The 57,671-nt window shown below is 72.3% G+C and carries 47 protein-coding genes and 1 tRNA gene (2 of these 48 running past the window's edge); 15 read left to right on the top strand and 33 right to left on the bottom strand.

Annotation, left to right across the window (positions count from 1 at the left end; all coding sequences use genetic code 11):
- From gap to QNO07_RS12280, 7 genes are all read right to left on the bottom strand, one after another.
- Positions 1-729 carry the 5' portion of a type I glyceraldehyde-3-phosphate dehydrogenase gene (gap, locus tag QNO07_RS12310; RefSeq protein ID WP_283991853.1) on the bottom strand. The gene continues 276 nt to the left of window position 1, outside the view, so only the first 729 of its 1,005 coding nucleotides appear in the window; it begins with the start codon at positions 727-729; its stop codon lies beyond the left edge, outside the window.
- 166 nt (positions 730-895) lie between these two features.
- Positions 896-1,873 carry a DNA-binding protein WhiA gene (gene whiA, locus QNO07_RS12305; protein WP_283991852.1) on the bottom strand — a complete coding sequence of 326 codons (978 nt, stop codon included), beginning with the start codon at positions 1,871-1,873 and terminating at the stop codon, positions 896-898.
- Positions 1,864-2,841: a gluconeogenesis factor YvcK family protein gene (locus QNO07_RS12300; protein WP_283991980.1), complete on the bottom strand. Its 978-nt coding sequence runs from the start codon at positions 2,839-2,841 to the stop codon at positions 1,864-1,866. Before QNO07_RS12300 ends, whiA begins: the two co-directional genes overlap by 10 nt.
- A gap of 44 nt (positions 2,842-2,885) precedes the next feature.
- Positions 2,886-3,821, bottom strand: a complete 936-nt coding sequence (rapZ, locus tag QNO07_RS12295; RefSeq protein ID WP_283991850.1) for an RNase adapter RapZ — start codon at positions 3,819-3,821, stop codon at positions 2,886-2,888.
- Between the two features lie 39 nt (positions 3,822-3,860).
- Complete coding sequence (uvrC, locus tag QNO07_RS12290) at positions 3,861-5,900, bottom strand: excinuclease ABC subunit UvrC (protein WP_283991849.1); 2,040 nt, start codon at positions 5,898-5,900, stop codon at positions 3,861-3,863.
- Between the two features lie 114 nt (positions 5,901-6,014).
- Positions 6,015-6,671, bottom strand: coding sequence for an MBL fold metallo-hydrolase (locus tag QNO07_RS12285; RefSeq protein WP_283991848.1), 657 nt, complete (start codon positions 6,669-6,671; stop codon positions 6,015-6,017).
- Positions 6,672-6,745: 74 nt separating this feature from the next.
- Positions 6,746-7,477: a maleylpyruvate isomerase family mycothiol-dependent enzyme gene (locus tag QNO07_RS12280; RefSeq protein WP_283991847.1), complete on the bottom strand. Its 732-nt coding sequence runs from the start codon at positions 7,475-7,477 to the stop codon at positions 6,746-6,748.
- A gap of 189 nt (positions 7,478-7,666) precedes the next feature.
- Between QNO07_RS12280 and uvrA the strand changes: the two genes are divergently transcribed.
- Complete coding sequence (gene uvrA / locus QNO07_RS12275) at positions 7,667-10,738, top strand: excinuclease ABC subunit UvrA (protein WP_283991846.1); 3,072 nt, start codon at positions 7,667-7,669, stop codon at positions 10,736-10,738.
- A gap of 28 nt (positions 10,739-10,766) precedes the next feature.
- Positions 10,767-11,192, top strand: a complete 426-nt coding sequence (locus tag QNO07_RS12270) for a Rieske (2Fe-2S) protein (protein ID WP_283991978.1) — start codon at positions 10,767-10,769, stop codon at positions 11,190-11,192.
- Positions 11,193-11,307: 115 nt separating this feature from the next.
- On the opposite strand, the gene QNO07_RS12265 is transcribed toward QNO07_RS12270, so the two are convergent.
- The 4 genes from QNO07_RS12265 to uvrB all read right to left on the bottom strand — a co-directional run bounded on the left by QNO07_RS12265 (position 11,308) and on the right by uvrB (position 17,494).
- On the bottom strand, positions 11,308-12,318 hold the full coding sequence (locus QNO07_RS12265) for a TerC family protein (RefSeq protein ID WP_283991845.1): 1,011 nt from the start codon (positions 12,316-12,318) through the stop codon (positions 11,308-11,310).
- 216 nt (positions 12,319-12,534) lie between these two features.
- The gene (locus QNO07_RS12260; RefSeq protein ID WP_283991844.1) at positions 12,535-14,403 is read right to left on the bottom strand and encodes a TerD family protein; all 1,869 of its coding nucleotides are present in this window, start codon (positions 14,401-14,403) and stop codon (positions 12,535-12,537) included.
- Between the two features lie 254 nt (positions 14,404-14,657).
- On the bottom strand, positions 14,658-15,236 hold the full coding sequence (locus QNO07_RS12255) for a TerD family protein (protein WP_283991843.1): 579 nt from the start codon (positions 15,234-15,236) through the stop codon (positions 14,658-14,660).
- A 131-nt stretch (positions 15,237-15,367) separates the two neighbouring features.
- Complete coding sequence (gene uvrB / locus QNO07_RS12250; protein WP_283991842.1) at positions 15,368-17,494, bottom strand: excinuclease ABC subunit UvrB; 2,127 nt, start codon at positions 17,492-17,494, stop codon at positions 15,368-15,370.
- A gap of 264 nt (positions 17,495-17,758) precedes the next feature.
- On the opposite strand from uvrB, the gene QNO07_RS12245 reads away from it, so the two are divergent.
- On the top strand, positions 17,759-18,625 hold the full coding sequence (locus tag QNO07_RS12245; RefSeq protein WP_283991841.1) for a glycerophosphodiester phosphodiesterase: 867 nt from the start codon (positions 17,759-17,761) through the stop codon (positions 18,623-18,625).
- Between the two features lie 182 nt (positions 18,626-18,807).
- Entirely contained in the window at positions 18,808-19,356 is a 549-nt protein-coding gene (locus tag QNO07_RS12240) for a methylated-DNA--[protein]-cysteine S-methyltransferase (protein WP_283991840.1), read from the top strand.
- Here the strand turns inward: QNO07_RS12240 and QNO07_RS12235 are convergent.
- A complete protein-coding gene (locus QNO07_RS12235) occupies positions 19,336-20,277 on the bottom strand; it encodes a DUF3626 domain-containing protein (RefSeq protein WP_283991837.1) in 942 nt (313 codons plus the stop codon). The genes QNO07_RS12240 and QNO07_RS12235 overlap by 21 nt on opposite strands.
- 180 nt (positions 20,278-20,457) lie before the next feature.
- On the opposite strand from QNO07_RS12235, the gene QNO07_RS12230 reads away from it, so the two are divergent.
- Positions 20,458-21,732, top strand: coding sequence for an MFS transporter (locus QNO07_RS12230; protein WP_283991976.1), 1,275 nt, complete (start codon positions 20,458-20,460; stop codon positions 21,730-21,732).
- Between the two features lie 41 nt (positions 21,733-21,773).
- Here QNO07_RS12230 and QNO07_RS12225 read toward each other — a convergent pair whose 3' ends face one another.
- Positions 21,774-22,514, bottom strand: coding sequence for a PIG-L deacetylase family protein (locus QNO07_RS12225; RefSeq protein ID WP_502961823.1), 741 nt, complete (start codon positions 22,512-22,514; stop codon positions 21,774-21,776).
- Positions 22,515-22,640: 126 nt separating this feature from the next.
- Here QNO07_RS12225 and QNO07_RS12220 point away from each other — a divergent pair, with 126 nt between their 5' ends.
- From QNO07_RS12220 to QNO07_RS12210, 3 genes are all read left to right on the top strand, one after another.
- Complete coding sequence (locus QNO07_RS12220) at positions 22,641-23,417, top strand: class I SAM-dependent methyltransferase (protein WP_283991836.1); 777 nt, start codon at positions 22,641-22,643, stop codon at positions 23,415-23,417.
- 264 nt (positions 23,418-23,681) lie between these two features.
- Positions 23,682-24,881 (top strand): CapA family protein, encoded by a 1,200-nt coding sequence (locus QNO07_RS12215; RefSeq protein ID WP_283991835.1) that lies wholly within the window; start codon positions 23,682-23,684, stop codon positions 24,879-24,881.
- Between the two features lie 128 nt (positions 24,882-25,009).
- On the top strand, positions 25,010-26,455 hold the full coding sequence (locus QNO07_RS12210; RefSeq protein WP_283991833.1) for a hypothetical protein: 1,446 nt from the start codon (positions 25,010-25,012) through the stop codon (positions 26,453-26,455).
- 71 nt (positions 26,456-26,526) lie between these two features.
- On the opposite strand, the gene QNO07_RS12205 is transcribed toward QNO07_RS12210, so the two are convergent.
- The 3 genes from QNO07_RS12205 to QNO07_RS12195 form a co-directional block, all read right to left on the bottom strand.
- On the bottom strand, positions 26,527-26,988 hold the full coding sequence (locus tag QNO07_RS12205) for a type II toxin-antitoxin system PemK/MazF family toxin (protein WP_283991832.1): 462 nt from the start codon (positions 26,986-26,988) through the stop codon (positions 26,527-26,529).
- A gap of 64 nt (positions 26,989-27,052) precedes the next feature.
- Complete coding sequence (locus QNO07_RS12200) at positions 27,053-27,883, bottom strand: hypothetical protein (RefSeq protein ID WP_283991831.1); 831 nt, start codon at positions 27,881-27,883, stop codon at positions 27,053-27,055.
- Positions 27,883-29,142 carry a VWA domain-containing protein gene (locus QNO07_RS12195; RefSeq protein ID WP_283991830.1) on the bottom strand — a complete coding sequence of 420 codons (1,260 nt, stop codon included), beginning with the start codon at positions 29,140-29,142 and terminating at the stop codon, positions 27,883-27,885. Before QNO07_RS12195 ends, QNO07_RS12200 begins: the two co-directional genes overlap by 1 nt.
- A gap of 238 nt (positions 29,143-29,380) precedes the next feature.
- Here QNO07_RS12195 and QNO07_RS12190 point away from each other — a divergent pair, with 238 nt between their 5' ends.
- Positions 29,381-31,306 carry a pyridoxal phosphate-dependent aminotransferase gene (locus QNO07_RS12190; protein ID WP_283991829.1) on the top strand — a complete coding sequence of 642 codons (1,926 nt, stop codon included), beginning with the start codon at positions 29,381-29,383 and terminating at the stop codon, positions 31,304-31,306.
- An 83-nt stretch (positions 31,307-31,389) separates the two neighbouring features.
- On the opposite strand, the gene QNO07_RS12185 is transcribed toward QNO07_RS12190, so the two are convergent.
- The 3 genes from QNO07_RS12185 to QNO07_RS12175 are packed head-to-tail and all read right to left on the bottom strand — an operon-like array spanning position 31,390 to position 32,593.
- Entirely contained in the window at positions 31,390-31,884 is a 495-nt protein-coding gene (locus QNO07_RS12185) for a hypothetical protein (RefSeq protein WP_283991827.1), read from the bottom strand.
- 58 nt (positions 31,885-31,942) lie between these two features.
- Positions 31,943-32,083, bottom strand: coding sequence for a hypothetical protein (locus tag QNO07_RS12180; protein ID WP_283991825.1), 141 nt, complete (start codon positions 32,081-32,083; stop codon positions 31,943-31,945).
- A gap of 15 nt (positions 32,084-32,098) precedes the next feature.
- Positions 32,099-32,593 (bottom strand): cupin domain-containing protein, encoded by a 495-nt coding sequence (locus QNO07_RS12175; protein ID WP_283991824.1) that lies wholly within the window; start codon positions 32,591-32,593, stop codon positions 32,099-32,101.
- 154 nt (positions 32,594-32,747) lie between these two features.
- Here QNO07_RS12175 and QNO07_RS12170 point away from each other — a divergent pair, with 154 nt between their 5' ends.
- A complete protein-coding gene (locus QNO07_RS12170) occupies positions 32,748-33,530 on the top strand; it encodes a hypothetical protein (RefSeq protein ID WP_283991823.1) in 783 nt (260 codons plus the stop codon).
- Between the two features lie 125 nt (positions 33,531-33,655).
- On the opposite strand, the gene QNO07_RS12165 is transcribed toward QNO07_RS12170, so the two are convergent.
- The 4 genes from QNO07_RS12165 to rpsA form a co-directional block, all read right to left on the bottom strand.
- Positions 33,656-34,039 (bottom strand): tetratricopeptide repeat protein, encoded by a 384-nt coding sequence (locus tag QNO07_RS12165; protein WP_283991822.1) that lies wholly within the window; start codon positions 34,037-34,039, stop codon positions 33,656-33,658.
- 120 nt (positions 34,040-34,159) lie between these two features.
- Complete coding sequence (coaE, locus tag QNO07_RS12160; RefSeq protein WP_283991821.1) at positions 34,160-34,753, bottom strand: dephospho-CoA kinase; 594 nt, start codon at positions 34,751-34,753, stop codon at positions 34,160-34,162.
- A 25-nt stretch (positions 34,754-34,778) separates the two neighbouring features.
- On the bottom strand, positions 34,779-35,729 hold the full coding sequence (locus QNO07_RS12155) for a PAC2 family protein (RefSeq protein ID WP_283991820.1): 951 nt from the start codon (positions 35,727-35,729) through the stop codon (positions 34,779-34,781).
- Between the two features lie 252 nt (positions 35,730-35,981).
- Complete coding sequence (rpsA, locus tag QNO07_RS12150) at positions 35,982-37,514, bottom strand: 30S ribosomal protein S1 (protein ID WP_283991818.1); 1,533 nt, start codon at positions 37,512-37,514, stop codon at positions 35,982-35,984.
- 473 nt (positions 37,515-37,987) lie between these two features.
- Here rpsA and QNO07_RS12145 point away from each other — a divergent pair, with 473 nt between their 5' ends.
- Together QNO07_RS12145 and hrpB are read left to right on the top strand one after the other, a co-directional pair.
- A complete protein-coding gene (locus QNO07_RS12145) occupies positions 37,988-38,875 on the top strand; it encodes a class I SAM-dependent methyltransferase (RefSeq protein ID WP_283991817.1) in 888 nt (295 codons plus the stop codon).
- Positions 38,876-38,963: 88 nt separating this feature from the next.
- Complete coding sequence (gene hrpB, locus QNO07_RS12140; RefSeq protein WP_283991816.1) at positions 38,964-41,522, top strand: ATP-dependent helicase HrpB; 2,559 nt, start codon at positions 38,964-38,966, stop codon at positions 41,520-41,522.
- Positions 41,523-41,600: 78 nt separating this feature from the next.
- Here hrpB and QNO07_RS12135 read toward each other — a convergent pair whose 3' ends face one another.
- Together QNO07_RS12135 and polA are read right to left on the bottom strand one after the other, a co-directional pair.
- A complete protein-coding gene (locus tag QNO07_RS12135; protein WP_283991815.1) occupies positions 41,601-42,998 on the bottom strand; it encodes a lytic transglycosylase domain-containing protein in 1,398 nt (465 codons plus the stop codon).
- A gap of 224 nt (positions 42,999-43,222) precedes the next feature.
- Positions 43,223-45,934: a DNA polymerase I gene (gene polA / locus QNO07_RS12130; protein ID WP_283991814.1), complete on the bottom strand. Its 2,712-nt coding sequence runs from the start codon at positions 45,932-45,934 to the stop codon at positions 43,223-43,225.
- A 101-nt stretch (positions 45,935-46,035) separates the two neighbouring features.
- On the opposite strand from polA, the gene QNO07_RS12125 reads away from it, so the two are divergent.
- Together QNO07_RS12125 and QNO07_RS12120 are read left to right on the top strand one after the other, a co-directional pair.
- Complete coding sequence (locus QNO07_RS12125; RefSeq protein ID WP_283991813.1) at positions 46,036-48,321, top strand: FdhF/YdeP family oxidoreductase; 2,286 nt, start codon at positions 46,036-46,038, stop codon at positions 48,319-48,321.
- 79 nt (positions 48,322-48,400) lie between these two features.
- Complete coding sequence (locus tag QNO07_RS12120; RefSeq protein ID WP_283991812.1) at positions 48,401-48,874, top strand: PaaI family thioesterase; 474 nt, start codon at positions 48,401-48,403, stop codon at positions 48,872-48,874.
- A gap of 112 nt (positions 48,875-48,986) precedes the next feature.
- Here QNO07_RS12120 and QNO07_RS12115 read toward each other — a convergent pair whose 3' ends face one another.
- The 6 genes from QNO07_RS12115 to QNO07_RS12090 form a co-directional block, all read right to left on the bottom strand.
- Positions 48,987-49,754 (bottom strand): ABC transporter ATP-binding protein, encoded by a 768-nt coding sequence (locus tag QNO07_RS12115; RefSeq protein WP_283991811.1) that lies wholly within the window; start codon positions 49,752-49,754, stop codon positions 48,987-48,989.
- A complete protein-coding gene (locus QNO07_RS12110) occupies positions 49,751-50,734 on the bottom strand; it encodes an ABC transporter ATP-binding protein (RefSeq protein ID WP_283991810.1) in 984 nt (327 codons plus the stop codon). The genes QNO07_RS12115 and QNO07_RS12110 overlap by 4 nt, the downstream gene beginning before the upstream one ends.
- Positions 50,731-52,092, bottom strand: a complete 1,362-nt coding sequence (locus QNO07_RS12105) for a branched-chain amino acid ABC transporter permease (RefSeq protein ID WP_283991809.1) — start codon at positions 52,090-52,092, stop codon at positions 50,731-50,733. Before QNO07_RS12105 ends, QNO07_RS12110 begins: the two co-directional genes overlap by 4 nt.
- The gene (locus tag QNO07_RS12100; RefSeq protein ID WP_283991808.1) at positions 52,089-53,012 is read right to left on the bottom strand and encodes a branched-chain amino acid ABC transporter permease; all 924 of its coding nucleotides are present in this window, start codon (positions 53,010-53,012) and stop codon (positions 52,089-52,091) included. Before QNO07_RS12100 ends, QNO07_RS12105 begins: the two co-directional genes overlap by 4 nt.
- Before the next feature lie 164 nt (positions 53,013-53,176).
- Positions 53,177-54,331, bottom strand: a complete 1,155-nt coding sequence (locus QNO07_RS12095) for a branched-chain amino acid ABC transporter substrate-binding protein (RefSeq protein WP_283991807.1) — start codon at positions 54,329-54,331, stop codon at positions 53,177-53,179.
- Positions 54,332-54,690: 359 nt separating this feature from the next.
- On the bottom strand, positions 54,691-55,377 hold the full coding sequence (locus QNO07_RS12090; RefSeq protein WP_502961822.1) for an ANTAR domain-containing response regulator: 687 nt from the start codon (positions 55,375-55,377) through the stop codon (positions 54,691-54,693).
- Between the two features lie 90 nt (positions 55,378-55,467).
- Here QNO07_RS12090 and QNO07_RS12085 point away from each other — a divergent pair.
- Positions 55,468-55,550, top strand: a tRNA-Leu gene (locus QNO07_RS12085).
- A gap of 173 nt (positions 55,551-55,723) precedes the next feature.
- On the opposite strand, the gene pyk is transcribed toward QNO07_RS12085, so the two are convergent.
- A complete protein-coding gene (pyk, locus tag QNO07_RS12080; RefSeq protein WP_283991806.1) occupies positions 55,724-57,181 on the bottom strand; it encodes a pyruvate kinase in 1,458 nt (485 codons plus the stop codon).
- A 171-nt stretch (positions 57,182-57,352) separates the two neighbouring features.
- Positions 57,353-57,671, bottom strand: the 3' end of a protein-coding gene (locus QNO07_RS12075) for an SIMPL domain-containing protein (RefSeq protein ID WP_283991805.1). The gene runs 401 nt beyond the window's last position; only the last 319 of its 720 coding nucleotides appear in the window; the start codon falls outside the window, past its right edge — the gene reads right to left on this strand; it ends in the stop codon at positions 57,353-57,355.

Below are 57,671 nucleotides of genomic sequence, written 5' to 3'. Positions count from 1 at the left end.
GGTGACCGAGCCGGTGGGGACCGGCACGCGCATCGCGATGCCGTCCAGCTTGCCCTTCAGCTGCGGGAGCACCAGCGCGGTCGCCTTGGCGGCCCCGGTGGAGGTGGGGATGATGTTCTCGGCCGCGGCCCGCGCACGGCGCAGGTCCTTGTGCGGGAAGTCGAGAATGCGCTGGTCGTTGGTGTAGGCGTGGACCGTCGTCATCATGCCCTTGACGATGCCGAAGTTCTCGTCGAGAACCTTGGCCATCGGCGCCACGCAGTTGGTGGTGCAGGAGGCGTTGGAGATGACGTGGTGCTTGTCCGCGTCGTACTTGTCGTGGTTGACGCCCATCACGACCGTGAGGTCCTCGCCCGTGGCGGGCGCGGAGATCAGGACCTTCTTGGCGCCGGCGGCGAGGTGCTTGGCGGCGTCGTCACGCTTGGTGAAGATGCCGGTGGACTCGATCACGATGTCGGCGCCCAGCTCGCCCCACGGGAGGGCCGCCGGGTCGCGCTCGGCCATCGTGCGGAACGTCTGGTTGCCGACGGTGATGGTGTCGTCGGTGTGGCTGACCTCCTGCTTCAGCCGACCCAGGATGGTGTCGTACTTCAGCAGGTGAACCAGCGTCGCGTTGTCGGTCAGGTCGTTGACACCGACGATCTCGACATCCGCTCCCTGCTCCAGAAGCGCGCGGAAGTAGTTGCGACCGATGCGGCCAAAGCCATTGATGCCTACGCGGATCGTCACGAACCGATCTCCTCGTTGGTACGCCGGTGCGGACACCGACGAAGGTTGTTTGGGATGTCCCCGACCGCCTTCGACCCTACCGCGCCGGGGCGTGGCGGGTGACATCGGCCGGAGTGTGGGACGCCCGCGTCGTCGCGGGCATCGCCATGGGCCGGCGCTGCGCTTCTCAGCCCACCATCTCCTCGGTCAGGGTGGCCTCGGTACCCGCGATACCGATGTCCGATGCACGCTTGTCGGCCATCGCGAGCAGCCGGCGGATACGGCCGGCGACCGCGTCCTTCGTCAGCGGCGGGTCGGCCAGCGCGCCCAGCTCCTCCAGTGACGCCTGCTTGTGCTCCATGCGCAGCCGTCCGGCCGCCGCGAGGTGCTCGGGCACCTCGTCACCCAGGATCTCCAGCGCGCGCTGGACCCGGGCGCCGGCGGCCACCGCGGCGCGGGCCGAGCGGCGCAGGTTGGCGTCGTCGAAGTTGGCCAGCCGGTTGGCGGTGGCGCGCACCTCGCGGCGCATCCGCCGCTCCTCCCAGGCCAGCACCGACTCGTGCGCGCCCAGCCGGGTGAGCAGCGCACCGATCGCGTCGCCGTCCCGCACGACCACCCGGTCGACTCCGCGCACCTCGCGGGCCTTGGCCCCGATCTGGAGCCGCCGCGCGGCGCCCACCAGGGCCAGGGCTGCCTCCGGCCCGGGGCACGTGACCTCCAGGGAGGACGAGCGACCCGGTTCGGTGAGGGAGCCGTGGGCCAGGAACGCGCCGCGCCAGGCAGCCTCGGCGTCGCAGGTGGCACCGGAGACGACCTGCGGCGGGAGACCGCGGATCGGCCGGCCGCGGCCGTCCACCAGCCCCGTCTGCCGGGCCAGCTGGTCACCGCCGGCGACGACCCGGACGACGTAGCGGCTGCCCCGGCGCAGTCCGCCCGGGGCCATCACCACCAGGTCCGAGGCGTGCCCGAAGATCTCCAGAATGTCCTTGCGGAGTCGGCGGGCCGCGATGCCCGTGTCCAGTTCCGCCTCGATCACGATCCGGCCGCTCACCAGGTGCAGGCCGCCGGCGAAGCGCAGGATCGACGAGACCTCCGACTTCCGGCAGCAGGTCCGGGTGACGGGGAGCCGGGAGATTTCATCCTTCACCGCTGCCGTCATCGCCATGGGCCGATCCTTCCATGCATCCGAAAAATACGGTCGTACGCGGCTGCCAGCAGTTCCGGGTCGTGCTTGGCGGAACCGTCCGGCGCGGCCACGGGGGCGAACTCGACCGAGCCCTGGAGCCGCTCGGCGGCGGCACGCAGGCTGTCCTGGTCGGGCACCGCATCCTCGTCGGCCAGCACCACGTCGAAGGCGAGTTTAGGGGCGTGTCGTGCCAAAACCTCCAAATGACGCTGCGGGGAGAAACCATCTGTTTCTCCCGGCTGCGGTGCGAGGTTAAGCGAGAGCACCCTGCGGGCCCTCGTCTCGGTGAGCGCGCGGAGCAGTTCCGGCACGAGCAGGTGCGGGATCACCGACGAGAACCACGACCCCGGTCCGACCACGACCCAGTCCGCGTCGAGCACCGCCGCCACGACCTCCGGCACTGCCGGCGGGTCGTGCGGCACGAGGTGGACCTGCTGGACCTCGCCCGGGGTGAGCGCGACCGTCGCCTGGCCGCGGACGGTCGACAGCGCGTCCGGCCGCTGCGGGTCGTGCCCGCGCACCAGCGCCTGCAGCTCCAGCGGCACGGCCGACATGGGCAGCACCCGGCCGTGCGCGCCGAGCAGCTTTCCCACCAGGTCGAGCGCGGCGACGTGGTCGCCCATCTGCTCCCACAGGGCGGCGATCAGCAGGTTGCCGACGGCGTGGCCGTGCAGATGGCCCTTGCTGGCGAAGCGGTGCTGCACCAGCTTGGCCCAGGTGCGGCCCCACTCGTCGTCGCCGCACAGCGCGGCCAGCGCCTTGCGCAGGTCCCCCGGCGGCAGCACGTCGAGTTCCTCGCGCAGCCGGCCGCTGGAACCGCCGTCGTCGGCGACCGTGACGACGGCGGTCAGATCGCCGGTGATGCGGCGCAGCGCGGTCAGCGAGGCGGACAGGCCCATGCCCCCGCCCAGGGCGACCACCTTGGGCTGCCCCCGGCGGCCGGGCATCCGCGTGCGTCGGTGCAGCCGCAGTGCGCGGCCGGTCACTCGGCTCACTCGCGTCCCATGTCCCGGTGGACGACGACCGTCTCCACGCCCTCCGCCGCCAGGCGGCGGCCGAGCCGTTCGGACATGGCGACGCTGCGGTGCTTGCCGCCGGTGCAGCCCACCGCGATCGTGACGTAGCGCTTGCCCTCGCGACGGTAGCCGGTGGCGATGAGCTGGAGCAGCTCCGAGTAGCGGTCCAGGAACTCCTTGGCCCCGGGCTGGTTGAAGACGTAGTCGGAGACCTCCGCGCTGGTGCCGGTGAACGGCCGCAGCTCCGGCACCCAGTGCGGGTTCGGCAGGAAGCGGCAGTCGACCACCAGGTCGGCGTCGACCGGCAGGCCGTACTTGTAGCCGAACGACATCACGGTGGCCCGCAGTTCGGGCTCCTCGTCGCCGGCGAACTGGGCGTCCATCTTGGCGCGCAGCTCGTGCACGTTGAGGCTGGAGGTGTCGATGACCAGGTCGGCGTCACCGCGCAGCTCGCGCAGCAGGTCCCGCTCGGCCTCGATGCCGTCGACGATACGGCCGTCGCCCTGGAGCGGGTGCGGGCGGCGGACCGACTCGAAGCGGCGGACCAGCGCGTTGTCGGACGCCTCCAGGAAGACGATGCGCCGGGTGACCTGCTTGGCGGCGAGGTCGGCCAGCGACTCCCTGAGGTTGTCGAAGAAGCGGCGGCCCCGGACGTCGACGACGACCGCGATGCGGGCGACGTTGCCCTGCGAGCGGGCGCCGAGGTCCACCATGGTGGGGATAAGTGCGGGCGGCAGGTTGTCCACCACGAACCAGCCCAGGTCCTCCAGACACTTGGCCGCGGTGCTGCGGCCGGCGCCCGACATGCCGGAGATGATCACCAGTTCGGGGATCTTCCCGTTGTCTGCGGCGATACCCTCCGTCGGCGTGCCCGTGCTCACCTGTGCTCCTGTCCCTGTGTCTGCGTCCATAGTGCTCTCCCCCGGTTCCCGGCTCGTCGTGCTGTGCTGTCACTTCCCATCATCGTCGATGATCTCCCCGGTAGCGGTGTTGACCGCGGGCGCGGGCGGAGCGCCCCCGGCGAGCGCGGCGGCGACGGTCTCGGCGGTGCGGCGGCCGACGCCCGGCACCTCGCAGAGCTGCTCCACCGTGGCCGCCCGCAGCCGCTTGACGGAGCCGAAGTGCTTGATCAGTGCCTGCTTGCGACCCTCCCCCAGGCCCCGCACCTCGTCCAGCGGCCCGGCCTTGAGGGTCTTGGCGCGCTTGCTGCGCTGGTAGCGGATGGCGAACCGGTGGGCCTCGTCGCGGACCCGCTGGAGCAGGTACAGGCCCTCGCTGGTGCGCGGCAGGACCACCGGATTCTCGTCGTCGGGCAGCCACACCTCCTCCAGCCGCTTCGCGAGACCGCAGACGGCCACATCGTCGATGCCCAGCTCGTCCAGCGCTGCCTTGGCGGCGGCGACCTGGGGACGGCCCCCGTCGACCACCACCAGTTGCGGAGGGTAGGCGAAACGGCGGGGCCGGCCGTCCTCCTCCCTGCCGGTGGGCTCGCCGGCCGGGGCGGTGGGCGCCTCGCCGACGGCCTCCTCCCCGCTGGTCTCCACCTCCTCGCTCCACTCGCCGGTGCGCTGCTTCTCCTGGAGGTAGCGGCGGAAGCGGCGGCTGACGACCTCGTGCATGGACCGGACGTCGTCCTGGCCCTCGAAGCCCTTGATCTGGAAACGGCGGTACTCGCCCTTGCGGGCGAGGCCGTCCTCGAAGACCACCATCGAGGCGACCACGTCGTCTCCCTGGAGGTGGGAGATGTCGAAGCACTCGATGCGCAGCGGCGCGGTGTCCAGGTCGAGCGCCTCGGCGATCTCCTCCAGGGCCCGTGAGCGGGTGGTGAGGTCGGAGGCGCGCTTGGTCTTGTGCAGGGTGAGGGTCTGCTGGGCGTTGCGCTCGACCGTCTCCATCAGGGCGCGTTTGTCGCCGCGCTGCGGAATGCGCAGGCTGACCCGGGCGCCGCGGCGTTCAGCCAGCCACTCGACGACCGGTTCCAGCGGTTCGGGCAGGGCGGGTACCAGCACCTCGCGCGGCACTCCGCCGGTGCCGGTGCTGCCGGTGTCGCCGCGCTCCTCGCCGTAGAGCTGCTGGAGCGCGTGCTCGACCAGGTCGGCGGTGGTGACCGCCTCGACCTTGTCCGTCACCCAGCCGCGCTGGCCTCGGATCCGGCCGCCGCGGACGTGGAAGATCTGGACGGCGGCCTCCAGTTCGTCCTCGGCGAGGGCGATGAGGTCGGCGTCGGTGGCGTCGTTCAGCACCACCGCGTTCTTCTCCATGGCGCGGCGCAGCGCCCCTATGTCGTCGCGCAGCCGGGCAGCCTTCTCGTACTCGGTCTCCTCGGCGGCCTCGTGCATCTGCTGCTCCAGCCGGCGCAGGTAGGCCTGGGTACGTCCGGCGGTGAAGTCGCAGAATTCCTCGGCGAGTTCGCGGTGCTCCTCGGGGGTGACCCGGCCGACGCAGGGCGCCGCGCACTTGCCGATGTAACCGAGCAGGCAAGGCCGGCCGATCTGAGCGGACCGCTTGAAGACGCCAGCCGAGCAGGTGCGCACGGGGAAGACGCGCAGCAGCAGGTCGACCGTCTCGCGGATGGCCCAGGCGTGCGAGTACGGCCCGAAGTAACGCACCCCCTTTTTCTTGGCGCCGCGCATGACCTGGACCCGGGGGAACTCCTCGTTCATGGTGACGGCGAGGTAGGGATAGCTCTTGTCGTCGCGGTACTTGACGTTGAACCGCGGGTCGAACTCCTTGATCCAGGTGTACTCGAGCTGGAGGGCCTCCACCTCGGTGCCGACCACCGTCCAGTCCACCGAGGCGGCGGTGGTGACCATCGTGGCGGTGCGCGGGTGCAGGCCCGCCAGGTCCTGGAAGTAGGAGGACAGCCGCTGCCGCAGGCTCTTGGCCTTCCCGACGTAGATCACCCGGTGGTGCTCGTCGCGGAAGCGGTAGACCCCCGGCGAGTCGGGGATCTGCCCCGGCTTGGGCCGGTAGCTGGAGGGATCTGCCATGACGAACACCCTACGGCCCGGCTGCGACAGCGCGGAGCGGCCTGTGGACAACTCCCCGCCGCAGGCCCGCGGCCCGTCCGGCGGGGCGTGCGCCCGCCGGAGGTGTCCGTTCACTCACCAGCCGCGTTCGCGCCACTGCGGCAGGGAGGGGCGCTCGGCACCGAGCGTGGTGTCGTCGCCGTGGCCGGGGTACACCCAGGTCTCGTCGGGGAGTTCACCGAACAGCTTGGTCTCCACGTCGTGAAGCAGCGTCGCGAAGTTGCCGGCGTCGCCGAAGGTGTTGCCCACGCCGCCGGGGAAGAGGCAGTCACCGGTGAAGACGTGGGGGTGGCCGTGCGGGTCGTCGTAGACCAGCGCGACGGACCCCGGGGTGTGGCCGACGATGTGGCGGGCGACCAGCCGGCAGCGGCCGACCTCGACCTCGTCGCCGTCGGCGAGCGGCAGGTCGGTGGCCACGGGGATGCCTTCCACGTCCTCCCGGCCTGCGGCGGTGCGCGCGCCGGTTGCGTTCACGACCTCCTCCAGCGCCTGCCAGTGGTCGCCGTGCCGGTGCGTGGTGACGACGGTGCGTACGCCGTCGTCACCGATGAGCGCCAGCAGTGCCGGGGCGTCGTTGGCCGCGTCGATGAGCAGCTGCTCCCCGGTGTCCCGGCAGCGCAGCAGGTAGGCGTTGTTGTTCATGGGGCCGACGGCGGCCTTGGAGATCATCAGGTCGGCCAGCTCGTGCACGTCGGCCGGGCCGCCGACGGTCACCTTTCCGGTATAGGGCATGGGGTGCACTCCTTGTCTCTAGGGGTCGGCGGCCGACGGGGCGCCGGTGCCGGACGGGTCAGGTGCCGGGCGGGTCAGAGCGGGGGCAGGACGGGGAGTGCGGCGCCGTCGGTGGTCAGGCCGCTGCCGGTGGTGCGTCCGCTCAGCCAACCGGCGAGTGCGGTGGGTGTACCGGCCACGACCACGGCTGCGGCGCCGTCCGCCACCGGGCGGCCGGTGCGCCAGCTGCGGCCGTCCTCGGAGCGCAGCTCCACCGCCGGCAGCTCGGCGTTTCCGGCGAAGCGGCGGGTGAGGTAGTCGAGCAGCCGGTCGGTGAAGTCGCCGGGCAGGTCGTCCACGGAGTACCCGGCGCCGAGGTCCACGTGGTGCAGCTCCACCTCCACCCGGCGACGGAACGGCAGCGAGGCGGCCAGGTCGGTGACGCCGTTGCGCAGCTCGACCCGGCGCCGCCATGGGTCCCCGTCCGCCCGGCCGTGGGCGGCGAACGCGTCGCCGAGCCGCCGGGCCGAGGTGCGCAGATCGGCGAGCTGCTCGGGGAGGGGCCGACCTGCCCCGGCGGCGATGTCGGCGTCCCGGGTCTGCGCGTCGGCGTACATGGGCCGCCCCTCCAGCACGTTCAGCAGGGCGTCGGCGTTCCGGGCGAGGTGCGCGAGCACGTGGCCGCGGGTCCAGTCCGGCAGCAGGGAGGGCTCGGCGAGGAAGGAGTGGCAGGAGTCAGCCCCGGCAGGCTCCCACCCGGCGACCGCGTCGAGGAGCCGGTCGGTCGATTCCTGCAGGGCGTCGGCGTCGCGCTCGGGAGAAGTCATGATCCAACGCTATCGCTGCCACACGTACGGGTGAAGGTGGGCAACTCCACCCCGTATTCGAATGTGCGTGCTATAGGCTCGTGAAAGCAGCCTTCCCGACAACACTTGCCGCGCGTGCCCCATACCCTGGTTCGGGGGCGGCTCCTCCGATGTCCGACCCCATCCCTCACACGAAAGGTGCCGACCGGCGTGACCGACCGTCTCACCGTCCGTGGCGCTCGCGAGCACAACCTCAAGAACGTCTCGCTCGACCTCCCCCGCGACTCGCTCATCGTCTTCACCGGTCTCTCCGGCTCGGGCAAGTCCTCGCTCGCGTTCGACACGATCTTCGCCGAGGGGCAGCGCCGCTACGTGGAGTCGCTCTCCTCGTACGCCCGCCAGTTCCTCGGGCAGATGGACAAGCCGGACGTCGACTTCATCGAGGGCCTGTCCCCCGCGGTCTCGATCGATCAGAAGTCGACCTCCCGCAACCCCCGCTCCACGGTCGGCACCATCACCGAGGTCTACGACTACCTGCGGCTGCTGTTCGCCCGCATCGGCGAGCCGCACTGCCCCGAGTGCGGCCTGGCGATCACCCGCCAGTCGCCGCAGGCCATCGTAGACAAGGTGCTCGCCCTGGAGGAGGGAAGCCGTTTCCAGGTGCTCTCCCCGCTGGTGCGCGAGCGCAAGGGCGAGTTCGTCGACCTCTTCGCCGACCTCCAGTCCAAGGGTTACAGCCGGGCCCGGGTCGACGGCGCCACGGTCCAGCTGTCCGACCCGCCGAAGCTCAAGAAGCAGGAGAAGCACACCGTCGAGGTGGTCATCGACCGCCTCACCGTGAAGGAGGGCGCCAAGCGGCGCCTCACCGACTCGGTGGAGACGGCCCTGGGGCTGTCCGGCGGCACGGTCGTGCTGGACTTCGTCGACCTCCCCCAGGACGACCCGCAGCGCGAGCGGATGTACTCCGAGCACCTGTACTGCCCGGTCGACGACCTCTCCTTCGAGGAGCTTGAGCCCCGCTCCTTCTCCTTCAACTCCCCCTTCGGCGCCTGCCCCGAGTGCACCGGCATCGGCACCCGCATGGAGGTGGACGCCGAGCTGATCGTGCCCGACGAGGAGAAGTCGCTCGACGAGGGCGCGATCCACCCCTGGTCGCACGGTCACAACCGGGAGTACTTCGGCCGGCTGATCACCGCCCTCGCCGACGCCCTCGGCTTCCGCACCGACATCCCGTGGGCCGGCCTGCCGCAGCGGGCCAGGAAGGCGCTGCTGCACGGCCACCGCACCCAGATCGCGGTCCGCTACCGCAACCGCTACGGGCGGGAGCGCTCCTACACCACCGCCTTCGAGGGCGCGGTGCCGTTCGTGCGTCGCCGGCACTCCGAGGCGGAGACGGACTCCAGCCGGGAGCGCTTCGAGGGCTACATGCGTGAGGTGCACTGCCCGGCCTGCGAGGGCACCCGGCTCAAGCCCCTGGTGCTCGCGGTGACGGTCCAGGGCAGGTCCATCGCGGACATCTCCGCCATGTCGATCAGCGAATGCGCCGACTTCCTCCGCGACATGAAGCTCAACGCCCGGCAGAAGACGATCGCCGAGCGGGTACTCAAGGAGGTCAACGAGCGACTGAAGTTCCTGGTCGACGTCGGCCTGGACTACCTCTCGCTCAACCGCGCCGCAGGCACGCTCTCCGGCGGCGAGGCCCAGCGCATCCGGCTCGCCACCCAGATCGGCTCCGGGCTGGTGGGCGTGCTCTACGTGCTCGACGAGCCGTCCATCGGCCTGCACCAGCGGGACAACCACCGGCTCATCGAGACCCTGGTGCGGCTGCGCGACCTCGGCAACACCCTCATCGTCGTGGAGCACGACGAGGACACCATCAACGCCTCGGACTGGGTCGTCGACATCGGCCCCGGCGCCGGTGAGCACGGCGGCGAGGTCGTGCACAGCGGCTCGCTCAAGGAGCTGCTGGCCAACGACGCGTCAGTCACCGGCCAGTACCTCTCGGGCAAGCGGCAGATCCCCACCCCGGACACCCGGCGCCCGGTGGACCCGGGGCGCAAGCTCACTGTGCACGGCGCCCGGGAGCACAACCTCCAGAACATCGACGTCGAGTTCCCGCTCGGTGTGCTCACCGCCGTCACGGGTGTGTCCGGGTCGGGCAAGTCGACCCTGGTCAACGACATCCTCTACACCCACCTGGCCCGTGAGCTCAACGGCGCCAAGTCCGTCCCCGGCCGGCACTCCCGTGTCACCGGTGACGACCTGGTCGACAAGGTCGTGCACGTGGACCAGTCACCCATCGGCCGCACCCCGCGCTCCAACCCGGCCACCTACACCGGCGTCTTCGACCACGTCCGCAGGCTGTTCGCGGAGACGATGGAGGCCAAGGTCCGCGGGTACCTGCCCGGACGCTTCTCCTTCAACGTCAAGGGCGGCCGCTGCGAGAACTGCTCCGGCGACGGCACGATCAAGATCGAGATGAACTTCCTGCCGGACGTCTACGTGCCCTGCGAGGTCTGCCACGGCGCGCGGTACAACCGGGAGACCCTGGAGGTCCACTACAAGGGCAAGAGCATCTCCGAGGTGCTCGACATGCCCATCGAGCAGGCCATGGACTTCTTCGAGGCGGTACCGGCCATCTCCCGGCACCTGCGCACGCTCAACGACGTCGGCCTCGGGTACGTCCGGCTGGGGCAGTCCGCGCCCACGCTCTCCGGAGGTGAGGCGCAGCGTGTGAAGTTGGCCTCGGAGCTCCAGAAGCGGTCCACCGGCCGAACGGTCTACGTGCTCGACGAGCCCACCACCGGTCTGCACTTCGAGGACATCCGCAAGCTGATCAAGGTGCTCGACGGCCTGGTGGACAAGGGCAACACGGTCATCGTCATCGAGCACAACCTCGACGTGATCAAGACCGCCGACTGGCTGGTCGACATGGGGCCGGAAGGCGGCTCCGGCGGCGGTCTGGTACTCGCCGAAGGCACCCCGGAGCAGGTGGCCTCGGTGCCCTCCAGCCACACGGGAAAGTTCCTGCGCGAGGTGCTCGGAGACCGTGTCAGCGACGCCGCACTCCCGCACCGGGCGGCCACCGGCGGGACGCCCGCGAAGAAGGCAGCCGCGGCGAAGAAGCCCGCCAAGAAAGCTGCTGTCGGTTCCTCCGCGACGGCCAGGAAGGCCGCCGGAGCAGTCAAGAGCACGGCGGCCAGGGGCACGGCGGCCAAGGACTCCGCCGTGAAGACCGCGGGCAAGGCCACTGCCAGGAAGGCGGCTGCGGCCAAGAAGTGAGCAGGTCGTACGCTTGCCGATCGTGACAGTGAACGATCAGCACCCCAGCCGCCGCACCGCCCTGGGCGGTGCGGCGGCTGCCGGTGCCGCCGCGCTTGGCCTGGGTGCCTGCTCCCCTTCCGACGGCAGGGCCGCCGGTCCGGCCACACCGACGGCGGCCCTGCCGCTGGGCGACAGCTCCGAGGTCCCCGTGGGTGGTGCGCGCCTCTACCGCGAGGACAAGGTCGTGGTGGCCCAGCCCACCGAGGGTGACTTCAAGGCGTTCAGCGCGGTCTGCACCCACGGCGGCTGCGTGCTCACCGGCCTGGAGGAACTGACCGCTGACTGCGCCTGCCACGGCAGCCGATTCGACGCCGCCACCGGCGAGGTGCTGCAGGGGCCGGCGACCGTACCGCTCATCGAGGTGGAAGTGCGGGCGGACGGCGGCCGCCTGGTGGTCGGCCCGCAGAACTGACCGGGCCCCCGGCCGATCGTGCCGTCCCGGTGCTCAACTGCCGGCCCGGCCCGCCGTGACGGTCGGCGGGGCGGGCGGCAAGCTCGGCTCGGCCTGCAGGAGGACGTGGCCGGAGTCAGCTGAGATCGGCGCTGCGACGCTTGTCGTCGTCGTCGGCCTCGGCACCCGGGAGCGGCTCCACCGGCTGGCGGCGGCTGGCAACCAGGCTGGTGACGGTGGTGACCACCAGCACCACGGAGATGAAGCCGAGTGACACCGGGATGCCGATCTCGGGTACGTGCACCCCGGTCTCGTGCAGGGCGTGCAGCACCAGCTTCACACCGATGAAGCCGAGGATGACGGACAGCCCGTACGACAGGTGGACCAGCTTGCGCAGCAGTCCGCCGATGAGGAAGTACAGCTGCCGCAGACCCATCAGCGCGAAGGCGTTGGCGGTGAAGACGATGTACGGGTCCTGGGTGAGGCCGAAGATCGCCGGGATGGAGTCCAGCGCGAACAGCACGTCCGTGGTGCCGATGGCGAGCATCACGATCAGCATCGGCGTCATCAGCCGCTTGCCGTTGCGGCGGATGAACAGCCGGGTGCCGTGGTACTGGTCGGTGGACGGGAACCGCCGCTCGACGAGCTTGAGAAGGCGGTTCTCCTCGTACGCCTCCTCGGTGTGGTCGGTGCGCGCCTCCTGGATGAGCTTCCAGGCGGTGTAGATGAGGAAGCCACCGAAGATGAAGAAGACCCAGGAGAAGTTGGCGATCAGCGCGGCGCCCGCAGCGATGAAGATCGCCCGCAGTACCAGGGCGAGGATCACGCCGATCATCAGGACCCGCTGCTGGTAGGCGGCGGGCACCGAGAACTTGGCCATGATCAGGACGAAGACGAAGAGGTTGTCGACACTCAGCGACTTCTCGGTGATGTAGCCGGCGAAGAACTCACCCGCGGTCTGCGGGCCGGCGAACTTGAGGAGTACGAGGCCGAACAGCACGGCCAGCACCACCCACACGGCCGTCCAGGTACCGGCCTCCTTGAGGGAGACCTCGTGGGGCTTGCGACCCCCGATGAAGAAGTCGACGGCGATGGCGGCGCACAGGGCGGCCACAGTCAGCGCCCACACGTTCAGGGTGACATCCATGAAGACATTCCTCCGGCAGGTGTGCCGGAGGTCTCTTCCACCCGTGCGAGGCACGGGCCGGTGTCCCGGAGCCGGTCAGGTCGGCTCGTATTGACGAGATCACCGCAGCCGGGAGTACTCCCCTCCGCTCCAAGCAGCGTACACGGTGGTCAAGGAGCGGTACAGGGCGCTTCTCGGCTCGGGCCGGCCCCGGGCCCCTGGAGCACCCGCGCCGGGTCAGCTTCCGTAACGGCGGCGGGCGTTCCGGTAGCGGTCGAGCACCTGCGGCAGGATGCCGCTGCCCGGTGGCACCATCGCGGGCTCGTACGTCCACTGGTGCCCGACCCAGGGGTCGGCGAGGTGGTGGTCCGGCACCGGGGTGACCCGCAGCAGCGAGCGCCACAGCGGGTCAAGCACCGGGCCGTAGCCCTGGGCCTCTGCCCGGTCGGCCACCATCATCAGGTGGACACCGACGGCGGGCCCCTCGTCGGCGAGGTAGCGGAGCTGCGTGACGGCCCGGTCGTCGAAGCCGTGCGGGAAGTCGTGGACGACGAGCAGCTGCTCGGCCGGGTCGAGGTCGGGCGGCAGCGCGTCGGAGGCCCGGTTCCGGACGGCCATCTGCACCAGGTCCGTGCGCCGGGTCAGCGCGGTCAGCACCTGCGTCACCCCCGCCGCGTCCTGGGCGGGCGGGCTACTGAGGGCCGCGGCGGCGACGAGCGGCGCCAACGAGGCCGCAGCGGCTCCGGCGGGGTCGATGACGTGCAGCCGGAAGTCACCGACCGGGTAGACGGCGAGCAGCCGGGTGGCGAGCGCGGTGGCGAGCTGGCCGGCGAGCGCACGCAGCTCCTCCGGTGCGGTCATGCCGGTCGGATCGGCGGAGCGGCCGGCGTCGATCCACAGGCCGCGTTCCAGCGGCAGCCGGGTGAGCAGAGGTATGCGCAGGTCGGGGCGCTCGGGCAGGCTGAGGTCGCCCAGGCGCACGGCCATCGGGGTCTCCATCGGCGGCTGGTAGGCGTGCCAGACCGGGTTGTCCCATCGGGCGAAGGAAGGCGGTAGGGCCGGTTCGACGACCTGCGACTCGGCGGCCAGCTGGTCGAGGTCCCGGTCGAGCGCGGCGGTGGCGCGCTCGGTGAGTTCGGCGTGGCGCTGCGAGGCCGCCGCACGGGCGGCGTCGGCGGCGGGACCGGAACGGGTCCGGGGGTCGGCCAGAGCCCGGTCGAGTTCCTGCTCGCGGCGCGAGTCCGCGAAGTCCACGGCGCTGCGGTGGGCGGCAACCGTGCGCGAGTAGTCCTCGAACATGCCCCAGATCTGGTTGTACAGCCGTTCGTCCATCGACCAGCCGGCGGCGTCTCCGGCGACCGGCTGCCCGGACGGGGCGGCCGGTGGGGGCGGCGGGGGTGCGCTGCTCTGCCGCCGGGGGTGCCGGTAGTCGACCGGGCCGCCCTGCGCGGCGGATTCCGGGGCGGACGGCGGCACCGGCGGGGGCGGCGGGCCGTCGGCCGGGACGCCGACCGGGGCTGCGCGCCGGGGCGGGGGCGCGGACACCGAGCGGGCGAGCCCGCCGGCGACCGCCTGGTGGACCGCGGCGGCGACCTCCTCGGCCGTGTCGATGCCGAGGTCGAGCAGCAGGGCGGACAGGCCGCCGGCGTAGCCCTGGCCGACGGCACGCACCTTCCAGGTGTCGTTGCGGCGGTACAGCTCGACGGCGACCACCGCGGACTCGGTGTTGAGGCCGAGCACGGTGTAGCTGGCGACCTGCGTGCCGTCGAGCGTGGTGACGGCGACGAAGGGCGCAGCCAGCGCGCCGAAGGAGGTCGGGCCGCCGGAGCCGGGCGGCAGCGCGAGCAGTACGTGCACCTGGTGCGCCTCGGCGGGCAGGGCGTCGAGGTCCACTGCGAGGCGGTGGTCGGCGGCGGCCTGCCGGGACGCCTCAAGACCGGGCAGGTCGGGCGAGCCGGGGTGGGCGAGCCATGCGGTGCTGCGGCTGCGGCCGTCCTGGTCGGCGAGTACCGCGCCGGCCACCACGGGGTGCCCGGCGGAGACCCGGATCTCCAGTCGGGCCCCGGGCAGGGGGTGGTTCTGCCCGCGGATCAACTCGGCCGTCATCACTGCGCCCTCTCGGTCAGTTTCGGTCGGCTCTGCGCCAGCCGGGCCGACGGTGCGTCGGCCGACGGTGGTCGGTGGCCGGGCCACCGGCGGGCCAGGTGGCCGGTGCCAGGTGGCCTGTCGTCGGCCGACGGACCTTCGGTGCCTGCCGGCAGCACGCCCGCCAGGCCGGGGTCACCGACTGACGGCGGATGGCCCGGCGGAGTAGACGCCGGGCCATCCAGAGGCGGTCGCTGCGGTGGTGCCGCAGGGTGTTACAGGTGCGGCAGGATCGTCGGCATGAGGTCCTGGAAGGTACGGCCGTTGGCGGGGGCGCCGATGGCCGTCATGGACCAGGCGTTGCCCTGGCGGTGGACCTTGGCCATGATCTGCGCGGTGTACTGGCCGCCGCCCGCGAGGGTGTAGCGGGCCAGTTCGACGCCGTTGGTCTCGTCGACCAGACGGCAGAAGGCGTTCTCGACCTCGGCGAAGGTCTGCCCGGTGAAGGAGTTCACCGTGAAGACGATCTGGTCGATGTGCACCGGCACACGCTGCAGGTCCACCAGCACCGACTCGTCGTCGCCGCCTTGGCCTGCGCCGCCCACCAGGTTGTCGCCGGTGTGCTTCACCGAGCCGTCGTCGCTGGTGAGGTGCTGGAAGAACACCACGTCGACGGGCTGCTTGTCGGCGAAGAGCACAGCCGAGGCGTCGAGGTCGATCTCCTTCGTGCGCTTGCCGAACAGCCCGCGGCGGGGGGCGGCCTGCCAGCCGAGCCCCATGCGCACCGCGGTCAGGGTGCCTCCGTCGCTCTTCTGAAGGCTGATGGCCTGGCCCTTGGACAAGTTGACCGACACGTGCGTTCCCCTCTCGACTTCCACCACCGCCCTCGCCGACGGCTCCCCCGCACCCTATGCACTGCGGGCGGGGGCCGTTCGGCGCACCCCGGATTTGTGGCGTTCTTGCAACACATCCGGGCTCTGTCCTGCTACTTCAGCCCCGCCTCCCTCATCTGGCGCAACTCCTTCTTGAGCTCGCCGACCTCGTCGCGCAGCCGGGCGGCCACCTCGAACTGCAGCTCGGCCGCGGCGCTGCGCATTCGGGTCGTCATGTCCTCGATGAGTTCGGCGAGTTCCGCGGCGGGCCGGTCGGTCGGCACGCCCTCGGCTGCCTTCTTCCGTTCGGCGGCCCGGCCGCCCAGCGCGGGCACCGGGGCCTTGCCCTTGCGCTCGCCGTCGGGGGTGCGGCGGTAGCCGCTGCCGAGCAGTTGCTCGGTGTCGATCTCCTCCCGCGCGATGGTGGCGACGATGTCGCCGATGCGCTTGCGCAGGGGCTGCGGGTCGAGGCCGCGCTCCTCGTTGTAGGCCACCTGCTTGGCGCGTCGGCGGTTGGTCTCGTCGATGGCGCGTTCCATGGAGGGCGTGATGCGGTCGGCGTACATGTGGACCTGGCCGGAGACGTTGCGCGCGGCACGCCCGATGGTCTGGATGAGGGAGGTGCCGGACCGGAGGAAACCCTCCTTGTCGGCGTCGAGGATGGCCACCAGGGAGACCTCGGGCAGGTCGAGGCCCTCCCGCAGCAGGTTGATGCCCACGAGCACGTCGTATTCGCCGGCGCGAAGCTCGCGCAGCAGCTCCACCCGGCGCAGGGTGTCCACGTCGCTGTGCAGGTAGCGCACCTGGATGCCGAGTTCGAGGAAGTAGTCGGTGAGGTCCTCGGCCATCTTCTTGGTGAGGGTGGTGACGAGGACGCGTTCGTCCTTCTCGGTGCGCAGCCGGATCTCGTGCACGAGGTCGTCGATCTGGCCGTCCGTCGGCTTGACGACCACCTCCGGGTCGACGAGGCCGGTGGGACGGATGATCTGCTCGACCACGCCGTCGGAGCGGGACAGCTCGTAGGCACCGGGGGTCGCCGACAGGTAGACCGTCTGGCCGGTGCGCTCCAGGAACTCCTCCCACTTCAGCGGGCGGTTGTCCATCGCCGACGGCAGCCGGAAGCCGTGGTCGACGAGAGTCCGCTTGCGGGAGGCGTCACCCTCGTACATGGCCCCGATCTGCGGCACGGTGACGTGGGACTCGTCGATGACGAGCAGGAAGTCCTCGGGGAAGTAGTCGATCAGGGTGTGCGGCGGGGAGCCGGGCTCGCGGCCGTCGATGTGCAGCGAGTAGTTCTCGATCCCGGAGCAGGTGCCGATCTGCTGCATCATCTCCAGGTCGTAGGTGGTCCGCATACGCAGCCGCTGGGCCTCCAGGAGCTTGCCCTGCTTCTCCATCCGCTCCAGGGTCTGCTGCAGCTCAGTCTCGATGGCGGCCACCGCGCGGTGCATGCGCTCCTCGCCTGCCACGTAGTGGGTGGCGGGGAAGATGAAGACGGACCGGTCGTCGGAGATGACCTCGCCGGTCAGCGGGTGCAGGGTCGAAAGGGCCTCGATCTCGTCGCCGAACATCTCGATCCGGACGGCCAGCTCCTCGTAGACCGGGAAGAGCTCGATGGTGTCGCCCCTGACCCGGAAGGTGCCGCGGGTGAAGGCGGTGTCGTTGCGGGTGTACTGGATCTCGACGAAGCGGCGCAGCAGCGCGTCGCGGTCGACCTCCTGGCCGACCTCCAGCGAGACCATGCGGTCGACGTACTCCTGCGGGGTACCCAGGCCGTAGATGCAGGAGACGGAGGCGACCACCACGACGTCGCGCCGGGTCAGCAGGGAGTTGGTGGCACTGTGCCGGAGCCGTTCGACTTCCTCGTTCACCGAGGAGTCCTTCTCGATGTACGTGTCGGACTGAGGGACATACGCCTCAGGCTGGTAGTAATCGTAATACGAAACGAAGTACTCGACGGCGTTGTTGGGAAGCAGTTCCCGGAACTCGTTCGCGAGTTGAGCAGCGAGGGTCTTGTTGGGTGCCATGACGAGAGTCGGACGCTGGAGCTTCTCGATCATCCATGCGGTGGTCGCCGACTTGCCGGTGCCGGTCGCGCCGAGCAGTACGACGTCCTGCTCGCCGGCCTCGATACGCCGGGCGAGGTCGGCGATGGCCGCGGGCTGGTCGCCGCTGGGCTGGTAGGGGCTGACGACCTCGAAGGGCGCCGCCTTGCGTTCGATCTCGGAAACAGGCCGCATGCTCCCACCGTACGGCGACCCACTGACATCGGTCTGCCGCGGCGGTCCCCCTGCGAACCGCCCGGTCGGCCGCCGCCCTCACCGCGATCGCACAGCCGTGCGGGGCGATGTCCTCCCGCCTGCGGGGTACCCGCGACCGTCCGCTCTCGTTGCACCCGCCGACGCCCTCCTCCCGCCCCGTACACGCACCTGCCCGCCCTGGCCCAGGGCCCGGCTCCCGAAGCACCCGCAGTTCCGAAGATTCCGCAGACGTGAGGAGTCCCCGTGTCCCTACGCTCCGCCGCCTCCCTGGTGTGCGCGCTCCTGAGCTGTGCCGCTCTTGTCCTCGGCGTACCGTCCGCGCAGGCCGCCGACGCGGCACCGGTGACCGTCGCGCACCGCGGCGCGTCCGCCTACGCGCCGGAGAACACCCTGGCCGCCGTCGACCGGGCGCACGACCTGGGCATCACCTGGGTGGAGGCGGACGTGCAGCGGACCGCCGACGGCCGGCTGGTCGTCGTCCACGACGAGACGCTGGGCCGCACCACCGACGTCGCCCGGGTGTTCCCCACCCGGTACCCCTGGCGGGTGGGCGACTTCACCGCCTCGGAGATCGCCCGGCTGGACGCGGGCAGCTGGTTCGACCAGGAGTTCGCCGGTGAACGGGTGCCCACTCTGGCGGCGCTGCTGTCCCGCGTCGACCGCAACCGGCAGCGGCTGCTGCTGGAGATCAAGAAGCCCGAGCTCTATCCGGGCATCGAGCAGGACGTGCTGAAGCAGCTGACCGAGTCCGGCTGGCTCGAGGCACGGTACGTGCGCGGCCGGCTGATCGTGCAGAGCTTCGACGCCGACTCCGTCAGGGCGGTGCACCAGCTGGCACCGACCGTGAAGACCGGTTTCCTCGGCACCCCCGACGTCTCCGAGCTGCCGGACTACGCGCGGTTCGCCGACCAGATCAACCCGCGTCACACCACCGTCACCCCTGAGTACGTGGCCGCGGTGAAGTCCCTGCGCGGGCCGCGCGGCAAGGCGCTGCAGGTACTGGCCTGGACGGTGGACGACCCGGAGACGGCCGTGCGGCTGGCGGACATGGGGGTGACCGGCATCATCTCCAACCGCCCGGACGTGATCTACGACGCCGTGCGGAGGTGACGCGCTCCCGCGACCCCGGGCGCGCTCGAGGCGCCGCGGATCCAAACGGCCCTCGGGCCTGCGGAGGTCTTCAGGCCTGCGGAGGTCTTCGGGCCTGCGGAGGTCTTCAGGAATCGGTCCTCGGGACGGCGAAGGCGCCGTCTCCGGGGCCGGTGTCAGTGCCGCGTCGTAGGCTCCGCGACATGACCGACATCCCTGCCGGGCCGCCCGCCTGGACCGTGTGCGAGAGCCCCGTGGGGCCGCTGCTGCTCGCGGCGACGGACCGCGGTCTCGTGCGGGTCCTGTTCCACACCGGCGAGGCGCAGGCGGCGGCTCCGCTCGCCGACCTGGCCTCGCGGCTGGGCGCCGAACCGGTGTCCGACCCCGGGCACCCGGTGCTCGCCACCGCCGCGGCCCAGCTGGAGGCGTACTTCGGCGGCACGCGGACCACCTTCGGCATACCCCTGGACTGGTCGCTGTGCTCCGGCTTCCATGCCCGGGTGCTGCGCACGCTGCACCGCTCCGTGCCGTTCGGGTCGGTGATCGGCTACCGGGCCCTGGCCGACCGGGTGGGGGAGCCCGGGGCGGCCCGTGCCGTCGGCGCGGCGATGGGCGCCAATCCGCTGCCGGTCGTGGTGCCCTGCCACCGGGTGGTCGCGGCCGACGGCGGCATCGGCGGGTTCGGCGGCGGCGTGGAGACGAAGCGGGTGCTGCTCGCTGTGGAAGGCGTGCTACCCGCCGCGCTGTTCTGACACCGGGCGCCCGGTGGGCCGGCGGGGCACGGCCAGCCCACCGGTTCCCGGCACGGCGACCGGCGGAGGCGCGTCGCCGGAGGGCGGGGGCGCCCCGAAGCGCGCCAGGCAGTGCCAGACCTTCTTGAGTTCCTGCGGATCGTGCCGGCCGGTGCGGGCGGCGTCACCGATCACACCGGGGTCGAGACGGCCGCACCGGGCGATCTCCGCGCCGAGGTCGACATACCGCTGACCGCGGTAGTCGGCGTGGCGCCGCAGCTCGGCGACGCCGAGGCGGAAGCCGCCGTGCCACTCCACCGGGCACGGCATGCGGCGGGCCGCCTGCTCGACCGCGGTGCCCCGGTAGCAGGGGTCCAGGACGAGTGCCTCCACGTCGCGGTCAAGCCGGACCGGCCCGTGCACCTGCGCCTCGACGTAGTCGTCCAGGGCGTCCCGGCGGTCCGCCCGGGCGAGTGCGACCAGCCGCATCCGGGTCGCGACGCCGAACGCCGAGGGCTCCGCGGCGCTGTCGGGGTAGCAGAAGGTGGCACGTGCCAGCGTGCCCTCGGCGAGCCGCAGGTGTGCGGAACCGAAGCGCGGCGCCGCACCCGCCGCCCTGCGGCGGTGGTCGAGCGCGCCGTAGACGGGCCGGTCCTCCGCGGGAGCGTCGTCGTAGGCCCCGCCGAAGATCCGGCTCTCCCAGCACCACCGGTCGCCCCCGGGGCGGGCGGTCAGGCCCCCGTTGCCGGTACCCGTGACGAACTGCGAGCGGTACACGCCGTCGTCCGCGAGGGCGTCCAGCATCAGCCTGCCGTGCACGGCCCGGTCGGGGTGGAAGTGAGCGGTGATGCGCCAGAGCGGCGGGATCGGCGGCCCGGACGACAGGGCCGCGACATGGCGCAGCGCACGTTCCCGGGCGGTCCGCGAGGCGTCGGCAGTCATCGGGGCAGTGTGCCCCGGCCCCGCGCCGGCGTGCACCGGGGCGGGACGCACAGGCCGGCCCGCACGGTGTGGCGATCACCGTGCGGAACAGGCTGATATCCCTTAGCCCGTTCGGCCGAACGCTGGCAGACTGCGGACGTGACCCGCCCCTCCGATCCCGCCCCGGCCGGCGGCCCGCCCGTGGAACCGCCCACGGCCGGCACCCCGCGCGACGCCGTCCCGGTCGATCTGCGCACGGTCCGGCGCCGGACCACGATCGTCCTGGTCGCCAGCCAGATCCTCGGCGGCCTCGGCGTGGCCACGGCCATCGCGCTGGCCGCGGTGCTGGCCGAGGACATCAGCGGCTCCGCCGCCCTGGCCGGGCTCGCCATGACCTCTTCGGTCATCGGCACCGCGCTGCTCTCGCTGCCGCTGGCCGCTCTGATGGCCTCACGCGGGCGCCGGCCCGGCCTGACCCTCGCCTACCTGGTGGGGGCGGTGGGCGGGGCGGTGGTGGTGGCCGCCGCCGTGCTGGAGAACTTCCCGCTGCTGCTGCTCGGCATGCTGGCGTTCGGCGCCGGCTCCTCAGCGAACCTGCAGGCCCGCTTCGCCGCCGCCGACCTGGCGGAACCGGCCCGGCGCGGGCGGGCCATCTCGACCGTCGTGTGGGCGACCACGGTGGGGGCGGTGGCAGGGCCGAACATCGCCGCCCCGGCGGGCCGCAGCGTCTCGGGGCTGGGAGTCCCGCAGGCGGCCGGGCCGTTCGTGTGGGGCACGCTGATCTTCCTGCTCGCGGCCGTCCTGGTCTGGGCCGCGCTGCGGCCGGACCCGCTGCTGACCGCGCGGGCGCTCGCCGCGAGCACCACCGTGCCGCCGACCAGGGCCGAGCGCTCGCTGCGGGCCGGAGTGGCGGCGGTGGCCGCATCCCCCCGGGCCCGTCTGGCGCTCGTCGCCATCACCGGCTCGCACACCGTGATGGTGTCGGTGATGGTGATGACACCCGTCGACCTGCGGCACCACGGGGCGGACATCGAACTGATCGGCCTGGTGATCAGCGGGCACATCGCCGGCATGTACGCCTTCTCGCCGGTGATGGGCTGGCTCGCGGACCGGATCGGCCGCCTCCCCGTGATCGGCCTGGCCGTGCTGCTGCTCGCCCTCGCCGCGCTGCTCGCCGGCACGGCGGGAGCCGGCCACACGCAGAGCGCGGTGGGTCTCTTCCTGCTGGGTCTCGGCTGGTCGGCGGCGCTGGTGTCGGGCTCGGCGCTGCTCACCGACTCGGTGCCGCAGGCGGCCCGGGCCGCGGTGCAGGGCCTGTCGGACCTGTCGATGAACGCGGCGGCCGGAGCGGGCGGCGCGCTGGCCGGACTGGTCGTCGCCCAGGCCGGCTACGGCTGGCTGAACGCGCTGGCCGCGGCGCTGCTGGTGCCGGTGGCCGCCCTGGCGCTGCTCACCCGGCTCCGCGCCGGCCCCTGAACCACCCGCGGCCCGCGCCACCGCCGCGCTGGCCGGGCCGCCTACCGCGGGTAGAGGCGGAAGGTGAGGGCCCGGCGCCCGCCGGTCTGCTCGGCCGCGCCGGCGAGCACCCGGCCGAGGAAGGTGCGCGCGTACTCGACGGGATCCTGGTCGCTGAGCGCGGTGAGGTAGGCGCGGTGCTCGGCGAGCGAGTCGACGGCACGCCGCACGTCGGCCTCGCCTAGGAGCTGGGCGTGGGTGGGCCGCGAAGCCCCGGCGGAGGCCACCCACCGCACTCCGCCCCACGGCTCCAGCCCGTCCTGGGTGAGCTGGTCGGTGAAGATCCACCGGTTGCCCGCGTCTCCGGCGGCGTCGAGCGCGGCCCGGCCGACGGCGCGGTGGTCGGGGGTGTTCCAGAAGCCCTCCTCGCCCCAGGTGTCCTCGTGGTTGAGCGTGACCAGCAGTTCCGGCCGATGGCGGCGGATCGCCGCGGTCAGGTCGCGCCGCAGCGGTAAGCCCTCCTCGATGACCCCGTCCCGGTGGTCGAGGAACTCCACGGTCCGCACACCGACCGCCGCGGCACTGGCCCGCTGCTCCCGCACCCTCACCCGCGCCGCCGCAGCGGGGTCGAGCGAGTCGATGCCGGCCTCCCCCCGGGTGACCAGCAGGTACGCCACGTCCTTGCCCTCGCTGGTCCACCGGGAGACGGCTGCCGCAGCGCCGTACTCCAGATCGTCCGGATGCGCCACGATCGCCAGCGCCCGCTGCCAGTCGAGCGGCATGGCCGCCAGTCCTTGCGCCACAAGGGCCTCCTGTTGACGGTCTTGGTGGTGGCGGGTGCCGCCGGCGGACGCGGGCGAGCACCCTGGAGTGGGCCCCGGCGTGCTCGGGGCCGCGACGTACCAGCATGTCCGAAGGAGAGGCCCGCCATGCGGAAACCACAGCACCACGACCGCACTTCACTCCCGCACCAGCTGCGGTACGCACTCCGGCACCCCCGCCGGATCGTGCCGCACCTGCGCCGCCGGCTGCGCGACCGGCGTCTGGAGCGGCAGACCGGAGGCGACCACGTGGCCTACTACCGGGCCGTGATGCGGCACGACACCGCCCACAACCCGGAGGCGGCAGTGGGCAGCGCCACCCACGACCGCTGGCTGGCACTGGGCCGTATGCAGTACGACTACCTGCTGCGGCACGGGCTGTCGACGGGCGACCGGTTCCTGGAGATCGGCTGCGGCAACCTGCGGGCGGGGCGGCTGGTCATCGCGCACCTGGAGCCGGGCGCCTACCACGGGGTGGACATCTCGCCGGAGATCCTGCTGGCCGCACAGGACACGCTGGCCCGCGAGGGCCTCCAGGACAAGCGGCCGTACCTGACGCTGGTGCGGGACCTGCGGCTGACCCACCTGCCCGACGCCTCGTTCGACGTGGTGCACGCGCACAGCGTGTTCTCGCACACCCCGGTGGAGATCATCGACGAGTGCCTGGCGCACGTCGGGCGGGTGCTGGCGCCGGACGGCTTCTTCGACTTCACCTACAACCGCACCGAGGGGCCGGAGCACCAGGTGCTGCGTGAGGACTTCTACTACCGCACGGACACCCTGCTCGCGCTGGCCCGCTCGCACGGCCTGGAAGCGCGCGCGATGGCCGACTGGGACGAGTTGCCGCACAAGCAGTCCAAGATCCGGGTGACGCACCGGTCGTGACCCGGTGCAGGACGCGGCACCGGTCGCCGGCTGCCGCCCGAAAGGCGGCGCAGGGACGGGTGCGTCCGGGTGCGGCGGACGGGTGCGGCGGGTTCGGCGGACGGGTGCGTCCGGGTGCGGCGGACGGGTGCGTCCGGGTGGCCGCCACTCAAACGGGTGCAGGGACTGGTCCGTTCCGGGGACCACCCGGCACGGTTGCCGCGATCCGATGATCCGGTGGGCGTCAGTGGGATTGTCCCTTGATCCCCAGCGCGGAGTGGTCCCATGGCACAGCACACCCGCCTCGCAGCCGCCCTGCTCGCCACCGTGGCCCTGCTCGGGCCGCTAGCCGCGTGCGGCACCGCCGCCCCGGGGGCACCGGCGGCCCCGGCGGCAGGCCAGGGCTCGCCCCTGCCCGGCGCTCCGGCTGAGGCCCCGGCCGGGGGCCCGCCGCCCACCCGTGGCTTCACCCTGGTGGCGACCGGCGACATCCTCCCGCACGACTCGATCATCCAGCAGGCGTGGGAGGACGCCGACGGCACCGGCCACGACTTCGGGCCGCTGCTCGCCGGGGCCCGGCACGTGGTCGCCGACGCGGACCTGGCCATCTGCCACATGGAGACGGTGTACGGCGCGGACGGCGGCCCCTTCACCGGATACCCCACCTTCCGCACCCCGCCGCAGATCGCCCGCGCCATCAAGGACACCGGCTACCACTCGTGTTCCACCGCCTCCAACCACACACTCGACGCGGGCGCGGCGGGGGTGACCCGCACCCTGGACGCGATGGACCGGGTGGGGTTGCGGCACGCGGGGTCGGCCCGGTCCGCCACCGAGCGGGACACCCCGGTGATCCTGCCCGCCGGGGACGCCCGGGTCGCCCATCTGGCCTACACCTACGGCACGAACGGCAACAAGGTCCCGGCGGGCCAGCCGTGGCTGGTCAACCTCATGGACCCCGCGCGCATCGTCGCCGACGCCCGGGCCGCCCGACGGTCGGGGGCGGACGTGGTGGTCGTCAGCATGCACTGGGGCACGGAGTGGCAGGAGGAGCCCGACAGCAGGCAGCTGTCCCTGGCCCGGCGGTTGACCGCGTCGAACGAGAGCGGACGGCGGGACATCGACCTGATCATCGGCACGCACGCCCACGTGCCGCAGCCGTACGAGAAGGTCAACGGCACCTGGGTGGTCTACGGCATGGGCGACCAGGTCGCCGGCGTGATGAAGGACCCACGCGGCAGCATGGGCTCGGCAGCCCGGTTCCGGTTCACACCGCCCGCCGCGAGGGGCGGCACGTGGCGGGTGGAATCTGCTGAGTTCGTCCCGCACCTCATGGCCAGCTCCCCCCGGTTCGAGCTGGTCAACCTGCCCAGGGCCCTGGCGGCGGAGCCGGACCGGGCGGAGTTCCGCGACGCGCGCGACCTGGTACGGGGCGCCGCCCTCAGCCGGGGCGCCGCCGAGCACGGCCTGACGATGGGCAGGTGACCCGCGGCCCCCGCGTGCGCCGCGAAGCGGCGGCAGGCCGGACGGGCGCCGCGGTGGGACGGGGCGGCCGACCGCCGCGAGGCGGCCCGTAGAGTGAGCCTCCCGCCCATCCCCCGGAGGTCATCAGCGTGTTCGGCCGGCAACGCACCCGGAACCAGATTGCTCGGTACTCCGCCGACCTGAGCAGTGACGATCCGGAGATCCGCCGGGCGACGGCGTCCATCCTGCCGTTCGCGGACGACCAGCGCTGGGCCGTGTCGGCCCTGCTGGCGGCGATGGACGAGGAGCCCGATCCGCAGACGTTCGCCGTGATGGCGGAGAACCTGGCCTGGCTGCTGTGGCGCGACCCCGAGGTGCGCGAGGAGCTGGACACTCTCTTCGCGGACGCCCACGACTCCCCCGCGGACCTGGTGGCCGGCTGGCAGCGGTGGCGGGCAGGACGTGCGGATCAGGCGCCGCCCGAGGCGCCGGCGCCGCTGTCGGACGAGGACCGGGCATCGCTGCACGCGGACCTGAGGCAGGGACTGGATGCCTTCGCGTCCGGCGGCTGGGAGAGCGCCGCGCAGACCCGGGAGTCACTCGCCGAGGCGATCGAACTGGTCGCCGGAGCGCTGCGGCGGGTGGAGACCGCACCGAGCGGCAGCGAGCAGGCCCGCCGCGCCGAGGTGACCGAACTGCTCGACCGGGCGGGCGCACACCCCGACGGCAGCGAGCAGCGGGACGCCGTCCTGGAAGAGCTGCTGCCCGATGAGGACGCACCGCACTGGACGGACCGGCGGGACGTCGCCCTCGCCGTCGACGAGGCGCTGGCGCGGTGCGCCGACCCGGACCCGGAGCAGGTCCGACTGGGCCTGCGGGCCCTGCGCACCCTGACCGCCGCGGAGAACGGCGGCCCGGCCGACCCGGCCGCCGTCACCGGTCGGCTCGACGCCCTGCTGGCGGGGCCGTCGGCCCGCCCGGAGCTCCAGGGCGAGGTGCTGGACACCTACGTCACGCTGATCACCCGCCGCGGCGGTGTCGAGGTGCCCGTGGACCTGTTCCTGGAGGCGCTGGACAGCGAGGACCCGGCAGCTCGCGGAGCGGCGGCGCTGGGCACCGCGCAGCTCGAACTGGACGCCGAGAGCGAGACGCGCGCCGTGCACGCACTGACCCGGCTGCTGGACGATCCCGAGCCGAGCGTGCGCAGCGCCGCCACCGACGGGCTCGCCGGTCTGGAGTGTGCCGACCAGGACAACGCGGCAGCCGCCGAGTCGGCGCTCGCCGAGCAGCTGTCCGACCCTGACGCGGGCATCCGGGCGCAGGTCGTCCGGCACGGGGTGCTGCGCGGACGTGTGCTGTCCTACGCCGAGTTGGTCGTCGAACTGGAGGACCCGGACGTGGACTGGCGGTTCGTCGCGCTGGTCGCGGACCTGGGCGAGGAACTGGACGGCCCCGTGCCGCCGCCGCAGGCACGGCAGCTCCAGAGCTGCCTGCGCGCCCTGGAGGAGGGCGGCTGGGCCGCCCGGGACGTCTCGCAGCTCACCGAGGAGGAGCGCGCGGCGCTGCTCACCGACGCCCTGGCAGGCGTCTGCTGAGACCCCCGCGCCGGGGCGGTGCGGGGCCCGGTGGTGCCGGGCCCCGCAGAACGGCGCGGGTCAGCGCTGGGTCAGCGCCAGGCGTAGCGCTGCTGGAGGCGGTGCACGACCTGCCCGAACCGGGCCCGGTCCAGGGCGCAGGCCTCGCGCCGCATGCCCGTCGGGTGCAGGCGCAGTACCCGGTCGAGGTCGACCCACGACTCCCGCCCCTGGGCGTCCCAGGGGCCGCTGCCGATGGACACCCACTCGTGCTGGTCGTTCTGCTGACGGCTCGTCAGCTGCACGGCGAGCAGCGTGCCGGCCGTCTCGCGGGCCACCACCAGAACCGGGCGGTCCTTGCCGCGTCCGTCGTTCTCCTCGTACGGCACCCACGTCCAGACGATCTCGCCGGGGTCGGGGTCGCCGTCGGGGTCGGGCGCGTAGGCGGTCCGCACGCCGCGGACCTGGTCGGCGCGGGCCTCGGTGGTGGCGCCGGGGCCGGTCTGGCCCGGTGACCGGACCGGGCTGCTGGGCTGCTCGTTGCTCGGGTTCACGGCGGTCACCGTACTGTGCGGGACGGGTCCGCCCTGCGGCGGGTGCCCGTCCCGCACCGTACGGTCAGAAGCGCGGGCGGCGGACCAGCAGGTAGCCGCCGACACCGGCCACGGCGGCGAGCACGCCGCCGGCAGCCGTCCACAGCCAGCGGTCCGCGAACCAGGGCCCGTTCCAGCCCGACTCCGGCTCGGCGACCGCGAGCGCCCGGGGCGCCGATCCGCTGCCGTCCTCCCCGTCCTCGTCCTGTCCGGTGCTGTCCTGCCCGCCGCCGTTCCCGCCGCCGTCGGCCGGCGAACCGGCCTGAACCGCGGGCAGTAGCGGTGCCGGCAACGAGCCCCCGCCGCGCCGGGCGCCCTCGGCGCCCTCCGCGGACACGCCGACCCGGACGCGCAGCGGCAGGCCCAGGGCCTCGTCCGGCAGGGACACCGCGGTGAGCCGGAGGAAGTAGGCGCCCGGTAGCGGACTGTCGGACCACTGCTCGGCCCACGGCTGCACCGCGCGCAGCGTGCAGGTGAGCGTGACGGTCTCCGTCTGCGGCCGCGTGACGCGCCGCGGCGCGCCCGCCGCGCACGGCTGGTGCCGGCGCAGCCCGTCGTGGACGTCGACCTGCCATGCGGTGTTGCCGGCTCCGGCCGCCGACTTCGGCAGCGTGACCGTCGCCGTCACCGTGGGCACCTCGCCCGCTGCGGCGGCGAACGCCCAGTACAGGTAGTCGCCGACCGCGCCGACGGCCTCCGCCTCGACGCCCTGCTCGATGACGGTCGCGCTGCGGAAGGTGGTACCGGCCTCCTTCAGGTCGCCGTCCTCCCCGTCGGCCGCCGCCGGCACGGCGGCACCCGCGAGGAACGCCACCGCCAGGCCGAGGGCGGCTGCCGCTCTACGTGCGCTTCGCATCAGTTAGCTCCTCGTACGGGTCGGCGAAGCCGGCCCAGCAGCCCGGCCAGCGCGCCGGCGGCCAGCCCGGTCAGGGTCAGCAGCACCAGCGGGACCCAGCCCCTGGCCAGGCCGAAGTACGCCGCGTCGCCCGCGCCGGAGGGCGCCTCGACCACGTCGACGGTGAGTTCCACCGGCATGCCGGGGCTGGTGGGTACGGACTCGGGTGCGGAGAACGAGTGGCTCGCCTCCAGGCACACCACCCGTTCCTCGTCACCGGTCCACGGGTAGCGCAGGCCGGTGGACATCACGTCCGTGCGGCCGTGTCCGGCCTCCGCCCCGCGCACCAGTTCCCGGCCCCTCTCGGTCACCGCTCTCAGCAGCACCGAGTAGTCCCGGTCCACGGCCCGGTCGGCCGCCACGCTCACCGAGGCCCGCAGCTCCTCACCTGGCTTCAACTCCACCCGGTACCAGCGGTGCTGGCCGAACTCGGCCCGGTCGGTGTACACGCCGGCCGTCAGCTCGGGCGCCGTCGCGCAGCGGTCGGCGCCCTCGGCGGGCGCCGGGTTCTCCACCGGCGTGTCCACCGAGCGGCGTACCAACTGCTTGAGCCGGTCGGAGAGTTCGTCGGTGCGCTGGACGGCGGTGTAGGTGCCGCCGGTCGCCTCGGCGATGCAGCTGAGCTGCTCGCGCACCTTCGCGTCGCCGGCCAGACCGAGGGTGTCCACCGTCAGCTGCGTCCCGGCGGCGGCCAACTCCCGTGCCACGTCGCAGGGATCGGGCAGACCGCAGGAGTCCTCACCGTCGGTGATGAGCACGATCCGGCGCGTCCCCTCCCCCGTGCCGAGGTCCTTGGCCGCTCCTCGCAGCGCGAAGCCGATCGGCGTCCATCCGGTCGGGGCGAGCGTGGCGACAGCCGTCTTCGCCTCCCTGCGGTCCACCTCCCCGACCGGGTACAGCTGTTCGCTGTCCACGCAGCCGCGTGCCTTGTCATCTCCCTTGTAGTTCGCGCCGAGTGTCCGGATGCCCATGTGGACGCCTTCCGGGACGGCGTCGATGACGTCGTTGAACGCGCGCTTGGCGGCGGCCATCCGGCTTCCGCCGTCCACGTCGCGCTTGCTCATCGAGCCGCTGACGTCGAGGACGAGTTCCACCTTCGGAGGCACCTGCGGCGTGTCGGGTTCTGCGGGTTCCGCGGCGGCGCTCGACGGCAGCGCCCACACCGCCATGGTCGCGAGCAGTCCGCACAGGACTCCCGTCGACCGTCTTCCTATGATCATCTGGCGGATCCTATTGACCCGCGCGCCCAGCGCCAAAACGGGCCGCACAAAGACGACATGGGCGCGAAACCGCACCTGTGCCACACGAGCCGGCAGGCAGCACACACGGCGCGCCCGCCCGGTCCCGTTGCCGGTCGCACACGGATCGAACACCGACTGAACACATCGGCGGTGCGCCGCGTATACCGGGTGAGGACCCACCGCGGGCCGCGCGGTTCGCACCACAGGAGGCACTGTCTTGACTGTCGCCGTCGGCAACGCGCTCGACCTCTTCAGCACCGCCGGGGCGCACAGCCCCTCGCTGTTCGCCCTCAACCGGGCAGCCCGGCAGGCCTCCGGTGGTTCGGCGAGCGGTGCGGGGCTGGTCGACTTCTGCATCCCCTGCAACCCGTACTTCCCCACGCCGGAGATGTTCGACGAGTTGATGATGCGGATGCGGGAGATCCTCACGTACTACCCGAGCAGCACCGACACCATCACCGACCGCCTCTGCGCCACGCTCGGCCTCAACCCGCGCACCGTCGCCATGGGCAACGGCTCCACGGAGCTGATCACCTGGATCGACCACCTGCTGGTCCGGGACTCGCTGGCCGTCCCGATCCCCACCTTCGGCCGCTGGACCGACCAGCCGATGGAGACCGGCAAGCGGGTGGACATGTTCGTGCTGCCCGAGCAGGCCGGCTTCGCCCTGGACCCGGCCGCGTTCGTCAACTTCGTCCGGCTGCGCGGCTCGCGGACCGCGGTGATCTGCAACCCCAACAACCCGGACGGCGGCTATCTGCCGCGACAGGCCGTGGTCACCATGCTGGACGCTCTCGTGGACCTCGATCTGGTCGTCGTCGACGAGTCCTTCCTCGACTTCGTCGACGCGGAGGCGTGGCCCAGCGTCGTCGAGGAGGCGGTGCTGCGGCCCAACGTCGTGGTGCTGCGCAGCCTCGGCAAGAACTTCGGGCTGCACGGGGTCCGCTTCGGCTACATGGTCGCCAACCCGGGCCTGGCCGCCCGCATCCGCGACAACCTGCCCAAGTGGAACCTCAACTCCTTCGCCGAGGCGGTGGTGTTCATGCTGTCCGAGCACCAGCAGGAGTACGGGGAGAGCCTGCAACGGGTCAGCTGGGACCGGCAGGAGATGTACCGGCAGCTGCGTACGCTGCCCGGCCTGACCGTCTACCCCTCGCAGGGCAACTTCCTCTTCGTGCGGCTCCCCGACGGCGCGGACGGCGTGGTGCTGCGCAACCGCCTGCTCGCCGAACACGGCGTGCTGATCCGCGAGTGCGGCAACAAGCTGGGCAGCAGCAGCCAGTTCCTGCGCCTGGTGGTGCGTCAGCAGGCGGACGTCGGCAGGCTCCTCACCGGCCTCAGCCAGGTGCTGTACGGCAGTGAGTGGTACGCGCCCGCACCTCCCGAGCAGCTTCAGCCGGCCGCGCCCGCGCAGCTGCCTCCGGCATCGCAGCCCATGCTGACGGCAGGCCCGCAGGCGCCGTCCCAGTCCACGGCCGGCCTCTACCTGCCCACCCAGTACGCGCCCACCCCGCAGCCAGCCCCGCAGCTCGCGCCCCAGCCCGCCGCGTACGCCCCCGCGCCCGCCGGCCCGGCACCGTCCTACCCGTCCTCCCCCTACCCCGCGCCCGGCTACGCGGGGGGCACCGGCTACTCCGGAGGGACCGGCTACTCCGGGAATACCGGCTACTCCGGTGGTGCCGGGTGGCCGACGGCCGGCTACGCGGCGCCCGGGGCTCCTTCGGAGCAGTACACCGGTCTCCAGCCGGGAGCGGGGGGGCCGGAGTACCTCACCGGCCCGCTTGCGCCCGGCCCGGACCCTGCCTTCTCGGCCCCCCAGCAGCAGTTCCAGAACCAGGCCCCCCAGCAGTCACAGCAACTCCAGCAAGCACAACAGGCACAGCCGCAGCAGCAACAACAGCAGGCTTACGTGCCGCAGGGGCCGGATCAGAGTTTCGGTCAGGGCGTGCCCTCTCCCGCTCCGGAGCAGAGCGTCCCCGCGGTGGAACTCACCACCCCGTTGGAGGCCGTGCCCCCGGCCGGTTCCGGGCCGGCGGGCTCCGGCCCCTCCTCCGGGGGTCAGAACAGCGGCTCGGACTCGGTCGCGCCCAACGCGGCGCAGAACCTCACCCATCTGCCGGCCCCGGTGCTGCTGGCCAGGTGACCCCCTGCCCTCCCCCATCCGCCGCCCCGCAGCCGCGCCTGCACCGGCCGGGGGCGGAGGAACGGGCGACTTCGTCCGGCGGGTCAGTCCGCCGGGCGCGCCTCATGGCCCGGCGCGCCGGGCGTGCGCCGGGTCTCCTTCATCTCCGCCTCGAACAGGTGCCTGCGGCCGCCGACCAGCTCGCCCCGCAGGTGCTCCTCGGCGTCCTTGAAGGTGCGGTAGTAGTCGTCGTCGTACTGCTCGACGATCTGGAAGGTCCACCGGCCCGGCAGTACGTTCCGCCCCACGAGGTCCCGCTCCAGCCGGTCGGCGGCCTCCTCGTGGCCGGCCTCCCGCAGCAGGTCCACGGCCTCGCCCAGCTTCAGGTCGGCGCCGCCGGTGAGCTGGTGGAAGCTGTACAGGTGCCCGCGAGCCCGCTCGGTCGTCTCCAGAGCCTCCGAGAGCGCGCCGAGGGCCTTCACCGTGGTGTCCGAGACGCCGGGCGGGCGCTGGTGGGCGGGCGCGGGCCGGTCGGCGGACGCCGAAGGCGCGTCGGTGGGCTGTGCGGCGGCTCGTGCGCCGGGCTGCGTGTGGTCCATCCCCGGCGGGTGCCCGAAAACCCCGGCCCGCACCTGCCGTCTGCAACCCCGCGTCGAGTCAGGTGAGTAGCCGCACCAGCGCGCGATCGAACGTCGACAGCGCCGCATCCGAACCGGAGACGCCTTCCGAGCTGCGCATCCGACGAGCGGGGATCGCCACCTTCCTGCTGGATGAAAGGACGGCAGGGGCAGTGGACACGCCGGCATCGTGTGTTCACTCCTCCTCCCGCCCGCCGGCATCCGCAACCGGCACGTCCACCGACAAGGGGCTTCCTTCGGGCACGAAGTAGGTGACGTAGAGCTCGACGGGGTCCGTGCCGAGGTTACGGGCCCGGTGCAGGTGGGCGCGTCCGGCTGGTTCCAGGATGGTGCTGCCAGGTCCGCTGACCTCCACAGTGCCCTCGCTCAGTGTGCGCGTCAGGGTCCCGGAGCTGACCACGCCGATCACCGGGCCGGGGTGGTAGTGCCATTCCGTGCTGCCGCCGGGTTCGATGGTGACCCGGCTCATCGTCACGTCGACCCGGCCGGGGGCCAGTATGGTCACCGCCTCCCCGGAGGTTCCCGTCGCCAGCTGCTCCGCGGTGACACCCCTGCCGGAACCACCGGTGACGGACGGAGCGCCCATGGCCGGGGACTGCCCGCATCCACCGGTGAGCTCAGGTCTGCGCTTGCGGCCCGCTCGCCGCGTGTCCTGAGTGCTGTCGTTCATCCGCCCCGCCCTTCGCCGCATGCCTCACCACAGCCGAGCACCTTGGTGGTTCAACCCTCAACGGAGACCGAACCGCCGTCACGGTACCCGCTGACGCCGCGTCAGCACGCTAAATCCCTTTCCCGCAGGGTGAGTCGGCGTGGACGCTGGTCGCATGGTGAGTCATTTCGGGGCTATCGGGCTCGAGGTCAGCAGCCGGGAGGAGTACGAGGACCTGCTGCGGCGGCTGTACGCCCTCGGCGCGAGCGACGACGCGGGCGGAGGCGCCACGAGGACGGTGTGGACCGGGTCCGGCGGGGCCCGGGTCGAGATGGAGGTCAACGGTGAGGGCGCGCTGACCCATGTGCTGCCGTGTCTTGTCCCCGGAGGCCGACCGGTCCCGGTGCGCGGCATCGCGCTGGCGTCGGACGGGACCGCGCACATGGAACTGCTCGACGCGCCCGGCGGCGAGTCGGTGTGCCCGCTGCCCGTCGAACTGACGGACCGGGTCGAGCTGCGCGGTCTGCGATCCCCGCCGGTGGAGGGCGCGCTGCGGCTCAGCGCCCTGGCGGAACACCTCACGGTGTTCCCCGACGAAGCCGCCTACGAGGCGGCGCAGGCCGACCGGGAGATGAAGTTCGCCTCGCACTACCTCGTCCCCGCCGGGCTGTTCCGCCCGGACGACGCCGAGGCCGGATGGCTGCCCACCGCGCACGCACTGTTCGCGGGAGAGGTGGTCGCCGTGCGACGCACGGAGAGCGACCTCACCGGGGAGGTGTTCCACCGGCTGCGGGTGCGGACGCTCGCTGACACGGAGATCGACGTCGCGGCGGCCGACGTACAGCTCGACCACCGGCGTCCGGCCGTCGGGAACTGGGTGGACGGTTCCTTCTTCCTCACCGGCACCCTGGGCCTGGGCACCGCTCCGGTGCCGGACGCTTCAACCCCGGCGGAGTGAGCCGGGGAGCCGCCCTGAACCGGTGATCCGGACGTCGGACGACGGATGTCCGGTAGGCCGCGCGGCCTACCGGACATCCGTCGAGCGTGTGCCGGGACGCCGTCCCGGGGCGGTGGAGGGGGGACTCAGCCGACGGCTGCGTCCGTCCCGGGACCGTCGAAGTCGGCCGCGTCCCAGAAGTCGGGGCGGGGGTCGAGCGCGGCGGCAAGCCGGAAGTGCCGCTTGGCCTCGTCGGGACGGCCGGCCCGCTCCAGGGTCCTGCCGAGCGCGAAGTGGGCGAAGGCGTTGTCGGGCTCGCGTTCCAGAACCACCTGGAACTCCTGCTCGGCGGAGCGCAGCTGGGCGCCGAGGAAGAACGCCCGAGCCCGCAGCAGGCGGGCGGCGGTGTTCTCGGGGTGGGCGGCGACGACCGGGTCGAGCAGCTTCAGCGCGCCGCGGGGGTCCCTGGCGGCGAGCAGGTGCTCGGCCGCGCGGAAACCGATGATGTGCGTCTCGGGCGTGCGGGACATGAGTGCCTCCTCTGGCGGGGACAACGCCGCCACCCGGGCATGCATTCCCGCCGCATCACGCGGCCACGCCGGCACACCCGTTCCCGGCCCTGCCGCACGCCTGGGCGGTGGCGGCCAGAGTCAGGCGGTGGCGGCCAGGCGCCGCCAGACGTCGAGTACCTGCGGTTCCAGGGCGTCAAGCGGCCCGTCGTTGTCGATGACCAGATCGGCCACGGCCAGTCGCTGCTCGCGGTCGGCCTGGGCCGCCATCCTGGCCCGGGCGTCCTGCTCGGACATGCCGCGCAGCCGCACCAGGCGGTCCAGCTGCGTCGCGGGCGACGCGTCGACCACCACAACCGTGTCGAACAGCGGCGCGAGGCCGTTCTCGGTCAGCAGCGGCACGTCGTGCACGACGACCGCGTCCTCTCCGGCCGCCTCCTCCAGGGCTGCGGACAGCTCCGCCACCCGCGGGTGCACGATGGCGTTCAGCGCGGCGAGGCGCTGCGGGTCGCCGAACACCACCCGGCCGAGTGCCGCCCGGTCGATGCCGCCGTCCGCCTGGAGGACGTCCGTGCCGAACTCGGCGACGACCGCGGCGTGCCCGGGGGTCCCGGGCGCGACCGCCTCACGTGCGAGGCGGTCGGCGTCGATGACCAGCGCGCCCAGTTCGCCCAGCCTGCGGGACACCTCGCTCTTGCCCGCCCCGATACCACCTGTCAGCCCGACTTTCACCATGCCGCCCAGCCTACGGGCCGGTGGTTCAGGTTCCGGACTCGCCGTCCTGCTCACGGTCGGCGAGGAACCGTTCGAAGACCTCACCCAGCTCCTCGGCGGACGGCAGCTCACTGGCCTCCGCGACGAGGCTGCCCCGACTGGCGGCACCCGCCACGGCGTCGTACTGCTGCTCCAGGCCGCGGACGACGGAGACCAGTTCCTCGTCGCCCTCGGCGAGTTGGCGTTCGATCTCGTTCTGCGCCCGGTGGGCCTCGTTGCGCAGGTCGTGGGTGACGCCGGGAAGGACCAGGCCCGTGGCCGAGGTGATGGCCTCCACGGTGACGAGTGCGGCGTCCGGGTACGCCGAGCGCGCGATGTAGTGCGGCACATGGGCGGCGATGCCGAGCACGTCATGGCCCGCCTCGGAGAGCCGCAGCTCGGTGAGTGCCGCGGCGCTACCCGGTACGGCGGCCTCGTCGAAGAGGCCGGGGCCGCTCGGGACCAGCTCGGCGCGGTTGCCGTGCGGTGTCAGGCCGACCGGGCGGGTGTGCGGTACGCCCATGGGGATGCCGTGGAAGGTGACGGAGAGCCGCACGCCGAGCCGTTCCACGACCTCCCGCACGGCGGCCGTGAACAGCTCCCACTCGACATCCGGCTCGGGGCCGGACAGCAGCAGGAACGGCACGCCCGCGGCGTCGCGCAGCAGGCTCAGCTCCAGTCGCGGCGCCTCGTAGGCGACCCACCGGTCGCGACGGAACGTCATCAGCGGACGCCGCGCGCGGTAGTCGACGAGGCGGTCCGCGGCGAACCGGGCGACGACCTGCGGACTGGCCGCGTCGGTGAGCCGCTCCACGATCTGCTCGCCGGTGGCGCCCGCGTCGATGAACCCCTCGAAGTGGTAGAGCATCACGAGCCCGGCACCGACCCCGTCGTCGATGATCTCGTCCACCGCGCGGAGCCCGGCCGGCTCCCATTCGTACAACTCGTGCGGTTTCACTGGTGCCGCCCCTCTTGATCGACTGCGTCCGGAACAACGTCCGTGATCCCCTGCGCATTCCCCGAGGGGCGCTGACGGTGCACACGACCTGCCCCGGTTTCCCGGAGATCCACATCGTGGCGTACATCCGGGCCGGTGTCCGCGCCTTGGTCGAGCAGGGCCCTGCCGGAGACGGGCATGACGAAGGGCCCGCCCCCCGTTACCGGGGGACGGGCCCTCTGCCGTCACAGGCAGGCCGTCAGGGGCAGAGCGTCAGCTCTGGCCGCCGGCCAGCTTCTCGCGGAGTGCGGCAAGCGCCTCGTCGGAGGCGAGCGCACCGGCGTCGTCGGCCGACTCCGAGGAGTACGAACCGCCGCCGCCACCGCCGCCGCCCTGGCTGCTGCTGCTGCCGCCGCCCTGCGGGGCAGCCGCACCCGGGGTGACACCCTCGGCCTCGGCCTGGGCGTCCGCCTCGCGGGACTTGACGACCTGCGCCTGGTGCTGCTCGAAGCGGGTCTGCGCCTCGGCGTACTGGCGCTCCCACTCCTCGCGCTGCTTCTCGTAGCCCTCGAGCCAGTCGTTGGCCTCGGGGTCGAAGCCCTCGGGGTAGATGTAGTTGCCCTGGTCGTCGTAGGACGCGGCCATGCCGTAGAGGGTCGGGTCGAAGTCGACCGCCATCGGGTCGGCACCGAAGGACTCGTTGGCCTGCTTCAGCGAGAGGCTGATGCGACGGCGCTCGAGGTCGATGTCGATGACCTTGACGAAGATCTCGTCGTTGACCTGGACGACCTGCTCCGGGATCTCCACGTGACGCTCGGCCAGCTCGGAGATGTGGACCAGGCCCTCGATGCCCTCGTCGACGCGGACGAACGCACCGAACGGCACCAGCTTGGTGACCTTGCCGGGGACGACCTGGCCGATCTGGTGGGTCCGGGCGAACTGCTGCCACGGGTCTTCCTGGGTCGCCTTGAGCGACAGGGAGACGCGCTCGCGGTCCATGTCGACGTCCAGGACCTCGACCGTGACCTCCTGGCCGACCTCGACAACCTCGGAGGGGTGGTCGATGTGCTTCCAGGACAGCTCCGAGACGTGCACGAGGCCGTCGACGCCACCCAGGTCCACGAACGCACCGAAGTTGACGATCGAGGAGACGACGCCGGACCGCACCTGGCCCTTCTGCAGGGTGGTGAGGAAGGTCTGGCGCACCTCGCTCTGCGTCTGCTCCAGCCAGGCACGGCGGGACAGGACCACGTTGTTGCGGTTCTTGTCCAGCTCGATGATCTTGGCCTCGAGCTCCTTGCCCACGTAGGGCTGGAGGTCGCGGACACGACGCATCTCGACCAGGGAGGCGGGGAGGAAGCCGCGGAGGCCGATGTCGAGGATGAGACCACCCTTGACGACCTCGATGACGGTTCCGGTGACGATCCCGTCCTCTTCCTTGATCTTCTCGATCGTGCCCCAGGCGCGCTCGTACTGGGCGCGCTTCTTCGAGAGGATCAGGCGGCCTTCCTTGTCCTCCTTCTGGAGGACGAGGGCCTCGATCTCGTCACCGACGGCGACGACCTCGTTGGGGTCGACGTCGTGCTTGATCGACAGCTCGCGGGAAGGGATGACGCCTTCGGTCTTGTAACCGATGTCGAGCAGGACCTCGTCCCGGTCGACCTTCACGATGACGCCGTCGACGATGTCGCCGTCGTTGAAGTACTTGATCGTCTCGTCGATCGCGGCGAGGAAGTCTTCCTCGGAACCGATGTCGTTTACCGCAACCTGCGGGGTGGCCACGGTGGTCTCGGTGCTGCTCGTCATGTGGTAAAGGGCTCCGGTACGGACAGGAAGTCGTAGGTACTGCTACGCCGTGAGCCCTTATCGCACCGCCGAAGCCAGACAGCATGGGAGGCGTGTCTCTTCTAGCGTGGCTAGATCGGAACCGCCTCGACAACCGAGGGGACATACAACAGATGCGAGCGCGACCTGCTCGGTCTGAGGCGCGCAGGCCCGCAGCGCAACTTGTAGCATACGGACGAAGCCAGGCAGGGTCAATGCGCATCTGGACGCACGCGGGGCGAAAAGCCCCGTACCCGGCCAAGCGATGCCGAGTAGACCCCGGCACGCCCGTAACCACAAGGTTTTGCGCCAAGCTTACGCCAGAGGTCGGCCGACGGACACACCGCCCGGCACATTGCCCGCGGTGTGTCCGCCGACCGGTTCCGCGGCGACCACCGCGCGTCGGTCCGTACGGTGGTCCACCGGACGTTTCCCCGCACGGCAGAACAGGTCACATGACGCCACCCCAGTCGCCGCCCGAGCCCGACGGCCTGCCCGGCACAGTGCCCGGCCCACAGTCCGGCCCACAGTCCGTGGTCGCCGCGGACGCCGATCCGGACGCCGTCCGGCGTCGCGCGGGCGCCGCCCAGAGCAGCCGGGCCAGCCGGAGCTGGTGGGACCGCAACGCGGACGAGTACCAGAACGAGCACGGCGGCTTCCTCGGCGACGACCGCTTCGTGTGGGGTCCCGAGGGTTTGGACGAGGAGTCGGCCCGCCTGCTGGGCGACCCGGCGGAGCTGGCCGGGCGCCGGGTACTGGAGATCGGCGCCGGGGCAGCCCAGTGCGCCCGCTGGCTGGCGGCCCGCGGCGCGCTGCCGGTGGCGCTCGACCTCTCCCACCGCCAGCTCCAGCACGCCCTGCGCATCGGCGCGGACGGCCTGGGCCTGGTCCAGGCCGACGCGGGCGCGCTGCCGTTCGCCGACGGCTCCTTCGACCTGGCGTGCTCCGCGTACGGCGCGGTGCCCTTCGTCGCGGACCCGGTGGCGGTCTTCCGGGAGGTGCACCGGGTGCTGCGGCCGGGCGGCCGGTGGGTGTTCTCCGTGACGCACCCGATCCGCTGGGCGCTGCCCGACGAGCCCGGCCCCGACGGGCTGACGTTCACCGCCTCCTACTTCGACCGCACGCCGTACGTGGAACAGGACGAGCAGGGCCGGGCGGTCTACGTCGAGCACCACCGCACGCTCGGCGACCGGGTCCGGGACGTCGTGGCCGGCGGCTTCCGGCTGGTCGACCTCGTCGAGCCGGAGTGGCCGGCGTGGAACACGCAGGAGTGGGGCGGCTGGTCCCCGCTGCGCGGCGCACTGGTTCCCGGCACCGCGATCTTCGTCTGCGCGCGCGACTGATCCCGCCCCGGCGCCCCTCCCGGCCCCTGCCCCGGCCCCGGCCCCGGGCGGCGCCGGGACGGCGGGCGGGCGCTGGGAGGATGGGCGGGTGACCCTGCGAGCCGACGCCCTCGAACGCCTTCCCGTCCGCTCCTCGCTGCCGGAGCTGCGCGCCGCGCTGGACAGCCGGGGCGCGGTGGTGCTGCACGCCCCGCCCGGCACCGGCAAGACGACACTGGTGCCGTTGGACCTGGCCGGACTGCTGGAGCCCGGAGCCCCCCGGCGCCGGGTGCTGGTGGCCGAACCCCGGCGGATGGCCGCCCGGTCCGCAGCGCGGCGGATGGCCTGGCTGCTGGGTGAGCGCACCGGCGAGTCGGTGGGGTTCACGGTCCGGGGCGAGCGGCAGGTCGGGCCGCGGACGCGGGTGGAGGTGGTCACCACCGGGGTGCTTCTGCAGCGTCTCCAGCGCGACCCGGAGCTGCCCGGCGTGGACGTGGTGCTGATGGACGAGTGCCACGAGCGGCACCTGGACGCGGACACGGCGCTGGCGTTCCTGGTGGACGTGCGCGCGGCCCTGCGGCCGGAGCTGGGTGTGGTCGCCGCGTCCGCGACGGCGGACAGCACGTCGTGGGCCCGCCTGCTCGCGGCCGGCGAACCGGACGGGCCGGAGACGGACGGGCCGGAGACGGACGGGCGGGTGCCGGTGGTGCACGGCACCGGCGGCGCGCATCCGGTGGACGTGCGGTACGCCCCGCCGCCGGGCACGGTACGGCCCGCGCACGGCATGCGGGTGGACCCGGCGCTGCTGCGGCACGTCGCGGCGACCGTGCGGCGGGCGCTGGCGGAGTCACCGACCGGGGACGTGCTGTGCTTCCTGCCCGGCGTGGGCGAGATCGGCCGCACCGCAGGACTGCTGGCGGACGTCGACGCGGAGGTGCTGCCGCTGCACGGGCGGACCCCGGCGGCGGTGCAGGACGCGGTGCTGGCCGGCGGTGGCGGTGCGCGGCGGCGGGTGATCCTGTCCACCTCGGTCGCCGAGTCGAGCCTGACCGTGCCGGGCGTGCGCGTCGTCGTGGACTCCGGGCTGGCCCGGGAGCCGCGCACCGACCACGCGCGGGGCCTGGGCTCGCTGACCACCGTGCGGGTGTCGCTGGCCGGCGCCGCGCAGCGCACCGGCCGGGCGGGTCGGGAGGCACCGGGTGTGGCGTACCGGTGCTGGGCGGAGGCGGAGGACGCGACCAGGCCGCGCTTCCCCTCGCCGGAGATCCTGGTGGCCGACCTGACCGCGTTCGCGCTCCAGGCGGCCTGCTGGGGAGATCCCGGGGCCGGCGCGCTTGCGCTGCTGGACGCACCGCCGCAGGGCGCGATGACGGCTGCCCGGGAGGCGCTGTCCGCGGTCGGGGCGGTGGACGGCGACGGGCGGGCCACCGGACGCGGCACCGGCATGGCGCGGCTGGGGCTGCACCCGCGGCTGGCGCGGGCACTGCTGGACGGTGCCGCGCTGGTGGGTCTGCGGACGGCGGCGGAGGTGGTGGCGCTGCTGAGCGAGGAGCCGCCGCGGGAACTGGGCGACGACCTGGGCGAGGCGCTGCGGGCCGTCCGGCGCGGCGGACGGGAGGGGTACGCGGGCCGGTGGCGGCGGGAGGCCGACCGGCTGCGGTCGGCGGCCTCCGGTGCCGTGCCCGAGACCCCGCCCGGCGGGGCGGCGACCGGGGCGGGCTCGGCAGCCGGGGCGGAGCCGGCGGGGCTGCTGGCGGCACTGGCGTATCCGGAGCGGGTCGCCCGGGCGCTCGGCGGTGACACCTACCTGATGGCGTCCGGAACGCGGGCGGACTACCGGGGTGAGGAGCCGTGGATCGCGGTGGCCGTCGCGGACCGGCCGACGGGTGCGGCGGGTGCGCGGGTCCGCCTGGCCGCGCCGGTCGACGAGGCGACGGCCCGGCTGGCGGCGTCCGCACTGTACCGGGAGGGCGTCGAGGTGCGGTGGGATTCCGGGCGCCGCGCGGTGGCGGCCCGTCGGGTGACGCGGCTGGGCGCGGTGGAGCTGTCCTCCCGGCCGTGCCATGACCCGCCGCCGGAGCTGGTGCGGTCGGCGCTGCTGGAGGCGCTGCGCAAGGAGGGCCTGGAGCTGCTGGGCTGGCCGCCGGCGGCCGTGGCGCTGCGGCGGCGCATGGCCTTCCTGCACGCCGCGCTGGGCGAGCCCTGGCCGGACGTGTCCGACGAGGCGCTGCTGGACCGGGCCGACTCGTGGCTGGCCGGCGGGCGGCCGGGATCGGTGGACACCGTGGCGCTGCTGCGCGGCCTGCTGCCCTGGGCGGGCGGTCAGGCGTCCCGGCTGGAGGAGCTGGCGCCGGAGCGGATCGAGGTGCCGTCCGGGTCGCGGGTGCGGATCGACTACGACGGCCCGCAGCCGGTCCTGGCGGCGCGCCTGCAGGAGCTGTTCGGCTGGACCTCGACACCGCGGCTGGCGGACGGCCGGGTGCCGCTGCTGGTCCACCTGCTGTCGCCGGCGGGTCGCCCGGCCGCGGTGACCGCCGACCTGGAGTCCTTCTGGCGGGACGGCTACCGCTCGGTCAGGGCGGAGCTGCGCGGCCGCTACCCCCGGCACGCGTGGCCGGAGGACCCGACCACGGCACAGGCCACCCGGCGGGTGGCTCCCCGCCGCTGACCCGCTCCGACCCGGCGGGCGCCGCCGTCCACCGCGGCGCCCCGGGCCGGGTGCGGATCAGCCCAGGATGCGCGCCGCTCAGCCCAGGATGCGCGCCGCCAGGGCGGCGAGGCTGCGGCTCACGGACGGGGTGGCCGACGGACGGGCGCCGTCCGCCTGCTCCGGTCCGCCGTCCTTGCCCTCGCCGTCCGCGGTGTTCTCGGTGTCGGCGTTCTCCTCCTCGGCGCAGGGGTCGACCGGTTCCTCCGGATCGTCGGTGGTCGTGGGGGACGGCGACGGTCCGGTGGCGGTCGGCGTGGGTGCCGGGGTGCGTGTCGGGGTGGGAGTGGGGCTCGGGGAACCGGTGACGCTGTCCGAGGGCGTCGGCGAAGCGGTCTCGGTGGGGCACTCGGCCGGCGGGTCGGTGGGGTCGGTGGGCTTGGTGGTCGGAGCGGGGCGGGTGGGCCGTCCGGTGGGCTTGGTGGGCTTGGTGGGGCTCGCGGTGGGGGCGGGCCGCGTCGGCGGGTGCGTGGGCCGGAAGCTGGGCAGCGGCGACTTCGTGGCGGAAGCGGTGGGCTTCGGCCGGGAGGTCGGGGTGCCGACCGTGCCGGGGGCGGGCTTGGCGGCCGTCGCCCTATCCGAAGGCGCCTTGCCGGAGGGCTTCTTGGGCGCGGTCGAGCCGGGAGGTGTACTCCCGGCGGACGTGCCGGTCGAGGGCTGGGCGGGCTTGGTGCTGTTGCCGGCACCGGGCGTGTCCGGCAGCACGCCGGAGCCGTCCGGTACCTCGTGTGTGCCCTTGCGGTAGAACTCCAGCCAGGAGAGCACGGTGTTGAGGTACTCGCGGGACCGGTTGTAGCTGAGGACGGCACGTTCGAGGTCTGCCGGGCGGGACAGGTCGCGGTTGCCGGCGCACAGGTAGCGGGCGGCGGCGAGCGCTGCGTCGTGGATGTTGTTGGGGTCCTTGCGGCCGTCGCCGTTGCCGTCGGCACCCCACGTCGCCCAGGTGGACGGGATGAACTGCATCGGGCCCACCGCGCGGTCGTGGGTGGAGTCCCCGTCGTACCTGCCGCCGTCGGTGTCCTTGATGAGGGCGAAGCCGTTGCCGTCGAGCACCGGGCCGCGGATGGGCTTGAGCGTGTTGCCGGCCGCGTCGAGCGCGCCGCCGCGGGCCTGCCCGGACTCCACCTTGCCGATGGCGGCGAGCAGTTGCCACGGCAGGTTGCAGCCGGGCTGCTCGGCGCGCAGGGTGCGCTCGGCCTTCTTGTAGGCGGCGAGCACGGTCGCCGGTATGCCGGACTCGGCCGGTCCGGTGACCACCGGGCCGTCGGAACCACCCGGCCCCTCGGGGCCGTCGGGCGTCAGGAGCGGGGGCAGTTCGGTGTGGTAAGGCGAGTCGCCGTCGGCGGGGTGCTGGGAGCCGGCGGAGGGGTCGGTTCTGTCCTCGCCGGGCTGCGTCAGGTTGATGCCGGGCGCCTGCGAGGCGGTCAGGGCCACCATGGTGGCCGCCGCTACCGCTGACGTCGATATTCCCCGGCGAATCCTGCGTGCCGTACGAGCCGCCATCCCCGTCGTCCCCTCCCGCGTTGTGTCCGGTCGGACGCCGTCCGCTTCCCCTGCGGACGCAACGTTGGTGACCTTACGACAAGCGCTGGCCCGCGGTCACCCCGCCCCGCGCCGGAGTGGGCGGAAAGTCGCCTCCGCCCACTCCGGTTGGGGTGGTGTCAGTGTGCGGCGGACTCCCAGTCGGGCCCGGAGCCGACCGACACGTCGAGCCGCGCGCGGAGTTGCACCGCGCCCGCCATCTCCCGGCGGACCAGCGCCTCGACCTTCTCGCGCTCCCCCGGCGCGATCTCCAGCACGATTTCGTCGTGCACCTGGAGCAGCATGCGGGAGGTGAGCTGCTCCTCCCGCAGTGCGCTGTCCACCCGCAGCATGGCGATCTTGACGATGTCGGCGGCGGTGCCCTGGATGGGCGCGTTGAGCGCCATGCGCTCGGCCATCTCGCGGCGCTGCCGGTTGTCGCTGCTGAGGTCGGGCAGGTAGCGGCGGCGGCCCAGCATGGTCTGGGTGTAGCCGACGGCCCGCGCCTCCTCCACCGCCCGGTGCAGGTAGTCGCGCACGCCGCCGAACCGCTCGAAGAAGGTGTCCATCAGGCGGCGGGCCTCGTCGGCGGCGATGTTGAGCTGCTGGGAGAGGCCGAAGGCGGACAGGCCGTAGGCGAGGCCGTAGGACATCGCCTTGATCTTCCGGCGCATCTCCGGGTCGACCTGCTCCTTCTCCACGGAGAACACCTGCGAGGCGACCGTGGTGTGCAGGTCCTCACCGGAGGTGAACGCCTCCAGCAGGCCCTCGTCCTCCGACAGGTGGGCCATCACGCGCAGTTCGATCTGGCTGTAGTCGGCCGTCATCAGCGACTCGTAGCCCTCGCCCACGACGAAGCCGCGGCGGATCGCGCGTCCCTCGTCGGTGCGCACCGGCACGTTCTGCAGGTTGGGGTCGGTCGAGGACAGCCGGCCGGTGGCGGCGACCGTCTGGCTGAAGGTGGTGTGGATGCGGCCGTCGGCGCCGATCGTCTTGATCAGGCCCTCGACGGTGGTCCGCAGCTTGGCCTGCTCGCGGTAGCGCAGCATGAGCACCGGCAGCTCGTGCTCGGTCTGCGCGGCGAGCCAGGCGAGCGCGTCGGCGTCGGTGGTGTAGCCCGTCTTCGTCTTCTTCGTCTTGGGCAGGCCCAGTTCGCCGAACAGGACCTCCTGGAGCTGCTTGGGCGACCCCAGGTTGAACTCGTGGCCCACCGAGGCGTGCGCCTCCTGCACGGCCTGCTGCACGGCTGCGGCGAACTGCTGCTCCAGGCCCGTCAGCCACTCGCGGTCGGCGGCGATGCCGGCCCGTTCCATCCGGGCCAGCAGTGCGGACGTCGGCAGCTCCATGCCGTGCAGCAGCTCCCCCGCACCGACGTCGGCCAGGCGGCCGGTGAAGGCGTCGGCGAGGTCGAGGATGCTGCGGGCGTGGCCCATCAGCGCGTCGGCCTCGGCGGCGTCGTCGGCGCCCAGCGCCAGCTGGCCGCTGCCCTCGGCGGGGCGCGGCAGCTCCCGTCCGAGGAACTCCACGCTCAACGCGTCCAGCGCGAAGCTGCGGCGGCCCGGCTGCACCAGGTAGGCGGCGAGCGCGGTGTCCATGGTGACGCCGTCGAGCTGCCAGCCGTGCTCGGCGAAGACCCGCAGCACGGCCTTGGCGTTGTGCAGGACCTTCGGCCGGTCGGCGTCGGCGCACCAGGCGGCGAAGGCGCGCTCGTCGGACTCGTCCAGCTCGGCCGGGTCGAACCAGGCGGCGGGGCCCTCGGCGGTGGCGAGCGCCACCTCGCCCACCCGGCCGGCGCCGAGCTTCCAGTCGTCGACGGTGGCAAGCCCGAGCGCGGTCCCGGCGTGCTCTGCCAGCCAGGGCGCCAGTTCGCCGGTGCCGAGCACCGTGCCGTCCACCTCGACGCCGCCGGCCGGCTCGACCTCCTGGTCGGCCGCGCCCGGGTCGGCGGCGAACAACCGCTCGCGGAAGTTGGAGTTGCGGAACTCCAGGGCGTCGAGCGCCACCGTCAGGGCGTCGCGGTCGTAGGGGGTGCGGACCAGGTCCTCGGGCAGGCAGTCCAGCGCGACGTCGCGGACCATCTCGGTGAGGCGGCGGTTCAGGCGGACCGCGTCCAGATGGGCGCGGAGGTTCTCGCCCGCCTTGCCCTTGACCTCGTCGGCGCGCTCGACCAGCGCGGCGAACGAGCCGAACTGGGTGATCCACTTGGTGGCCGTCTTCTCCCCGACCCCGGGAATGCCCGGCAGGTTGTCGGACGGGTCGCCGCGCAGCGCGGCGAAGTCCGGGTACTGGCTGGGCGAGAGGCCGTACTTCTCCTGCACCTTCTCCGGGGTGAAACGCGTCAGCTCCGACACGCCCTTGGTGGGGTAGAGCACCGTGACCTGGTCGGAGATGAGCTGGAAGGAGTCGCGGTCGCCGGTGACGATCGACACCTGGAAGCCCTCGGCCTCCGCCTGCGTGGCCAGGGTGGCGATGACGTCGTCGGCCTCGAAGCCGTCGATCGCGAAGCGCTTCACCCGCATGGCGTCCAGCAGCTCGCCGATCAGCTCGACCTGGCCCTTGAACTCGTCCGGGCTCTTGCTGCGGTTCGCCTTGTACTCCGGGTACTCCTCGCTGCGCCACGTCTTGCGGGAGACGTCGAAGGCCACCGCGAAGTGGGTGGGAGCCTCGTCGCGCAGCGTGTTCGCCAGCATCGAGGCGAAGCCGTAGATCGCGTTGGTCGTCTGGCCCGTGGTGGTGGAGAAGTTCTCCGCGGGCAACGCGAAGAACGCCCGGTAGGCGAGGGAGTGCCCGTCCATGAGGAGCAGGCGGCGCGGGCTCTCGGATGCTGTGTTGAGCGATGCTGTCTTGGCCACGTCCCGATCCTCCCATGCCGCACCGACAGCAGGACTCGAGCCGCGGTCCACCAGCCGCTGCGGCATCCCCGCCGGCCGCCCGACGTGGCACGATCGACGGTATGAAGCGCACCCCGCGAACCCCGCCCAGTGGCGATCCGGTCCAGGACGCGCCCGAGGTCGGCGCCCCGCAGCACTCCGCCGCCGGGCTGCCCGCCATCGGCCACTCGATGCGCATGGCGCACGAGCAGATGGGGGTGCGGCGCACCGCTCTCACCCTGCTGCGGGTCAACCAGAAGGACGGCTTCGACTGCCCTGGCTGCGCCTGGCCGGAGCCGGAGAAGCGGCACACGGCGGAGTTCTGCGAGAACGGCGCGAAGGCGGTCGCCGAGGAGGCGACGCTGCGCCGCGTCACACCGGCGTTCTTCGCCGAGCATCCGGTGGCCTCGCTGGCGGAGCGGTCCGGCTACTGGCTGGGGCAGCAGGGCCGGCTGACCGAGCCGATGTACCTCGCGGAGGGTGCCGAGCACTACACGCCGGTGGGCTGGGACGAGGCCCTGGGCATCGTCGCCGAGGAGCTGCGGGCGCTGGACTCGCCGGACGAGGCCGTGTTCTACACCTCCGGCCGCACCAGCAACGAGGCGGCCTTCCTCTACCAGTTGATGGCCCGCGAGTTCGGCACCAACAACCTGCCGGACTGCAGCAACATGTGCCACGAGTCCTCCGGCTCGGCGCTGACCGAGACCATCGGCGTCGGCAAGGGCAGCGTACTGCTGGAGGACCTCCACCAGGCGGAGCTGATCATCGTCGCCGGGCAGAACCCGGGGACCAACCACCCGCGGATGCTGACCGCGCTGGAGAAGGCCAAGGGCAACGGCGCGAAGATCATCACGGTCAACCCGCTGCCCGAGGCGGGCATGGAGCGGTTCCGCAACCCGCAGCGGCCCGGCGGCCTGGCCGGGTCGGGGACGGCGCTCACGGATCTGTTCCTCCAGATCAGGCTGGGGGGCGACCAGGCGCTGTTCCGGCTGCTCAACAAGCTGGTGCTGGAGAGCGAGGGCGGCGTCGACGAGAAGTTCGTGCGCACCTTCACGCACGGCTTCGAGGAGTTCGCCGAGGCGGCCCGCTCGGGCATCGGCTGGGAGGAGGCGCTGCGCGCCACCGGCCTGGACCGCGGCGACGTGGAACGGGCGCTGCGCATGGTGCTCGCGTCGAAGCGCACGGTGGTGTGCTGGGCGATGGGACTCACCCAGCACAAGCACGCCGTGGCGACGATCCGCGAGGTGGTCAACTTCCTGCTGCTGCGCGGCAGCATCGGGCGCCCGGGGGCGGGTGTGTGCCCGGTGCGCGGGCACAGCAACGTGCAGGGCGACCGCACGATGGGCATCTTCGAGCGTCCGTCGCCGGAGTTCCTGGACGCGCTGGAGCGGGAGTTCGACTTCGCGCCGCCGCGGGAGCACGGCCTGGACACGGTCCGGTCGATCCGCGCGCTGCGGGACGGGCAGGCCAAGGTCTTCGTGGCCATGGGCGGCAACTTCGTGTCGGCGTCGCCGGACACCGCCGTCACCGAGGACGCGATGCGCCGGGCCAGGCTGACCGTGCACGTGTCGACGAAGCTGAACCGCTCGCACGTGGTGACGGGCGCGCGGGCGCTGATCCTGCCGACGCTGGGCCGCACCGAGCGGGACCGGCAGGCGGGCGGCGACCAGTTCGTCACCGTCGAGGACTCCATGGGCATGGTGCACGCCTCCCGCGGGCGGCTGCAGCCAGCGGGCCCGCTGCTGCTGTCGGAGCCGGCCATCGTCAGCCGGCTGGCACGGCGGGTGCTGGGGGCGCGGAGCCGCACGGAGTGGGAGGAGTTCGAGCGCGACTACTCGGCGATCCGGGCGCGCATCGCGGCGGTGGTGCCCGGCTTCGAGGACTTCGAACGGCGGGTGTCGCGCCCGGGCGGGTTCACGCTGCCGCACCCGGCACGGGACGGTCGGCGCTTCCCCACCAGCACCGGGCTGGCGCACTTCACCGCGGCGCCGGTGGAGTACCCGCAGGTCCCGCCGGGGCGGCTGCTGCTCCAGACGCTGCGGTCGCACGACCAGTACAACACCACGATCTACGGGCTCGACGACCGCTACCGGGGCATCACCGGGGGCCGCCGGGTGGTGCTGGTGCACCCGGACGACGCCGCCGCCCTGGGCCTTGCGGACGGCGACTACGCGGACCTCACCAGCGAGTGGCGGGACGGCACGGAACGCACCGCGCCCGGTTTCCGCGTGGTGCACTACCCGACCGCCCGGGGGTGCGCCGCCGCCTACTACCCGGAGACGAACGTGCTGGTGCCGCTGGACGCGACGGCCGACGGCAGCAACACCCCCGCCAGCAAGTCGGTGGTGATCCGCCTCACCCGGAGCTGAGCGCTCGCTCAGCCGGATGGTATGACGTTCCGGGCGGCACCCGTCCGCCCGTCAGCGAACCGATTTGGAGCCGCGTCCCATGGGCGAGAAGACCACCACACAGTTCCCGCCGGAGATCATCGAGCAGTGGGCCGACCTCGGCGTGGACCTGCACGCCCTGTTCTCGGCCGGCAACCTGGGGACGCGCATGGGCCTGAGGGTCCTGGAGGCGTCAGCCGAGCGGGTGGTGGGCACGCTGCCGGTGGAGGGCAACACCCAGCCCTACGGGCTGCTGCACGGCGGTGCCTCGGCGGTGCTCGCGGAGACGCTGGGCTCGGTCGGCGCGATGCTGCACGGCGGCCCGGGCCGGATCGCGGTCGGCGTCGACCTGAACTGCACGCACCACCGCGGCCTGCGGTCCGGCCTGGTCACCGGTACCGCGACGCCCGTGCACCGGGGCCGCACAACGGCCACCTACGAGGTGGCCGTCACCGACGAGCAGGGCCGGCGGGTGTGCAGCGCGCGCCTGACCTGCCTGCTGAAGGACGCCACCCCCGAGGCCGACCGGGCCTGACGGTCCCGACGGGCCGGTCCGCCCCCAAGCGGCGCCGGGAAACGCGAACGTGCCGGTGCCGGGGACCTCGTCGTCCCCGGCACCGGCACGTCGCCGTCCGGTCGCCCGGCGGTTATCCGGCGCCCTCACCGAGGTACGCGGCGCGCACCCGCGGGTCGGCCAGCAACGAGGACGCCTCGTCGCTCATCGCCACCGCGCCCGTCTCCAGCACGTAGCCGCGGTCGGCGAGCTGGAGTGCCTGGGCCGCGTTCTGCTCGACCAGGAGCACGGTGGTGCCCTGCTCGTTGATCTCCCGCAGGATCTCGAAGATCTGCTGGACGATCAGCGGCGCGAGCCCCATGGACGGCTCGTCGAGCAGCAGCAGGTCCGGCTTGCCCATCAGGGCCCGGCCGATGGCGAGCATCTGCTGCTCACCGCCGGAGAGCGTGCCGCCCAGCTGGTTGCGGCGTTCACCGAGCCGCGGGAACAGGGTGTAGACCCGGTCCATCTCCACCGCGTCCGGCGACTTGAACCGGTACGCGCCCATCTCCAGGTTCTCCCGGACCGTCATCCGGGCGAACACCCGGCGGCCCTCGGGGACGTGGCCGATCCCGAAGTTCACCAGGTCGTGCGACTTGATGCCGTCGATGCGCTCGCCGCGCAGCAGCACCTGCCCCTCGCGCGGCGCCAGCATGCCCGACGCGGTCCGCAGTGTGGTCGACTTGCCGGCGCCGTTGGCGCCGAGCAGGGCGACGACCTCACCCTGGTGGACCTTCAGGTTGATGCCCTTCAGCGCCTCGATGGCGCCGTAGAACACCCGCAGGTCACGCAGTTCGAGCAGGGGCTCGCCGGTCTGCGCGGCGCTCCCCGCATCCTTCGTCAGCTCCGTGCCGCTGCTCATGCGCGCTCCTCCCCGGACGTGTCGTCCTTCGTACCGCCGGACGTGGTGTCCTTCGGGGAATCCACCGCGGGACCGTCCGCAGTGGCGGCCTGCGACGCCTCCAGGGCGGCGGCGGCCTCGGCCACGGCCGCGGTGTCCTCCTCGGACGCCGCGCCGAGGTAGGCCTCGACCACGGCACGGTCCTGCTGGACGTGCGACGGCGAGCCCTCGGCGATCTTCTTGCCGAAGTTCAGCACCATGACCCGGTCTGCGACCGACATCACCAGGCGCATGTCGTGCTCGATGAGCAGCACGCTGATGCCCAGTTCCCGGTTGATCCGGCGGATCAGCTCCTCCAGTTCGAGCTTCTCCGTCGGGTTGGTGCCCGCGGCAGGCTCGTCCAGCAGCAGTACCTGCGGGTCGGTGGCCAGGGCCCGGGCGATCTCCAGGCGCCGCTGGTCGCCGTAACTGAGCGCGCCGGCCAGCTCGTTGATCTTGTCGACCAGGCCGACGAACGTCAGTACGTCGTGCGCCTTGCGGTCGCTGTCGCGTTCCGCCCTGCGGGCGTTGGGCAGCCCCAGCATGATCGACACCGGTCCCGACCGCAGCCGGGTCTCGGCGGCGATCTTGACGTTCTCCAGTGCCGTCAGCGCTCCGAAGAGGCGGATGTTCTGGAAGGTGCGGGCCACGCCGAGCCTGCTGACCAGGTGCGGCTTGCGGCCGCGCAGCTCGTGCTCGCCGCCGTCGGCGGGACGGTAGGTGATCCGTCCCTCCTGCGGGGTGTACGCGCCGGTCAGCGAGTTGAACAGCGAGGTCTTGCCCGCGCCGTTCGGGCCGATGACCGCCAGGATCTCGCCGCGCCGCATACGCAGTTCGACGTTGTCCAGGCTGGTCACGCCGCCGAACCGCAGCGTCACGCCGGCCGTCTCCAGGACCAGGTCGCCGCTGTCGGCCGAGGGCCGGCCCGCGTCCCGGCCTTCCTTGCTCACCTCGGTCGTCATGACAGCTTGCCTCCTGCCGGGCCGGTCATCGCGTCGGCCTCGCCGGTGCCCGCCTCGGCCATCTTCAGCTCACGCTGCCGACGCTTCGACGGGAGGACACCCTGCGGACGGTAGATCATCATGATCACCAGCAGCGCGCCCAGGTACATGTAGCGGTCCTTGGGGTCGACCCAGTCGCGCAGGTACTCCGGCAGCCAGACCAGGAAGGCCGCGCCGAAGAGCACACCGGGGATCGAGCCCATGCCGCCGAAGATCACGTACGCCAGCACCAGGATGGAGAACAGCACGATGAAGTTCTCCGAGTTGATGTAGCCGGTCTTGCTCGCGTAGGCGACTCCCGCCACTCCGGACGTGGAGGCGCCGATGGCGAAGGCCATCAGCTTGTAGCGCACCGTGTCGACACCGGTGGCCGCCGCTGCGACCTCGTCCTCGCGGATCGCCGTCCACGCCCGTCCCACCTTGGAGTGCTCCAGGCGCAGGAAGAGGAAGACGACGACGGTCAGGATGACCAGCAGCAGCCAGTAGTACGGCATCGGGTCGAGCCGCCACTGGTAGCTCCAGAAGCCCAGGTCGAGGTGGAAGCGCTCGACCTTGACGCCGCTCGTGCCGCCGGTGAAGTTGTTGAGGTTCTTCGCCAGCAGGTAGACGATCTCGTGGAAGCCGAGGGTGACGATCGCCAGGTAGTCGCCGCGCAACCGCAGGGTCGGCGCCCCCAGCAGTACACCTGCGACCAGGCAGGTGAGCACCGCGACGGGGATGACCAGGAAGTTGTTGAGCTGCACCGGCGGGGCCACCGGCAGCGCGCCGGTCCAGAAGGCCGCGCTGTAGGCGCCGATCGCGAAGAACGCGATGAAGCCGAGGTCCAGCATGCCGGCCCAGCCGATGACCACGTTGAGACCGATGGCCAGCAGCAGGTAGATGGCGATCTGGTCGACGAGGACCGTCTGCCAGTACCGCTCGAAGGCCAGCGGCAGGAAAGCGGCGAGGGCGAGGAAGCCGAGCAGCATCAGCCAGCGCAGGCGCTGGTCGGACTGCAGCAGTCCGCGCACCTTCGCGACGGGGCCGCCGGCGACCTCCCGCGAGCGCCTCCAGGCCGCCGCGGTCTGCGGGGTGAGGAACTCGCGTCCCGCCCAGACCGCCACACCGAGGGCGAGCCAGATCCACAGCTCGGGACCGGTGAGGTTCTCCTTCGTGGCGTAGAAGAGGTCGCGGTGGGTGCCCTGCTCGCCGGTGACGAGCGTCATCAGCAGGGCCAGTGCCGCCATCGCGCCGAGTCGGCGCCAGCGCGGCTGGTGGTACCAGCGCACCGTGCGCAACTGTGCCGCCTTGCGGCTGCTCACTGCGGAGTCCGTGCTCATGCTGTCCTCCCCACGCGCTCGCCGAGCAGGCCGGTCGGGCGGAACATCAGGACGAGCACCAGTACGGCGAAGCCGGCGACGTAGCGCCAGTCGTCACCCCAGACGAAGACGGTGAGCGTCTCCACGATGCCCAGTAGCATGCCGCCGAGCATCGCGCCGCGCACGTTGCCGATGCCGCCGAGCACGGCGGCGGCGAACGCGGTGATGCCGGGCAGGAAGCCCATGGTGTAGTTGATCTTGTTGTTGACGCCGAACAGGAAGCCCGCCGCGCCGCCGAGCAGGCCGCCGATGACGAAGGTGCGCGAGACGACCTTGTCGATGTTGACGCCCATGAGCGAGGCGACCTCGGGGTCCTGGGCGACCGCCCGGATGCCCGAGCCGAGCTTGGTGCGGTTCACCACGTAGTCGAGCCCGACCATCATCGCCACCGCCGAGACGACGATGAGCAGCTGGGTGACGTTGAGCGTGGCGCCGAAGAGGGTGAACACCGTCTCGTTGGCGTACATGGACGGCATCGAGATGGAGTTGCGGCCGAACAGCTTGCCGGCGAGGTTGTACAGGAAGAACGAGGCGCCGATCGCGGTGATCAGGAAGACCAGGCGTGGCGCGTTGCGTCTGCGCAGCGGCCGGTAGGCCACCTTCTCCAGGCCGAACGCCACCGCGCCGCCGAAGGCCGCGCCGGCCAGCATGCCGACCACCACGTAGGTGGCGGACTGCAGCCCGGACGGTTCGGCCACCGGGACCCAGGCGGTGAGGACGATCAGGCCCCCGAAGCCGCCGAACATGAAGACCTCGCTGTGCGCGAAGTTGAGAAGCTGCAGCACCCCGTAGACCAGGGTGTACCCGATGGCGATGACGGCGTACAGACAGCCGAGCACCACCCCTAGGACCAGGTAGTCCCAGAGCTCGTAGAGGGACATCGAACTGACTTCCTTGTGGGAGCATGCCACCGCGCCGTGCGTTCGGCACCGGAGGGCGATGGGGAGCGGAACCCGGCGGGCGCGGAGCGCGTCATCCGCCGGTGAGACGCCGGCCGGCGCGGCGAAGGCCGCACCGGCCGGAGGGGACGTCCGGCGTCAGCCGGTCACTCACCCGTCAGTTCGTCGATGTTGCCCACGTACTCGATCTTGCTGTCCTTGACCTCGTACATGTAGATCGTCTGGTTGGTGAACTCACCCTTGTCGTCGAAGGAGAACTCCTTCGTCAGACCCTGGTACTTCACCTTCTTCAGCGACTCCAGCAGCGCCTCGTTGCTGACGTCGCCCTTCAGACCGGCGATCTCGGAGATGATCATGTTCGCCACGTCGTACGACTCGGCGGAGTACGTGCCAGGTGCCTGGTTGTACTCCTTCTCGTAGTTCTCGGCGAACTTCTTGGTCGCGTCCTCCTGCGTCGGGTCGGTGCAGGGGCAGGTGAGCTTCCAGCCGTTGGCCGAGTCGCCCGCGAGCTTCACGAACTGCATGTCGTTCGAGCCGTCACCGGAGACCTTGACGCCGTCGAAACCGGCCTCGTCCAGCTTCTTGGCGAACGGGCCCGCGTCCTCGTAGTAGCCCGCGTAGATCATGCCGTCGGCCTTGGTGTTGGCGACCTTCTTGGCGGCGGCGCTGTAGTCCGGGGTCTTCTGCGGGGCGCTCTGGCGGATCGGCTCGATGCCGGCGTCCTTCAGTGCCTTCTCCGCGACATCCGCGAGGCCAACGCCGTAGTCGGTCTTGTCGTCGACGACGACGACCTTCTTGGCGTCGGTGTTGTCCTTGAAGTACTTCGCCATTCCGGCGCCCTGCGCCGAGTCGTTCGGCACCGCGCGCAGGAAGGACTCGTAGCCCTTGGTGGTGAGGTCCGGACGGGTGGCGGAAGAGGTAACGGCCGGAATTCCGGCATCCGCGTAGAATTCCGCGGCGGTGTCGGCGGGGCCGGAGAAGGCAGGGCCGATGACGGCTATGACTTCCTCGTCAATCGCCTTCTGCGCGGCGGCGGTCGCCTTGTCGGGCTGGCCCTGGTCGTCAGCCGGGACGTATTCGATGGTGAAATCGTAGTCATCGGAGGCGTTGGCCTCGTCGATGGCCAGCTTGATGCCGTTCTCCATGTTCTCGCCCAGCTGGACGTTCTCACCGGAGAGCGGGCCCTGGAAGGCGATCTTGTACGTGTCGCCGTCGCCGCCGCTGTCGCTGCCGCAGCCGGTGAGCACCAAGGCTCCGACGGCCAACGGAACGGCCAGCCTCACGATGGTCTTGTTGAGCACTGTGGAACCCCCTGGATCCGGCCCAGAATGTGGCGAGCGCCGCAGTATCGGCGCCGCAAGCCGCACGTACGTACGTACGGCTGGACCGGAATCTATTGCTCAAACCACAGCTCAGATAGGGAATCCGACCAGATGTGATCGCCCTGTGACCTCTGCCATGTGCCGGAAACAGGACGCTCCTTACCGCTGAGCGAACTAACGAGGAAGATCCTTTGATCCGGCCCGCCATGGGGCAGCCGGGGAGAATCCCGGTAGCTGCATAAGGCACGGATTTCGCGTCGCGGCACACACCCACCGCGACGCCCCGCCGCCCGCCGACGGTCGGCCCGAGGGGCGCGGCGGTCGGCGGGCGGCGGCGGTCACTTCTGCTTCTTCTCCTCGGCGTCCTCGATGACGGCCTCGGCGACCTGCTGCATGGACAGGCGGCGGTCCATGGAGGTCTTCTGGATCCAGCGGAAGGCGGCCGGCTCGCTCAGTCCGTACTGCGTCTGCAGCACCGACTTGGCCCGGTCGACCAGCTTGCGCGTCTCCAGCCGCTGGGTGAGGTCGGAGACCTCCTTCTCCAGCTCCTTCAGCTCGGTGAACCGGGACACCGCCATCTCGATGGCCGGCACCACGTCGCTCTTGCTGAACGGCTTCACCAGGTACGCCATGGCACCCGCGTCGCGCGCCCGTTCCACCAGCTCGCGCTGGGAGAACGCGGTCAGCATCAGCACCGGCGCGATGCTCTCGGCGGCGATCTGCTCGGCAGCCGAGATCCCGTCCATGACGGGCATCTTGACGTCCAGGATGACGAGGTCGGGGCGGTGCTCGCGGGCCAGCTCCACGGCGGCGCGGCCGTCACCGGCCTCCCCCACCACGGAGTAGCCCTCCTCCTCCAGCATCTCCTTGAGGTCGAGCCGGATCAGCGCCTCGTCCTCCGCGATCACCACGCGCGTCGTCAGCGGCGGCACGTGGTCACGGGTGCCTTCGGCACCTTCGGCAGTCGCGGCACCTTCGGCGGTGCCGACTGCCGGGTGGGGCTCGGGGACGTCAGCGATGCTCACTGGGCTCCTCGCTTTCGGGCAGGTGGGGCAGCACGAGCCTACCCAGTACCGGGCGGACGGCGTTACCCGGTACACTCACCGGGGGCTGCGGCCGGGTTGGCGGAATGGCAGACGCAGATGCCTCAAAAGCATCGGCCCGAAAGGGCATGCGGGTTCGAATCCCGCACCCGGCACTCCACACACCACCCCTCTTCGCCTCTCCCGCTTCGCGCGCCCCTCGCGCGGCTCCCCCGGATGACATCCGCTCCGGACGGCGCCCGGCTCCCGATGACGTTCCGCCGGGAGTGCCACCGCACCGCGTTCCCCCACCACTGCCCGCCCCGGACGCGCCCCTGCCTGCACAGCCTCAGCCCAGCGGCGGCGCGTGGTGCGGCCTGGGGGCGTCCTCCTCACCGATGTGGTGCACCCGCACCAGGTTGGACGTACCCGGGACACCGGGTGGCGAGCCAGCGATGATGACCACCAGGTCGCCGCGCCGGCAGCGGCCGATCCTGAGCAGGATCTCGTCCACCTGGTCGACCATCTCGTCCGTGGTCTGCACGGTCGGGCCGAGCAGCGCCTCGACGCCCCAGGTCAGGTTGAGCTGGGCCCAGGTCGCCGGGTCCGGGGTGAAGGCCAGCACCGGGATCGGCGACCGGTAGCGCGAGAGCCGCCGCGCGGTGTCCCCGCTCTGGGTGAAGGCCACCAGGAAACGCGCCCCGAGGAAGTCGCCCATCTCCGCGGCGGCCCGTGCGACCGCGCCGCCCTGGGTGCGCGGCTTGCTGCTCGGCGTCAGCGGCGGCAGGCCGCCGGAGAGCATGTCCTCCTCGGCCGCCGCGACGATCCGGCCCATCGTGCGCACCGTCTCCACCGGGTACTTGCCGACGCTGGTCTCGCCGGAGAGCATCACCGCGTCGGCGCCGTCCATGACGGCGTTGGCCACGTCGGACGCCTCGGCCCTGGTGGGCCGGGAGTTGTCGATCATCGAGTCGAGCATCTGGGTGGCGACGATGACCGGCTTCGCGTTGCGCTTGGCCAGCTTGACGGCCCGCTTCTGCACGATCGGCACCGCCTCCAGCGGCATCTCCACCCCGAGGTCGCCGCGCGCCACCATCAGGCCGTCGAACGCGTCGACGATGCCTCGGAGGTTGTCGACGGCCTGCGGCTTCTCGATCTTCGCGATCACCGGCCGGAACACGCCCTCCTCCCGCATCACGCGGTGGACCTCACGGATGTCGTCGCCACTGCGGACGAACGACAGGGCGATGACGTCGACCCCCGTGCGCAGCGCCCACCGCAGGTCGTCGGCGTCCTTCTTGGACATCGCCGGCACCGAGACGGCCACACCCGGCAGGTTGAGGCCCTTGTGGTCGGAGACCACGCCGCCCTCGACGACCCTGGTGCGCACCCGCGGACCGTCGACCTCGACGACCTCCAGCGCCACCCGGCCGTCGTCCACCAGGATGCGCTCACCGGCGCTGACGTCGGTCGCGAGCCCGGCGTGGGTGGTGCCGCAGATGCTGTGGTCGCCCTCCACCTCCTCGACGGTGATGGTGAACTCGTCGTCGGCTTCAAGGAGTACGGGGCCCTCGCGGAACCGGCCGAGACGGATCTTCGGGCCTTGAAGGTCCGCGAGCACGCCGACGCTGCGGCCGATCTCCTCGGACGCCTTCCGGACCCGGCGGTACCGCTCCTCGTGATCGGCGTGGTCGCCGTGGCTGAGATTGAGGCGGGCGACGTCCATCCCCGCTTCGACAAGCGTCTTGATCTGCTCGTACGAGTCGGTGGCCGGTCCCAGGGTGCAGACGATTTTCGCTCGGCGCATACATCGAGCCTATGACTTACCAGCCAGTAGAGAACCACCCGAAAGTGGCCTGCCAACGTCCTTCGAGTGAAAGGGATTTGACAACTCTTGAATATGCGCGGGGTGCCGCTCACATGAGCGGAGTTGTCGGGCCGGAACAACCTCCGGTGCCGGTCAGGGTGCCAGGCGGTTTCAGAGCTGCGGTGCGCTGATGGTGAAACGTGCGTTGACCTGGGCGTGGACCGTCTGGCGGCGGGGTTCGAGGTCCAGCGCGGGCACGGCCGCCTCGGGGGCCGCACCGCCGAGACCGCGCAGCGCCGAGCCCGGCGCCGCCGGGGCCGGAGACGGAAACGCGCCTTCCGTGCCCAGGTCGGCCAGGTCGATCAGGCCGACCAGGTCCGCGCCGAGCGCCTGCGCGTATTCACGAGCGCGGGTGACGGCCTCCCGCACGGCGTGCTGACGGGCGCGCCGGTGCACCGGCGAATCCGGCCGCAGGGACCACCAGGGGCCG

It is taken from the genome of Streptomyces sp. 549 (assembly GCF_030124175.1).
Taxonomy (GTDB): Bacteria; Actinomycetota; Actinomycetes; order Streptomycetales; family Streptomycetaceae; genus Streptomyces.
This window is presented reverse-complemented; position numbering and strand designations above follow the sequence as displayed.

Bases quoted from the DNA above. Each gene is read 5' to 3' on its own strand.
- whiA (WP_283991852.1), bottom strand. From the start codon at position 1,873: ATGGCGATGACGGCAGCGGTGAAGGATGAAATCTCCCGGCTCCCCGTC.
- QNO07_RS12300 (WP_283991980.1), bottom strand. From the start codon at position 2,841: ATGCCCGGCCGCCGGGGGCAGCCCAAGGTGGTCGCCCTGGGCGGGGGC.
- rapZ (WP_283991850.1), bottom strand. From the start codon at position 3,821: ATGGACGCAGACACAGGGACAGGAGCACAGGTGAGCACGGGCACGCCG.
- uvrC (WP_283991849.1), bottom strand. From the start codon at position 5,900: ATGGCAGATCCCTCCAGCTACCGGCCCAAGCCGGGGCAGATCCCCGAC.
- QNO07_RS12285 (WP_283991848.1), bottom strand. From the start codon at position 6,671: ATGCCCTATACCGGAAAGGTGACCGTCGGCGGCCCGGCCGACGTGCAC.
- QNO07_RS12280 (WP_283991847.1), bottom strand. From the start codon at position 7,477: ATGACTTCTCCCGAGCGCGACGCCGACGCCCTGCAGGAATCGACCGAC.
- QNO07_RS12265 (WP_283991845.1), bottom strand. From the start codon at position 12,318: ATGGATGTCACCCTGAACGTGTGGGCGCTGACTGTGGCCGCCCTGTGC.
- QNO07_RS12260 (WP_283991844.1), bottom strand. From the start codon at position 14,403: ATGACGGCCGAGTTGATCCGCGGGCAGAACCACCCCCTGCCCGGGGCC.
- uvrB (WP_283991842.1), bottom strand. From the start codon at position 17,494: ATGCGGCCTGTTTCCGAGATCGAACGCAAGGCGGCGCCCTTCGAGGTC.
- QNO07_RS12240 (WP_283991840.1), top strand. From the start codon at position 18,808: ATGACCGACATCCCTGCCGGGCCGCCCGCCTGGACCGTGTGCGAGAGC.
- QNO07_RS12235 (WP_283991837.1), bottom strand. From the start codon at position 20,277: ATGACTGCCGACGCCTCGCGGACCGCCCGGGAACGTGCGCTGCGCCAT.
- QNO07_RS12220 (WP_283991836.1), top strand. From the start codon at position 22,641: ATGCGGAAACCACAGCACCACGACCGCACTTCACTCCCGCACCAGCTG.
- QNO07_RS12215 (WP_283991835.1), top strand. From the start codon at position 23,682: ATGGCACAGCACACCCGCCTCGCAGCCGCCCTGCTCGCCACCGTGGCC.
- QNO07_RS12200 (WP_283991831.1), bottom strand. From the start codon at position 27,883: ATGCGAAGCGCACGTAGAGCGGCAGCCGCCCTCGGCCTGGCGGTGGCG.
- QNO07_RS12195 (WP_283991830.1), bottom strand. From the start codon at position 29,142: ATGATCATAGGAAGACGGTCGACGGGAGTCCTGTGCGGACTGCTCGCG.
- QNO07_RS12185 (WP_283991827.1), bottom strand. From the start codon at position 31,884: ATGGACCACACGCAGCCCGGCGCACGAGCCGCCGCACAGCCCACCGAC.
- QNO07_RS12175 (WP_283991824.1), bottom strand. From the start codon at position 32,593: ATGAACGACAGCACTCAGGACACGCGGCGAGCGGGCCGCAAGCGCAGA.
- QNO07_RS12170 (WP_283991823.1), top strand. From the start codon at position 32,748: ATGGTGAGTCATTTCGGGGCTATCGGGCTCGAGGTCAGCAGCCGGGAG.
- QNO07_RS12165 (WP_283991822.1), bottom strand. From the start codon at position 34,039: ATGTCCCGCACGCCCGAGACGCACATCATCGGTTTCCGCGCGGCCGAG.
- coaE (WP_283991821.1), bottom strand. From the start codon at position 34,753: ATGGTGAAAGTCGGGCTGACAGGTGGTATCGGGGCGGGCAAGAGCGAG.
- rpsA (WP_283991818.1), bottom strand. From the start codon at position 37,514: ATGACGAGCAGCACCGAGACCACCGTGGCCACCCCGCAGGTTGCGGTA.
- QNO07_RS12145 (WP_283991817.1), top strand. From the start codon at position 37,988: ATGACGCCACCCCAGTCGCCGCCCGAGCCCGACGGCCTGCCCGGCACA.
- QNO07_RS12135 (WP_283991815.1), bottom strand. From the start codon at position 42,998: ATGGTGGCCCTGACCGCCTCGCAGGCGCCCGGCATCAACCTGACGCAG.
- QNO07_RS12125 (WP_283991813.1), top strand. From the start codon at position 46,036: ATGAAGCGCACCCCGCGAACCCCGCCCAGTGGCGATCCGGTCCAGGAC.
- QNO07_RS12120 (WP_283991812.1), top strand. From the start codon at position 48,401: ATGGGCGAGAAGACCACCACACAGTTCCCGCCGGAGATCATCGAGCAG.
- QNO07_RS12115 (WP_283991811.1), bottom strand. From the start codon at position 49,754: ATGAGCAGCGGCACGGAGCTGACGAAGGATGCGGGGAGCGCCGCGCAG.
- QNO07_RS12110 (WP_283991810.1), bottom strand. From the start codon at position 50,734: ATGACGACCGAGGTGAGCAAGGAAGGCCGGGACGCGGGCCGGCCCTCG.
- QNO07_RS12105 (WP_283991809.1), bottom strand. From the start codon at position 52,092: ATGAGCACGGACTCCGCAGTGAGCAGCCGCAAGGCGGCACAGTTGCGC.
- QNO07_RS12100 (WP_283991808.1), bottom strand. From the start codon at position 53,012: ATGTCCCTCTACGAGCTCTGGGACTACCTGGTCCTAGGGGTGGTGCTC.
- pyk (WP_283991806.1), bottom strand. From the start codon at position 57,181: ATGCGCCGAGCGAAAATCGTCTGCACCCTGGGACCGGCCACCGACTCG.